This is a genomic window from Pseudomonas sp. M5A4_2d, from assembly GCF_053345295.1.
Map to the genome: position 1 here is coordinate 459,931 of NZ_JBKEZW010000003.1, position 57,671 is coordinate 517,601.

The following is a 57,671-nucleotide window of genomic DNA, read 5'->3' on the forward strand; positions in this document are numbered from 1 at the left end:
CAGTAACTTCACCCCGCGGGTTACGCCCAAACAGCACGAACGGGTTTTGCAGTGGGTTGAGATCAAGCGCAGCGCCATAGGCATGCAGCGACCACCCCGAGGCACCGCTGACCTGTCGACCGTTAAAACCGCTGGTGTTGTTGCGAGCCATCGAAATCTTGTCGTTACCGCGGTAGGTTTCCAGCACAAGCGCCTGATGCACCGGGAACCGGCGTTGCAGCAATTGCCTGAAGATCGCCTCCACGTGCGGGGCAATGGCATCCATCACCACGATCTGCCCGTTGTGATGCAGCACACCGTCAAAGTCCAGGTAGCTGAACGTGACCCGCGCCAGACGTTCGCAAGGCAACGGATTGGACGCGGTGATGGTGTGGCGTTGCTCCATCCGCCGACAGTCATTGACGCTCAACGACGTGACGGACGCCGCCGCACTGTGGGCAATCAACATGCCAGCGAGCGATAAGACCCCGTGAGCAATGGCACGGTAGAAATTAAAAGCCATGGGCAATCCCTTTGCAGAAGAAATGGTGCATCAAACCTTCTCATCTGCTGGCAGGGCATCGCTGTCGGCAGAGTCTGCCACTGAACTGGGAAAACGCGACCTCCCGACCCAGAACTCAGAGTAGCTGCAACTGCGCCTCTGCCCACTCACGCACCTCGGCGTAGGGGTAGTCTTCCAGCGCAGCAAAACCGGGAATCCCCCGCGCCTTCAGCTTGGTAAACAACGGCACGCTGATACCCCCCAGGAACCGTGTCAGCCGCTCCGCACCCGGCAGTTGCCCGGTGTATTCATGATGCCTGTGGATAAAATCGCCGCACAGGCCCATGAAGTTTTTATCCACAAGCAGCGGCAAACTCGGCGGTGCAGGCAAGTGGGCTACGTGGCCGTGGCACACTGAACAATGCCCACACCGCAGGGGGGCATTTTCATCGCCAAAGTACTTGGCCAAACGCTGTCCGAGGCAATGCTCGGTTGCAAAAAGCTCGAGCATGGCGTGTATCCGCGCCACCTCCGTCACCTCGTGATGCTTGAAGCCTGTGTATAACTCTTCGCTCAATGCCTGCGGATCGAAGTCGGTATTCAGCAAGCTGTAGACCTCAGTCATCTGCTTGCTTTCCAGCTCGATCAAGCCCTGTTCCTGGAAGTAATCCAGCGCCTTCACTACACGGCTGCGCTCAGCATTGTGCTGCTGATACAGCGCGTCGAAATCCACAGTCGCCCAGGTCCTGGCGCGATTACACACCTGGATAATCGCCGCGACAAACTGCTGCCGTTCACCCGAAAAACGCGCCAACAAGGCCTCGGGCTCGATCAGGTATTTGAAACGGTATTCGGCGTAAAACGCGTAGCGCGGCGCGATCACGCCCTTGAGCTCCAACTGCACCAGCAGCGTCTTGAGCGGCAGCTCGCGGATGTTGCTGTGGTCCGACAGCGACCTCAGCAAGAACTCCCATTGCCCATCGCCCCGCGCCGCCTGCAACTCCTCCAGCACACGGCAAATGCCCGCCTGCTCAGGTGTGTCGCCGTAGACAAAGTTTTCCAGCACATTGAGGCTGTCGCGGTTGGCCAACACCAGGCAGTCGGACGGCTGCCCATCACGCCCTGCGCGGCCGATCTCCTGGCTGTAGTTCTCGATGGACTTGGGCAGGTCGAAATGCACCACGTTGCGGATGTCACTCTTGTCGATGCCCATGCCAAACGCGATGGTGGCAACGATGCAATTGGAGCGCCCGCCCATAAAGCGTTGCTGGATACCCTCACGTTTATCGTGGGCCAAGCCGGCGTGATAGGCCTCGGCCTGGATGCCATTGCGGTTCAGGTGTTCGGCAATCTGCTCGGCGGTTTTTTGCAGGGTGACGTAAACGATGCTCGGTTGATTGGCTCGCTCGCTCATCCAGGCGACCAGGCGCCGACGCTTATCCACACCGGCAACCGGCTCCACCAGCAAGTTGAGGTTGGGCCGGTAGAAGCCCGTGGTGATGACATCGTCCGGCGCAATGGCGAACTTCGCCTGCATGTCGGCAATCACCTGGGGCGTGGCCGTGGCTGTCAGCAGCAGGGCCTGCGGAATATTGAACTGGCGCTGGTAGTCCGGCAGCTTCAAATAGTCCGGGCGAAAGTTATGACCCCATTCGGAAATACAGTGCGCCTCGTCCACCACCAGCAAGGAGATCTGCACGCTTTGCAGGAAATGACGGAAACGCTCGTTCTTCAAACGCTCCACGGAAATCATCAGGATTTTCAGCTCGCCCGAACGTGCGCGGGCCATCACGTCATTGGCGTCATCGCGGCTCTGGGCCGAATCGATACTGCCGGCTGAAATGCCGTGGCGTTTCAAGAAGCCCAATTGGTCCTGCATCAACGCCAACAGCGGCGACACCACCAACGTCAGGTGCGGCAACAAAACCGCCGACAGCTGATAACACAGGGACTTGCCCGAGCCAGTGGGGAAGATTGCCGCCGCCGAACGACCGGCCAGCACCGCACTGACCGCTGCTTCCTGGCCCAAACGAAACTGTGGATAACCAAAGACCTGTTGGAGGGTGTCGTGCATAAGCTGTCACTCCATTGACCGCTGAACGAGCCCAAACCATAGACCAGCGTGTTCAGCGAATCGAGAAAGGTCGCAAGGAAAAAAGAGACAGGATGATACACAGGCTGAGGCATGGCCTAGGGCCGAAGTGGGAGTGTTAACTCGATTTTGTGAGAAGAATACAAACCAAATGTGGGAGCTGGCTTGCCTGCGATGGCGGTGTGTCAGTCGACATAAGTATCAACTGAACCACTGCCATCGCGGGCAAGCCCGCTCCCACACTTTTAGACCTGCGCTACGGCTGAATCAGCGGTTCTGCACGCGCTCAATCGCTGTGTCATACACCGGGTTGGCCTTTTGTTCTTTCGCCAACTGGTAGTGACGCAAGGCATCCGAGAACTGCCCCGCTGCTTCGTAGATCCGCGCAATGTTGTAGTAGGCGCCTGCCCGTACGGTCGCTGCGTTCGCGCCGGTCGCCAGGGCGATCGCCTTACGGTTGGCCCAGATCGACTCGGCGGTGTTGCCGGCTTTCTGATACGCCAGGCCGAGGTTGCCGTAGGCCTTCCCGAAACCATTGTCCAGATCGATGGCCTGACGGAACAGGTCAATCGCCTGGTCGAGGTTACCGGCCTGGTAAGCCGCTTCACCTTGCACGTTCAGACGCTTCGCATCGGTCTGTGCGGAAGAGCTGACAGCTACCGCCGTGACCGCCACGCTGTCATCCAGCAACCCCTTCACTTCATTGAGCACGTTCGGGGCATCAACCGTCACACCGCTGAAATTGTTGATGTCCTGGAAGTCACCACTGCCGGTCATGCGGAACACGGTCCACAGGTTACCGCTGCGGTTCTTCGGCACGTAATAAGTGCGCACCAAGGATTGACCCATGTAGACAAACACCTTGGCCTCGCTGTTGGACAGCTGGCGCGAGCCTGGATTGCCGCTGTTGGTGAAGTCATGCACGGCGTAGACGTAGCTTTCGCCGTAGTGCTTTTTCTGCAGGGTGATGGTTTCCGGGCCATAGCTGTCGGTGTCATCCACATCCAGCTCGGCGTCGGTGCCTTTCTGGTTGCCGAAGAAGATGTTGTTGCCCGGGAAAATCATGTGGGAGTCGAGGTCTTCCGGGGTTTTACCCCAGGTCAGCACGACGCGCAGGCCGTCGAGGTTTTCCATCACCGGGCTGATGGCGTACGTCATGCCTTTGCAAGGGCACTTCACCACCAGGTTGGAATAGCCGGGCTTTTTGATGATCAGCAGATTGCTGGCATCATCGGCGGCTTCGCTGGTGAGGGTCACCTGGCCTTGAGCGTTGGTGCGGCCCACCACGTTTTGTGCGCCATTGCGTTGCAGCAGCACTTCGGCGTCGGCGATTTTCTGGTCCTTGACCACCGCACTCAGCACCTCGATCGGCAACTGTTCGGCCTGGATCGAAAAAGCCACCGCACACAATGACATCGCCGAGGCGACACGAAGCAAACCCATGCTTAACTCCCTTTAAGTGGTGGGCGGAATCGCCCGACAAGATTTTGCGGTGCAACATACGCTGAATTCGGTGGGTTGGCGTTTTTTTTGTGCGGAATGTGACGTGGTTTTTATCTCGCCTGCCCCCGCAAGCATTGCGCTACAATTGAACATTGCGACCCAGGAGTACGCTGCAATGAGCGAACCGACGTTTGAGCAAAAACAGGATCACTACCACAAGATCCGCCGTTCCAATTATCTGGCCAGCCTGCGCCTGGAAGGGTTCGACACCCAACCGGCCGACGTCGACAAACCCTTGCCGACCCGCGAAGCCGTTCTTGCCAAGTACCGCAAAACCCCACACTGATGCTCGACAAATATGGGGTGGGCCAGGACCCATACTGCTATCCCGATAGCAGCATCCTGCGCAACCGCCTCGATTTGCGCGACGAATCACTCCTGCATCAAGCCGAGCGCGAATTATCTGAAATCGCTGTAGGCAGCCTCCCGCTCTTTCCACCGCCCTACGATCTCAGCCGGCTGCAACACATACACCGCACCCTGTTCGGCGATATCTACGACTGGGCCGGTGAGCTGCGCAGCGTCAACATCCAGAAAGGCGACACCCTGTTCTGCACCCCGGAACGCATCCCGCCGGAAGCGACGAAAATCATCCAGTCCATGGAACAGGCCAACTGGTATGTCGGTGCGAGCCAGGCCGAACTGGTGCAGTTGATTGCCGAGGCTTATGGCGACCTCAATGTCATCCACCCTTTTCGTGAAGGCAACGGCCGGGCGCAGCGGATTTTATTCGAGCAGATCATTGTGAATGCCGGTTTTTCAGTGAACTGGTGGCTGGTGAAACACGCGGCGTGGATACCGGCGAACATTGATGCGGTGGCGTGTGATTATCGGGGGCTGGAGGCGATTTTTGAGCGGTGTATCAGTAAACCAGTCAGTGCTTGATCGAATCACCACCTGTTAAACCATCTGTTTATTGCTCGAAATAACGCTCACTTCTAAGGTTTGGCCCATCGCTGCCAATTCAGCGATCGGGTTTGGTCACTCGAAAACAGCACACATAAGTGCCACTACCTGCCTTGCGAACGTCTATCGTCTCGTAATGCACTGCTATGGCGGCTGTGTGTGGGACGTCTTCGGACGTGTCGGAGTGCTGTTTCCGGCTGGCCAACCCGCGCACAGTCCGCCACCCACCGTTTGGCCACGGTGATGTCGGTTACCTAACAGCAAACCGAGTACCTTCAAATGCAAATACCTGAAACGATGGACCGCTATCGTCAGCTACGCACCAATTTCACCGACACCCACCCTCTCGTCATCGACACAGAAGCCACCGCTGAGGACATCCAGTCCGCCGCACACCAGCGCATCCGCGCTGCCACCGACTTACTGGAAACCTTCACCTGCCTGACCTACGAACACGCTGACCTCAACGATATTTCCCACATCATTAACGCCTTGTACCTGCTCGTGCAGGATGGCTGTGATCTGCTGGAAGCGGCGCAACACGTTCAACTGCAACCGGCAGCCGATAACCCACCACAAACAAGTCAGCCACTGAGCTAAACCTGTGGGAGCTGGCTTGCCTGCGATAGCGGTATATCAGGCTATATTTCTGCACCTGACACACCGCAATCGCGGGCGAGCCCGACTCCCACATTGGATGGGTGTTGACCAAGAAATCACTGTCAAACCGAAAATGTCGGACAGCCCTGTGGGAAGCCGCTAAATACAGCGTAGTCCTCTTCCTAAACTGCTTAAAACAACTGCTCCGCCCTCTACATAACCCCCCTTCGCATGACCGAAACTAGCGCCCTCTCAACTGCCCCGGCAAAAATCCGTGAACCTCGAAAGGACTCAATACATCGGCCACTACGGCGTCACCCTCACAGTGATTCGCCTTACCGTTTTACCCACCCACAAGCACGCTTTGGCAAACCTGTGTTTGTTAGAAGCGGGTACTTCGGCAAACGAAGTGCGCTATCGACTGGTGGATCTCTACGAAAAGATGTTCGCCCGTGATTTGCCTTGCAAGATGACAGTCGCGATCTCCAAGCCACTGAGCCGACAACAAGCTGATCTGCTCAACGAGCGCGGGTCCATCGTCACCTTACTGTTGGCTGGGGCCTTCAGCGTTCCCATTCACCCGCTTTCGAAACCTGTAGCACGCGTTGTCGGCGTCACAGTGGGTCTAATCACCAAAAACATCATTATTGACATGCTCTACCAAGCCGTCAAAGCCAAACGCTGGAACACACAGGCACTCGAAGCAAGGAGATTTCAAGCGTCATGAATATCGTCCTGCAAATAGCCTGTTTCTTCGGTTTTTACCTTGTACTGCATTACCAAATCACTGACGCTATTCTGAGAAAACGCCTTGCAGTCACATGCCTCGTAACCGGCCCAGCATTGACGTTCTTATTACCCTACGTGGCAGTAATCCTCAGAATGCCCTTCCTCCCTATCTTCGTATTCTTGATAGGCTTGGCACTCTTCATCACCCGCAACAAATACCGACTAAAACGCAACCCTCTCCCTCACCCACTCCCGCGTGCGCCCACCATGAACCTGGCCCCCAACTTCCCCGAAGACCCCGCGATGCAGCAGCTTCTGCAATTGCTGCACGAAGAAATCGGCCTGCCGAAACACAAGACCCTTCGCCTCGACACCTCAATCAACTTCGACCTTGGCTGCGACCGCGCCGAGGCCAAGCAATTCATGGAGGCGTTGGAGCAGGATTTTGCGGTCGACCTGGGCGACTACGACGCTTATCGTTACTTCCAGCCGCCGGTGTTTGATGTGTTCTTGAAGCACCGCGCCAAAGGGCGTGGCGATAAGGTGCCACTGACTATTGGCATGCTCTACCTGGCCATCAAAACTCACAGCTGGGACACGCAAACCCTGGAAAACCTCAGCTGAACCCAAGAACGCTGAGCGTCAAATGTGGGAGCGGGCTTGCTCGCGAAAGCGGTGGATCAGTGAGAAATACTCTGCCTGACACACCGCTTTCGCGAGCAAGCCCGCTCCCACATGGGTTATGCGCTAACCTGGCGAATCGTTTACATAACGAGGACCTTACATGGACGTAATAATGGGCCTGCTGGCCGCCCTGCTCTGGGGCGGCACGGATTTTCTCGTGGGTCTCAATGCCCGCGCCGTGGGCGTTAAACGCGCGGTGTACTTCGGCCAGGCCCTCGGCTTTTTGATCATGACCGTGCTGCTGGTCATCTTCCCGGCGTTCCTTTTCAAATCCCTGAATGCCCCGTTGAGCGTCTGGCTCATGGGCATTACCGCCGCACTGCTCACCGTCTCCGGGGCCCTTGCGCTGTCCAAGGCCTTCGCCCTGGGCAAAGCCGCCATCGTCGCGCCCCTGGTGACCTCTTACGGCGTGGTCACTACGCTACTGTCCTGGGCCAGCGGCGAACACATCAGCCTGATCCAGCTCGGTTGCATCGGCCTGTGCGTCATCGGCGTGATCCTCTCCAGCCTTCACAAGGACAACGGCGTGCCCCACAACAACCCACGCCAGTCCATCGCCTACGCCATGCTTGCAGCAACGCTGTACGGCACCAGTTTCTGGCTGCAGGGCCGCTACACGCTGCCCGCGCTGGGGCCGGTTACCATGTTGTGGCTGGGTTACCTGGTGGGCCTGTGCGTACTGGTGGTGATGGTGCTGAAGATCAAGGACGGCCTGAAGATTCCGCCACTGAAAAACTGCGCCACCTTGACCGGTGCGAGTTTGATGAACCTGGGCGGGTTCTCGGCATTTTCGTGGGGGGCGATGGCCGGGTCGGTGTCGGTGGTGACGGTGATCAGCACGCTGTCGGGCGGGATCGCGGCGATGCTGGGGTTTGTGTTTTTCAAGGAGCGGTTGTCGGCGGTGCAGGTCTTGGGGGTAGTGTTAGTGCTGGTCGGTGCGGTGGTTTTGCACATCGCCGACTAACGCTTGCGCACAAAAAAGCCGCCCACGAGGGGCGGCTTTTTTACAACAACCGAACCTTACAACTTAGGCCCAGCCGCCTTGATCGCATCGCTCACGTCAAACTTCTTGAAGTTCTCGGTGAACAGACCCGCCAGGGCTTTCGCCGCTTCGTCGTAGGCCGCTTTGTCGACCCAGGTGTTGCGTGGGTTCAACAGGCCAGTCTCAACGCCCGGCACCGTCAATGGCACGTCGAGGTTGATGGTGTCGAGGTGTTCGGTTTCAGCACCGATCAACGCGCCGCTCTGGATCGCTGCGATAACGCCGCGAGTGGTCGGGATGTTGAAGCGCTTGCCGACGCCGTAGCCACCGCCGGTCCAGCCGGTGTTGACCAGGTAGACCTTGGAGCCGAAGCCGCGGATGCGCTTGATCAGCAGCTCAGCGTATTCGCCAGCTGGGCGTGGGAAGAACGGCGCGCCGAAGCAGGTGGAGAAGGTCGACTTGATGCCGCTGCCGGAACCCATTTCAGTCGAGCCCACCAGTGCGGTGTAGCCGGACAGGAAGTGGTAGGCCGCTTGTTCTTCGCTGAGGATCGACACTGGGGGCAGTACGCCAGTCAGGTCGCAGGTCAGGAAGATGACTGCGTTTGGCTCGCCGCCCAGGTTCTTCTCGGAACGCTTGGCAACGTGTTCCAGCGGGTAGGCGGCGCGGCTGTTCTGGGTCAGGCTGACATCGGTGTAGTCGGCGTGCTTGGCATCGTCGATCACCACGTTTTCCAGCACGGCGCCGTGCTTGATGGCTTTCCAGATGACGGGCTCGTTCTTCTCGGAGAGGTCGATGCACTTGGCATAGCAACCGCCTTCGATGTTGAACACTACGCCTTCGCCCCAGCCGTGTTCGTCGTCACCGATCAGGTAACGGCTTTCGTCGGCCGACAGGGTAGTTTTACCGGTGCCCGACAGACCGAAGAACAGGGTCACGTCGCCTGCTTCGCCGATGTTGGCGGCGCAGTGCATTGGCAGCACGTCGGCGGCCGGCAGCAGGAAGTTCTGCACCGAGAACATGGCTTTTTTCATTTCACCGGCGTAACGCATGCCGGCGATCAGCACTTTCTTCTGGGCGAAGTTGAGGATGACGCAACCGTCGGAGTTGGTGCCGTCACGCTCTGGCACGCACTCGAAGTTGGCCACGTTAAGCACTTGCCACTCGTCACGACCCGCCGGGTTGTACTGGGCTGGGTTGATGAACAGGCAACGACCGAACAGGTTCTGCCAGGCAGTCTGGGTGGTCATTTTCACGGCCAGGTAGTGGTCTTCTGCAGCCCCTACGTGAACGTGGGAAACGAAATGCTCTTGCGCGTTGTTGAAAGCCTCGACGCGAGCCCACAGGGCATCGAACTTGTCGGCCGGGAACTTGCGGTTGATCGGGCCCCAGGCGATTGCGTCCTGGGTGGAAGGCTCTTCCACGATGAAACGGTCGACCGGAGAACGGCCGGTACGGTGACCGGTTTCTACGACCAGCGCGCCAGTATCGGCAAGCACGCCTTCACCGCGCTGCAGGGCTTCTTTAACCAGATCGTCAACACTCAGATCGGTGTATACGGCGTTATTGGCTTGCGTCATGAGGTTCCCCGTCGGCCTATGGCCGAGTGCTCCAAACGTTTTGTAGTAGAAAGTTGCGCACTACTACCGCGAAAAAAGTGGCCCGGATTATGCCAGAAAAGCCCAAAAAAAGTAGGGCCCTCCCGTCAGAACTGCGCTAATCCGGCGTTTGTCAGGTGATTTACCTGTGCTTAAACGTTTTAGTGGCGGGTGTCAGAAGGGGTATCGATGCCTGCGCCAGCGAATAATTGGGCTACATCGGCGGCATCGAACAGGTAGCGCTGGTTGCAGAACTGGCAGTCGATCTCGATATTGCCGCCGTGCTCCACTACCAGATTCTGCGCATCTTCCAGGCCCAGGCTGACCAAGGCATTGGCCGAGCGCTCACGGGAGCAACTGCAACGGAAGCGCAGGCCCTGTGCGTCGAACAGGCGCACGGCCTCTTCGTGGTAAAGGCGGTGCAGGATGGTTTCGTTGTCCAGGCCCAGCAGCTCTTCAGCGGTCAGGGTACCGGCCAGGGCGGTCAGCTTGCGCCAGCTGTCGGTGCGCTCGTCGTCGTCCTTGATGCGGTCGGCGGGCAGTTGCTGCAGCAACAGGCCACGGGCGCGCTTGCCGTCGGCATTGAGCCAGAACTTGGTGCCGACTTGCTGGGACATCACAAAATAGTTGGTGAAGCAGTCCGACAGGGTCTCGCCGTCGAGGTCGACAATGCCCTGGTAACGCTGGCCTTCCGTCGGGTCAACGGTGATCGCCAGCACGCCGTTGGCCATCAGGTCGGACAGGGTGGCGTCCGGCGCGATCAGGTCGGCGTCGTAACGGGCCAGGCCACGGATTTCACGCTCGCTGGAACATTCGATCATCAGCATCGGCACCGGGCCTTCGGAGCGGGCCTGCAGAATCAGCAAACCGTCGAACTTCATGGTGCCCACCAGCAGCGACGCCGCCGCCATCAACTCTCCGAGCAGTTGCGCGACCGGCTCCGGATAGGGGTGCTTGGCAAGGACTTCGGCATAGCTGCGCTCCAGCGAGACCAGTTCGCCGCGGGCGTCGTTCTCGTCGAAGATGAAGCGTTGGGTGAAGTCGGTATCCGGTAGATCAGTCATAGGTCTGGTATCTGAATTGATGACAAATTGATTACAAGGTTTATAGAATTAAACGCTTTAGCACCATTTTGGTGCGGATTTCTAGAGCAGTGAGGGACAGTTTATGAACAATCCGGGTTTGTTCCAAGCCAAGTGGAACCTCGGGGGATGGGCCTTTTGCAATCTACTCGCTATCGGGCTGCTGTGTTTTTGGCTGTGGCCCACGGGGCAGATGCTGTGTGTGGTATTCGACGAATGGCTGTTTCATCTGTTCAACGACCCGCTGGCAAGCAATTCAGTGTGGTTGCATGTGTGGGCTGTTGCCAGTTTGCGGCCATTCGACGCGGTAGTCGGGGTGATTTTGCTGATGCTGCTGATACGCGGTGACTGGGTGTTCAAGGCCGTTCAAGTACGCCAGGCATTTTTTGGCTTTTTCGGTATTTTGCTGCTGTTGCTGTTTATCCGCATGCTCTTTTCCAAACTGGTGGCGCAGATGGGCTGGCAGCACAGCAGCCCGTCGATGGTGATCGCTGGCGCGGTTCATATGAGTGACTATTTCCCCGGCCTGGAGAAAACCTGGGAGTTGAAGGACCGTTCCAGCCAGAGCTTCCCGGGCGATCATGCTTCGGTGTTGTTGATCTGGGGCCTGTTCATGACGGTGTTTGCCAAGCGCATCGGCCAGGTGCTGGTGATCTGGGGCCTGGCGCTGTTGTTCATGATGCCGCGATTGGTGGCGGGCGCGCATTGGGGACAGGACGATTACATCGGCGGAGTGCTACTGGCGTTGTTGGCGCTGGGCTGGGGGTATTACACGCCGTTTGCAGCGAAGGTATCGGACGCTTTGTTGCGGCTGACGGCACCGATCTTCGGGTTGCTGGGTAAGCTGCCAGTAGTCGGGCGATTGAGCGTCATACGCACAGCCGCCTGAAGCAGTCGATTCAGGTAGGAGCTGGCTTGCCGGCGATAGCGGCGAGTCAGTGACTGGGAGACTGGCTGACCTGATGCTATCGCAGGCAAGCCAGCGCCCCCGTTTGATCGCCATGTTGCTGGAGATTTGCACTATCAATCATCATTGCCGCTGCCGCGAAACTTGAACAAATCGCGACGCTGCTTCTTGCTCGGTTTGCCATCCGTGGTCATGCCGGTAGCCCCCGCCTTGCGCATGGCCGCTGCATTCTCGCGCTTGGCGATGCTGGCTTCGGTTTCGGTGTACAGCGCCTGCGCTTCGGGTGCTCCACGGCGCACGACGGAAAGCGCCTGCACCACGACGGTCTTTTCATCAAAGCCCACACGAATCTGCAGTTCATCACCGACGCGCGGTTCCTTGCCCGGCTTGCAGCGTTCACCGCGATGGTGCACCTTGCCACTCTCAATGGCGGCCTTGGCCAAGGCACGGGTTTTAAAGAAACGCGCGGCCCACAGCCACTTGTCCAAACGGACCTTTTCTTCCTCTTCCTGCTTTTGAGCCACTTGAATTCCTCGCTCTGAAAAATGTCGCAACTTTACCGTTGAAGTCCTTCGACGCATAAACCCCAACGCTCGCCTAAGATACGCCAGGCACCAACCCTGTTTTTGCGAGGATACGCCGTGACCGACTTTCCCACTTCACTCACCTCGCCCAACCAAGGTTGCGTAGGCTGCCAGCAAAGCGAACCCTTGGGGTTTGATTTTTCGTTCGCCTATCAGCCTATCGTAGACCTTCGGGATCATTCGATCTTCGCCCACGAAGCCTTAGTGCGAGGTACCAGCGGCGAAGGGGCGTTGTCAGTGCTGAGTCAGGTCAACGCAAGCAACCGTTATCGCTTCGACCAACGCTGCCGCACCCAGGCGATCGCCGGCGCCTCCGCCTTGGGGATGCAAACCAATCTTTCGATCAATTTCATGCCCAATGCCGTTTACCGGCCGGAGCTGTGCATTCGCAGCACCCTTGAGGCGGCCCGCGCGCATAATTTCCCAGTGAACCAGCTGATTTTCGAAACACTGGAAAGCGAGCATGTAGATAACTATCGCCATTTGACCAATATTCTGCGTGAATACCGCGAATTCGGCTTCAAGACCGCCATCGACGATTTCGGCGCGGGCTATTCGGGGCTGAACCTGCTGGCTGATTTCCAACCTGACTTGATCAAACTCGACATGGCGCTGATTCGCGATGTCGACCAGGATCGTGTCCGCCAGGTAATCGTCCAGGGGATTGTCACAATCTGTGAGCAGTTGGGCGTTACTGTCATTGCCGAAGGTATCGAAAGTGCCGGCGAGCGTGACTTCCTGTCCGACTGCGGAATATTTCTGATGCAGGGTTATTGGTTCGCCAAGCCTGCATTCAAAGCCCTGGCCGAGGTTTCACCCCAGGCCTGGGCGAACTGACCGGTTACCCATATTGAAGACATTTGACCATTTGACCGTTGTCGGTCTGCGTGAGTGGGTGGCGCTTCCCGACCTGGGAGTGGCTGGCCTGCGCGCGAAGATCGACACCGGTGCCAGCACCTCGAGCCTGCACGCGACCGAGATCGAGCCGTTTGAGCGCGACGGAGAGAAGTGGGTGCGCTTTACCGCGCACTTGGGCAGCGTGGTGCAACTGCGTCACCGCCGTTGCGAGGCGCCGCTGGTGACGATGAAAACCATCAAGAGCTCCAACGGCCACGCGCAGGTGCGCTATGTGATCAGCACCACCCTGGCGATGGGTGATCGGGTGTGGCGGGTGGAGTTCACCCTCGCCTGCCGCAAGGCCATGCGTTACCGCCTGCTGCTGGGCTCCAAGGCGTTGATTGACGGCCATCTGGTGGTCAATCCCGGCGTCAAGTACGTTCAAGACAAGCCGGTGTTCCCGGTCTCTACTATTTCTGCCCCAGGTGCTGCATGAAGATTGCTGTGCTGTCGCGAAACCCGCGTCTGTATTCCACCCGCCGCCTGGTCGAGGCCGGCACCGAACGTGGCCATGAAATGGTGGTGATCGACACGTTACGTGCCTATATGAACATTGCCAGCCACAAGCCGCAGATCCACTACCGGGGCAAGCCGCTGGAAGGCTTCGATGCGGTGATCCCACGGATCGGCGCCTCAGTGACGTTCTATGGCTGCGCGGTGTTGCGCCAGTTCGAAATGATGGGGGTCTCGCCCCTCAATGAATCGGTGGCCATCGCCCGCTCGCGGGACAAGCTGCGCTCGCTGCAGTTGCTGTCACGTCGCGGGATCGGCCTGCCGGTGACCGGTTTTGCCCACTCCCCCGATGACATCCCCGACCTGATCGAAATGGTCAACGGCGCGCCACTGGTGATCAAGGTGCTCGAAGGCACCCAGGGCATCGGCGTGGTGCTGTGCGAAACCGCAACCGCAGCCGAGTCGGTGATCGAGGCGTTCATGGGCCTCAAACAGAACATCATGGTGCAGGAATACATCAAGGAAGCCGGCGGTGCGGATATCCGTTGCTTCGTGGTGGGCGACAAGGTGATTGCGGCGATGAAACGCCAGGCCAAGCCAGGGGAATTCCGTTCCAACCTGCACCGTGGCGGCAGTGCCAGCCTGATCAAGATCACCCCGGAAGAACGTATGACTGCGCTGCGGGCAGCCAAGGTGATGGGGTTGAGCGTAGCGGGTGTGGATATTTTGCGTTCCAACCACGGGCCATTGGTGATGGAAGTGAATTCATCGCCGGGCCTGGAAGGGATCGAGACCACCACCGGGAAGGATGTGGCGGGGATCATCATTCAGCATCTGGAGAAGAGTGGTGGGCCGAATATGACCAGGACCAAGGGCAAGGGCTGATAGGCAGCACGCTTTGGCACCCGTCTAAAAACAATGTGGGAGCTGGCTAGCCAGCTCCCACATTTGATTTGAGTTGTTTGTCAGACCGCGTCTCTTGGCAGCATCAGGCCAAGCGGCAACCGCACCCGCGCCTCCAGGCCACCCTCTTCCCGGTTGCGCAACTCAACATTGCCGCCATGCATCGAAGCAATCCGACGCACAATCGCCAACCCCAACCCCGTACCTTTACCACCCCGGGCACGGTCGCCACGGGTGAACGGGTTGAAAATACCTTCCAGTTCCGCGGGGTCGATACCCGTACCTCGGTCCATCACACTCAACACCACATAAGGCGCGGTGCTGTCGCCGGACACATACGCGGCCACTTCGACATCCGAACCTGCGTGATGCAAAGCGTTGCCGATCAAGTTGTTCAGCAGACGCTTCATGGATATGCGACGCAACGCAAACGGCTGGATCGGCTCCAGGCGCATGCGCACCTGCTCGCCGTTCTGGTTGTAGGGCGCCACCACTTCACGCACCAGTTCCGTCAGGTCGACCTCTTCGACCACCTCATCACGGCCATCACGGATAAACGCGAGGAACTGGTCAAGAATCGCGTCCATGTCCTCGATATCGCGCACCATGTCATCGGTCAGGTCGGAATGATTGCCCATCAACTCCAGGGACAGGCGCAAGCGCGTCAGCGGTGTGCGCAGGTCATGGGACACTCCCGCCAGCATCAGCTCGCGTTCGCGACCGGCCTGTTCGACATCTTCCGCCATCTGGTTGAAGGCGCCGTACACCTCGGTCATCTCACTGGGCGTGTCGCTGATCGGCAGGCGCACGCTACGCCCTTGTCCCAGTTGGCGGGCGGCAAATACCAGGCGTTTGAGGGGTTGGTTGAGCTGGCGCACAAAAATCCACGCGGACGCCGTTGAAAGCAAGCCGATCGCCAGGAACCAGCCGAGCACGTTCCAGATCTTCTGCCCTCGCAGCGGATGCGGGTACAGCGGCACTTTCAGCCAATCCTGCCCCAGGCTTGGCGCACGCACCCATAACGCGGGTGACACATGCATACGCAGCCGCACTTCGGTGTCTTCACCCAGTTCGGCCTGCATCTGGCGTTGGTAAATCTCACTGTAGGGCCAATGCTGCTCGCCTTCCGGCACACCTGCTCCGGCGACGCGAACCAAGGTGGCAGCCTTGGCGATCTTCTCGCGGTTCTCGGGGTCGGCAGCCCAATAGGCGCGCAGTGTCAGGGCAACACCGTGGCTGTATTGTCGATCGACCAGCACGTCTTCGTTCATCAACAGATAAACCAGCGTCAGCGCCTTGGAAAACAGAACGACGATCAGCACCAGCCAAAGGGTGCGGGAAAAGAAACTTTGCGGGAACCACAGCGGGGTTTTCATAGGAGACAGCTAGACACCTTGCAAGAACGAGCGGCGCTCGCAGAATTGCAGACGCCGGGCATCCCGTCGACCCTCATGGAGTCAAACGCCAGGATGCCCGCCCCTGCAAATCATCGGTCACTTGGTTGCAGTGCCATCCGGCACAAACACATAACCCACGCCCCACACCGTCTGGATGTACCGCGGCTTGGACGGGTCCGGCTCGATCATTCGGCGCAGACGGGATATCTGCACGTCGATGGAGCGCTCCAGGGCGTCCCATTCCCGGCCACGGGCCAGGTTCATCAGCTTGTCGCGGGTCAGCGGCTGGCGAGCATTCATCACCAGGGCCTTGAGCACAGCGAATTCGCCGGTGGTGAGCATGTGCACTTCTTCGCCACGCTTGAGCTCACGAGTCGCCAGCGACAGTTCGTAGTCGCCAAAAGTGACGCTTTCGTCTTCGCTGCCCGGCGCACCCGGAACCGGAGCTGCCTGGCGACGGAGTACGGCTTTGACCCGGGCCATCAACTCATCAGGGTTGAACGGCTTGGCCAGGTAGTCATCAGCACCCAGTTCAAGGCCCTTGATGCGGCTCAGCTCATCGCCCTTGGCGGTAAGCATGATGATTGGAATCTGGTTGTTCGCGCCGCGCAGGCGTTTGCAGGCGGTGAGGCCGTCTTCGCCGGGCAACATCAGGTCGAGCACGACCAGATTGAATACTTCGCGCCCCAACAGGCGGTCCATCTGCTCGGTATTCGGCACCGCGCGTGCACGGTAGCCCTTGGAGTTGAAAAAACGCTCCAGCAGGCTGCTCAGCCCCGGATCGTCGTCAACGATGAGAATTTTTTCGCCTTCAGCAGTTTGTGCAGTGCTGCTCATTAGATGCTCCTCTTATCTCGGCGCGCATTATGGCGTAGCTGCCGTTATACGCACCGTGTGCATTGTTAGCAGATTTTTCCTCCACCGCCAGCGAACCCGCGTCCTACAACCACTGGCGCAGTACCCCCCAAGGGCAGAACGCTGGTTATAATGCGGCGCCTTCGTGCAGGGCACTGTCAGACTTTACTGTTTACTGCCTCAGCAGTTTTTTCAGCGGCGGGCAGCAATTTCCCGATTTCGCGGGTCAATAGGCAGCCTATCGACCCAGGCAGCGGCGCCGGTAGGGCCGCTCAACCAGCCTCGCAACGCCTTGTTTTCCGGGCCTGCGAGCTGCTTTCAGAATTTCAGGTGGTTTTATGGACAGCATCAACAGCCGCATTGCCGAGGAACTCGGTGTACGCCCACAACAGGTCGAAGCGGCCGTCGCTCTACTGGATGAAGGCTCCACAGTGCCTTTCATCGCCCGCTACCGTAAAGAAGTGACCGGCAGCCTCGACGACATCCAATTGCGTCACCTGGAAGAGCGCCTGCGTTACCTGCGAGAACTCGACGAACGGCGCATCAGCATCCTCGCCAGCATCGAGGAGCAGGGCAAGTTGACGCCGCAATTGGAACGCGACATCAAGCTCGCCGACACCAAGACTCGCCTCGAAGACCTTTACCTGCCGTACAAACAGAAACGCCGCACCAAGGGCCAGATCGCCCTGGAAGCCGGCCTGGGCGACCTGGCTGACGGCCTGTTCAACGACCCGTCGCTGACCCCGGAAACCGAAGCCGCACGCTTTATCGACGCCGAAAAAGGTGTCGCTGATGTCAAGGCTGCCCTCGAAGGCGCCAAATATATCCTCATGGAGCGTTTCGCCGAAAACGCCAGCCTGCTGGAAAAACTGCGCTCCTACCTCAAGCAGGAAGCCATCCTCAGCGCCCGCGTCATCGCCGGCAAAGAGGAAGAAGGCGCCAAGTTCCGCGATTACTTCGAACACGATGAACCGCTGAAAAGTATGCCGTCCCACCGTGCACTCGCCATTTTCCGTGGTCGCAACGAAGGCATTCTCAGTTCCGCGCTGAAAGTCGGCGACGAGCTGCCGGGCACCATGCACCCGTGCGAAGGCATGATCGGTCAACAATTCGGCATCCAGAATCAGAACCGTCCTGCGGACAAGTGGCTCGGTGAAGTCGTGCGCTGGACCTGGAAGGTCAAGCTCTACACCCACCTGGAAACCGACCTGCTCGGCGAGCTGCGCGACGGCGCCGAAACCGAGGCGATCAACGTCTTCGCCCACAACCTGCATGACCTGTTGCTGGCCGCGCCAGCCGGCCCGCGCGCCACACTGGGCCTCGACCCGGGCCTGCGCACCGGTTGCAAGGTTGCCGTGGTCGACGCCACGGGCAAGCTGCTGGACCACGCCACCGTGTACCCGCATGTGCCGCACAACAAGTGGGACCAGACCCTGGCGATCCTGGCCGCGCTGTGCGCCAAGCACGCCGTGGACCTGATCGCCATCGGCAACGGCACCGCCAGCCGTGAAACCGACAAGCTGGCCGCCGAGCTGATCAAAAAATACCCAGCCATGAAGATGACCAAAGTCATGGTCTCCGAGGCCGGCGCTTCGGTGTACTCGGCCTCGGAGCTGGCCTCCAAGGAATTCCCGGACCTCGACGTATCGATCCGTGGCGCGGTTTCCATTGCTCGCCGCCTGCAAGACCCGCTGGCCGAGTTGGTGAAAATCGACCCTAAATCCATTGGTGTCGGCCAATACCAGCACGACGTGTCGCAGCTGAAACTGGCACGCGGCCTGGATGCGGTGGTGGAAGACTGCGTAAACGCCGTGGGCGTGGACGTGAACACTGCCTCCGTGGCGCTGCTGGCGCGCATCTCCGGCCTCAACACCACCCTGGCGCAGAACATCGTCACCCACCGCGACGAGAATGGCGCGTTCAAAACCCGTGCGGCACTGAAAAAAGTCGCACGCCTGGGTGAAAAAACCTTTGAACAGGCCGCTGGCTTCCTACGCGTGATGAACGGCGATAACCCGCTGGATGCCTCCGCAGTTCACCCGGAAGCCTACCCGCTGGTGCAGCGCATTGCCGCCGAGACCGACCGCGACATCCGCTCGCTGATCGGCGACGCCGCGTTCCTCAAGCGCCTGGACCCGAAGAAGTACACCGACGAAACGTTCGGCGTGCCGACCATCACCGACATTCTGCAAGAGCTGGAAAAACCAGGCCGCGACCCGCGTCCCGGGTTCAAGACGGCCGAGTTCCAGGACGGCGTCGAAGACCTCAAGGACTTGCAACTGGGCATGATCCTCGAAGGTGTGGTGACCAACGTGACCAACTTCGGTGCCTTTGTGGACATCGGCGTGCATCAGGACGGTTTGGTGCATATCTCTGCGCTTTCGGAGAAGTTCATCAAGGACCCTCGCGAAGCGGTGAAAGCCGGTGACGTGGTGAAGGTCAAGGTCATGGAAGTCGATATCCCACGCAAACGCGTCGGCCTGTCGATGCGCATGAGCGACACCCCCGGCGAGAAAATCGACGGCGCCCGTGGTGCACGCCCAGGCTCGGCGCCGCGCCCGTCGCAGAACAACGCGCCGCGCAAGGAAACCGCCACGGCCGCGCCGAGCAACAACGCCATGGCGTCGCTGTTCGCCAATGCCAAGCAGTTGAAGAAACGTTGATGGAAATTCCAGCCGGTTTGACCCAGAGCGCCTTCAGCGAGCTGATCGGCTGCCGCCTGCAACGCCTTGAAGAAGGCGTTGCCGAGGTGGCCCTGACCCTGGAGCCGCACCTGCGCAACCGCGCGGGCAAGCTCCATGGCGGGGCGATTTTCAGTTTGGTCGATATCACCATGGGGCTGGCCTGCTCCAGTTCCCATGGTTTCGACCAGCAGAGTGCAACCATCGAGTGCAAAATCAACTACATCCGCGCCGTGTCTGACGGCGACGTGCTGTGCACCAGCCGGGTGATTCACGCCGGTCGACGCACGTTGGTGGTCGAGGCGGACGTGTACCAGGACGACAAACTGGTCGCAAAAGCACAAGGCACCTTCGCTGTCCTCTAGCTCCCCGCCCTCGATTTGAGTTAATTTCGGCGCTGCGACAACAGCGTCGGAATTTTCTTGCTGCGCTATAGCCCAATTCATGGAGTGAAGTAGGCTTTTTCAAAGCGGGTCAAATCGACTCAAAACCAGGCGATAACGCCAGTTTTAACTTCACCCTTGTAGACCGTCCTGCCCACCCCCATATTGGGGCGACTGACGCGTGAAGGAATCCAACTTGAGCGAACTTCTCAACCGCCGCCTGGCCTTGCTCGGCAAGCGCGAACACCTCTCCCTGCTAGAGCAGTGCTTGCACGGCATCGAGCGCGAATGCCTGCGCGTCACGGATGAGGGTCGCCTGGCGCAAACGCCGCACCCTGAAGCCCTGGGCGCTGCGTTGACCAACGAATTGATCACCACCGACTACTCGGAATCGCTGCTGGAGTTCATCACTCCCGCCCTGCCCAACCCGGCCGATACCCTGAGCAGCCTGGACAAGATCCATCGTTTTGCCTACAGCAAACTCGGCAACGAGTACCTGTGGAGCCCTTCGATGCCGTGCCCGTTGCCGGCCGAGGAAGATATTCCGATTGCCTACTACGGCACCTCGAATATCGGACAACTCAAGTACGTGTACCGCAAGGGCCTGGCCCTGCGTTACGGCAAGACCATGCAGTGCATCGCCGGCATCCACTACAACTTTTCCCTGCCGGAACAGTTGTGGCCGTTGCTCAAGGAGACAGAAGGTTTCGTCGGCACCGACCGCGACTACCAGTCCACCGCGTATATCGCGCTGATCCGTAACTTCCGTCGCTACAGCTGGCTGTTGATGTACCTGTTTGGTGCCTCACCGGCACTGGACGCCGGCTTCCTGCGCGGTCGCTCGCACCAGTTGGAGGCGTTGGACGCCGACACGCTGTACCTGCCCTACGCCACCAGCCTGCGCATGAGCGACCTGGGTTATCAGAGCAACGCCCAGGCGGGCCTGACGCCGTGCTACAACGATCTGAGCAGCTACACCGACAGCCTGCGTGAAGCGGTGGCAACGCCCTACGCACCTTACGTCGAAGTCGGCACCCATAAGGACGGTGAGTGGGTTCAGCTCAACACCAACATCCTGCAGATCGAAAACGAGTACTACTCCAACATTCGCCCCAAGCGCGTGACCTACACCGGCGAACGGCCGATCCAGGCGCTGATGGCCCGTGGCATTCAGTACATCGAAGTGCGTTGTCTGGACATCAACCCGTTCCTGCCGATGGGTATCGACCTGCCGGAATCGCGCTTCCTCGACGCGTTCCTGCTGTACTGCGCGTTGAACGACAGCCCGCTGTTCGCCAACAACGAGTGCGGCAATGCCACCTCCAACTTCCTCAATGTGGTCAAGGAAGGTCGCCGCCCAGGCCTGCAGTTGCAGCGTCAGGGCCAGCCCGTGGACATGAAGGAATGGGCCACGGAGCTGCTGGAGCAGATTGCGCCGTTGGCCGCGTTGCTTGACGAGAGCCACGGTATCCAGGAACACAGCCAGGCACTGGACGCTCAGTTGGCGAAGGTCAAAGACCCTTCTCTGACGCCATCGGCCCAGGTACTGGCGGCGATGGCCGAGCGCAAAGAGAGTTTTGCGCAGTTCTCCCTGCACCAAAGCGAAGTGCATGCCGAGTACTTCCGTAAAGAGCCGTTGCCGGCTGCAGAGCAGGCACGTTTTGAGGAACTGGCGCGCACGTCGCTGGCGCAACAAGCGGAACTGGAGCAGAACGAAGTGGGCGACTTTGATGTGTTTGTCGGGTCGTACCAGGCGAGCATCCTGGCGATCAGCAACTAAAAAGCCGAGCTCAATTCCTCATGGGAATGGGCTTTATGTGGGAGGGGCTTGCTCCCGATAGCGGATTATCAGTCACCTATCATTGACTGGCCCACCGCCATCGGGAGCAAGCCCCCTCCCACATTTGCCCGCTTTTGACTGAAGACCGTCTTTCACCTTTCTCCTCATAAGCTAATTCGAAAATGTTATTTATTTTCGGATTCTTAGATCATTTAGTCTCCTCACTCGCCGACCCTCGGCCGCCTGATTGAGGAGCTTCCCCTTGAAACTGCATTTCCCTCTCCGCCTCCTGGCGGCGTTGTCCCTGGCCGGTGCCAGCCTGTTTGCACAGGCGGCGGATGTGACCATCGCCTACCAGACCACCGTGGACCCGGCCAAAGTCGCCCAGGCCGACGGCGCGTATGAAAAAGCCACCCACGCCAAGATCGACTGGCGCAAATTCGACAATGGCGCCGACATCATCGCCGCCATCGCCTCCGGCGACGTGCAGATCGGCTACCTCGGTTCCAGCCCGCTGACCGCTGCCGTCACCCGCAAAGTACCGGTGGAAACCTTCCTCGTGGCCACCCAGATCGGCGGCGCCGAAGCCCTGGTGGCGCGCAATGGTTCGGGGATCAACAGCCCGCAGGACCTGGTCGGCAAAAAAATCGCCGTGCCGTTCGTATCCACCGGCCACTACAGCCTGTTGGCCGCGCTGAAGCACTGGAACATCGACCCGTCGAAAGTCACGATCCTCAACCTCGCGCCACCGGCGATCATCGCCGCCTGGAAGCGTGGTGATATCGACGCGACCTACGTTTGGGACCCCGCCCTGGGCGTGGCAAAGGAAAACGGCAAGGTGCTGATCACCTCCGGCGAACTGGCCAAGTTCGGCGCACCGACCTTCGATGCGTGGATCGTGCGTAAAGACTTCGCCGAGAAACACCCGGAAATCGTCAGCGCCTTCGCCAAAGTCACGTTGGATGCCTACGCCGCGTATCGCAAAGACCCACAAGCCTGGCTCGCCGACACAGGCAACGTCGACAAACTGGTGAAGCTCTCCGGCGCCAAGGCCAGCGATATCCCGCTGCTGCTGCAAGGCAACGTTTACCCGCTGGCCGCTGACCAGGTGACGCTGCTGGGCGCACCGACCACCAAAGCGGTGACCGATACCGCCGCGTTCCTCAAGGAACAAGGCAAGGTCGATGCCGTGCTGCCGGACTACGCGCCTTACATCAGCGCCAAGTTCATCACTAACTGATTCGGGAGTTCATTGCGATGGCCTTGCTACAACTGGAGCGCATCAGCGCACAGTACCCAGGCGCCACAGAACCGGTACTGTCTGACATCTCACTCGACCTTGGGCCCCAGCAATTGCTGGTGGCTCTCGGGCCGTCCGGCAGTGGCAAGACCTCGCTGTTGAACCTGATTGCCGGTTTCGTCGAACCTTCTGCCGGGCGCATCACCCTCGATGGCGTGCCAGTCAAAGGCCCCAGCGCCGAACGTGGCGTAGTGTTCCAGGACGACGCCCTGCTGCCGTGGCAGGACGTGCTGGCCAACGTTGGCTTCGGCCTCGAACTGGCCGGCGTACCCAAGGCGCAACGTGAAGTGCGCGCGCGGGAAATGCTCGCCCTGGTCGACCTGGCCGGTTTCGACAGCCGCCGCATCTGGCAACTCTCCGGCGGCCAGAAGCAGCGTGTGGGCCTGGCCCGCGCCCTGGCGGCCGACCCTCGCGTGTTGCTGATGGATGAACCCTTCGGCGCGCTGGATGCCTTCACGCGCGAACAGATGCAGGAATTGCTGCTGCAAGTCTGGCGGCGCACGGCCAAACCGGTATTCCTGATTACTCACGACATCGAAGAAGCGGTCTTTCTCGCCACCGATTTGATCCTGTTGGCGCCCAACCCGGGCCAGATCGTCGAACGCCTGCACCTGGACTTCGGCCAACGCTACGCCGCCGGTGAATCGGCCCGGGCGATCAAGTCCGACCCGCGCTTTATCGAAACCCGTGAGCACGTGCTGGGCAAAGTGTTCTCCCAACGGCAGGTGTCCGCATGAGCAGCTACGAACTCCCCGCCACGGCCGCGAAGCCCGTGGCTCACGCGGTTATCCCGGTACGCCGCAGCCTGAGCACGCGTTGGATCAGTGTGCTGACGCTGGTCGCCTTGCTGGCGATCTGGTGGGCCGTGACCGCTACCGGTTTGATCGAACCCTTGTTCCTGCCACCACCGTCTGCCGTGCTGCAAAAAGGCTGGCTGCTGGCGACCACGGGCTACATGGACTCCACATTGTGGCAGCACCTGGGCGCGAGCTTGAGCCGTATCGGCCTGGGCCTGGGCTTTGCGGTGCTGACCGCCGTACCGGTCGGCATTGCCATCGGCTCCAACCGTATTGCCCGCGGCATTCTCGACCCATTGATCGAGTTCTACCGGCCGATTCCGCCGTTGGCCTACTTGCCGTTGATTGTGATCTGGTGCGGCATCGGCGAACTGTCCAAGGTGCTGCTGATTTACCTGGCGATCTTCGCGCCCATCGCCATCGCCACCGCGACCGGCGTGCGCACGGTCGACCCGGCCAAGCTGCGTGCCGCGCAGTCGTTGGGTGCGACCCGTGCCCAGTTGATTCGCCATGTGATCCTGCCGAGCGCCCTGCCCGACATCCTCACCGGTGTGCGCATCGGCCTGGGTGTGGGCTGGTCGACGCTGGTCGCCGCCGAGCTGATCGCCGCCACCAGCGGTTTGGGCTTTATGGTGCAGTCGGCGGCACAGTTTCTGGTCACTGACGTGGTGGTGCTGGGGATTCTGGTGATCGCCCTGATCGCCTTCGCCATGGAAATGGGCCTGCGTGCCCTGCAACGCAAATGGGTGCCTTGGCATGGCCAGGCACACTGAGTGAGAACAGCATGAGCAGCCTGACCGTTACCCCATTAAGCACCGCCCTGGGCGCCCAGATCAGTGGCGTCGATATCACCCAGCCGCTGAATATTGAACAGCGCAACGCCATCGAACAGGCGTTGCTTACCCACTCGGTGCTGTTCTTCCGCGACCAAGCCATCACGCCGCAGCAACAGGCACGCTTCGCGGCCAATTTTGGTGACCTGCATATTCACCCGATCTACCCCAACGTGCCGGAACAGCCCGAAGTGCTGATCCTCGACACCGCGGTGACCGATGTGCGTGACAACGCCGTGTGGCATACCGACGTGACCTTCCTGCCCACCCCTGCCCTCGGTGCGGTGCTCAGCGCCAAGCTGCTGCCGGCGTTTGGCGGCGACACGTTGTGGGCCAGTGGCATTGCGGCGTACGAGGCGTTGTCGGCACCGCTCAAGCGCCTGCTCGATGGCCTGACGGCCACTCACGATTTCACTAAATCCTTCCCGCTGGAACGCTTTGGCAATACGGCCGAAGACTTGGCGCGCTGGGAAGCAACCCGCAAGAAGAACCCGCCGCTGTCGCACCCGGTGGTGCGTACACACCCGGTGAGCGGGCGTAAGTCGCTGTTTGTCAGTGATGGGTTTACCACCCGGATCAACGAGCTGGAACCGGCGGAAAGCGAGGCGATTTTGAAACTGCTGTTCGCCCACGCAACACGGCCGGAATTCACCATTCGGTGGCGCTGGCAGGAGAATGACGTGGCCTTCTGGGATAACCGCGTGACCCAGCATTACGCGGTGGATGACTACCGGCCGCAGCGGCGGGTGATGCATCGGGCGACGATTCTGGGCGATGTGCCGTTCTAAGCCAAGCACGCCATCAGCATCACTGAAGATCAAAATGTGTGGGCTGGCTTGCCTGCGATAGCGCCGGGTCAGCCAACACATTCATCGACTGACACACCGCCATCGCGGGCAAGCCCGGCTCCCACAGGAACCGCGCACACCGGCTGATTTCGCCATACAGAAGATCAAAAATGTGGGAGCGGGCTTGCTCGCGAATGCGGTGGGCCAGTCGCCTATGTACTGACTGATACACCGCATTCGCGAGCAAGCCCGCTCCCACATTTGATTTACAGCGTGGCGAATAAATTTGGCAATTCAGGCCACTGTGGAAGCCAGGCTTTACCGCTCCCACAGTGACCGGGTTATGCCAGTTTATTCAGCGGTGGATGGCTTTTCCCAAAGGTTAATCCCGCCTTCCAGCGCAAACCGATCAATCTCCGCCAGTTCTTCGGCACTGAAGCTCAAGTTCTTCAGCGCCCCGACGTTTTCAATGATTTGCTCTGGCCGGCTCGCACCGATCAGCGCACTGGTCACCCGTGGGTCACGCAGGGTCCAGGCCAGCGCCAATTGCGCCAGGCTCTGGCCACGGCGCTTGGCGATTTCATTCAGCGCGCGCACGTGGGCGATGTTGGCTTCGGACAAGTGCTTGGCCTGCAACGAGCCGCCACCCGGGCGATTGACCCGCGCATCCGCCGGTACGCCGTTGAGGTACTTGTCGGTCAGCAAACCCTGGGCCAGCGGCGTGAATGCAATCACCCCGGCGCCAAGTTCTTCGGTGGTGTCCAGCAGGTCTTTTTCCACCCAGCGGTTGAGCAGGTTGTACGCCGGCTGGTGGATCAGCAACGGTACTTTCCACTCTTTGAGCAGCGCCGCGATTTCGCGGGTTTTAACGCCGGAATAAGACGAGATACCGATGTACAACGCCTTGCCTTGTTGCACGGCCGTGGCCAGGGCGCTGGCAGTTTCTTCCAGCGGGGTGTCGGCGTCGAAACGGTGCGAGTAAAAAATATCCACGTAGTCAACGCCCAGACGCTGCAGGCTCTGATCCAGGCTCGCCAGCACGTATTTGCGCGAACCGCCGCCCTGGCCGTAGGGGCCGGGCCACATGTCCCAACCAGCTTTGCTGGAGATGATCAGTTCGTCGCGGTAATGCTTGAAGTCTTCGCGCAGCAAACGGCCGAAGTTGATCTCGGCGCTGCCATAGGGCGGGCCGTAGTTGTTGGCCAGGTCGAAGTGGTTGATACCCAGGTCGAACGCGGTGCGCAGCAAGGCGCGCTGGGTGTCGATCGGGGTGCTGTCGCCAAAGTTGTGCCACAGCCCCAGGGACAGTGCAGGCAGCACCAATCCACTGCGGCCTACGCGGCGATACGGAATAGATTCATAGCGGTTTTCGGCAGCAATATAAGTCATCGAATCCTCTCTTGAACTTGGGACAAATAAGGCCCAGGAATAACGATATTCCCAGGCCTTTTAAGCAGCTGAATCGCTTAAGTCTGCCCTTCCGTTTTACAGCAATTTCCTACCAGAGTGGAACGACATAGCTGACATAGAAGCGGTTTTCATCTTGCACGGTAGCACCGGTAATGTCCGGACTCGCATGCGCGTTTTTCCAGGTCACGCCCAGGCCTTTGAGGGTGCCGGTCGGTACTTGGTAAGCCACGGCAATGTTGCGTTCCCATTCGCTGGTATCGCCCTGGGCCGTGCGGATGTCATCGCCATGGGCGTAGGCGGCGGAGAAGGTCAGGCCGGTGAGGCCGAGCTTGCCGAAGTCATATTTGTACTGAGCCAGCCAGGTGCGTTCGCCGGCGTGCTGGAATTTGTTCAACTGCATGTTGGTCAGCGCCGGGGTGTCGGCACCTGAACCCGGGCCTTGGCGTGCGTCACCGCTGTTCAGGCCGGCGTCGAGGTAAGGGAAGTCGCTGTCGCCGCTGTTTTTCTGGATACCGAGGCCGATGGTGTGGCCGTCCAGGCTGTAACTCTCAAGCAAGCTGGCGGTGGTTTGGTTGATGCGGCCTTTGCTGGTGCCATCACCGTAGAGGCCAGCACCGGCAAAGTCTTTATCGCCATCGGCGTTAGCCCCCACACCCAGGCTGCGGAACACGCGCACGTCGGTGTCGATCGCGCCCACGGACAAGGCGTCATGACGCTTGGCGCCGAGGAAGAACTGCTGGTAGTAATCCTCAAGGTTGGAGTACCACAGGCTGACAGTGGTGTTCTGTATACCGGTGTAATCGGCACCACCGAACAAGAAGCGATCGCTCTCTTTGGTGCCACCTGCGGTAATCATCCCCTGGTCGCCGGTTTCGTTGCGGATCTTGGTCTTGAAGATATCGCCGCCGGTGAAGGTGAAGTCGCTGAGGTCCTTGGAGACCAGTTGCACACCGGTGTTGGTCTGCTGGTAAAGGCGGCCGTCGGTGTTGGCCAATACCGGGTTGTTGCCGTAGAGCGTGCCGAGGCGCAGTTCATCTTTGGCGAAGCGCATTTTGAATGTTGGGCTCAGCACGCCGAACTGGTCGGCCGACTTGCCGTCATCCAGCGGGAACATGCTGCCGGGGTAGCGGCCCTGGTGGTCCTTGTCATTCAGGTCGCCACCGGAATCCAGTTTCAAACCGTAGAACGCTTGCAGGTCCAGGCCAAAACCTACCGGGCCTTCGGTGTAGCCGGACTTGAAGTTGAACTCGAAACCCTGGCCCCAATCGCGCACGCTGTGGGCCTTGGCGCTGCTGTTCACCACATCACGCCCCTGCTGGTTGAGGTAGCGGTTGAGCAAGGTCACATCGGCGTGGCTGTCGTCGATAAAATCGGCATGGGCGGACAGCATAAAGCTCGCCATGGCGGCACCCACCATAGGGCTTATTAACGTCTTCATTGTTACCGGTCTCCGTCACTGTTCTGAAATGAAAGCGTCAAACGCTTCACACAATTACGCAGTGGCCAGATGACAGTTCCGCGTCAAAACGCGGTGTTCACCAATGAAATTAAATTTAAGAAAGCCCCGTGGGACGGGGCTTTGCGGGCTTTTTTGCGGGAGCGGGCTTGCCCGCGAGGCAGGCAACTCGGTGTATCTCAAACACCGAGCTGATGCGATCGCGGACAAGCCCGCCCCCACAGGGGATTAGCGCACTCCCACAGGGGACTAGCGCACCAAGTGCAAAAACTGCAGGTGTCGCTCGTACTGGTCGAGGATGTCGTTAATGATCTGCTCCTTGGTGTAGCCCACCAGGTCGTAGTCCTGGCTGCCCTCACTCAGATGCACTTCCGCCCGGTAATAGCGACGGTTGTTGATCTCTTTCGACCCCATGCCACCCCGGGCAAACGACGGCGTGAAGTAGCCGCGCATCTGCACCTGGTAGACGAACGGGTGCTCCTCGCCATGGCCGATTTCCAGGCTGACACTGTCATTGGACGGGTCAGGCTGAGTGACCACGTTCAAGCCTTTCTCGACAAATACCGCCGTCACTTCCTCGATCGCCGGGCGCACCGTTGATTCAAGAAAGCGGTACACCTCATCCCGCGAAGGGAAGTGCACGGCCTGGCTCAAACGCTGGCGCCAGCCGCCTCGGCCCTTGCGTGAGGCCGATACGGGTGCCAACGAATGCAACTGAGCAATCTGCTTCTGCGATTCGAGATGAAAAGCCTTGTGCAGCCCCCACATCATCAACAGCAGGATCAGCGAGAACGGCAACGAGGTCAGTACCACTGCGGATTTCAGCGAGTCGATACTGCCGGCAAACAGCAAGGCACTGGTGACCAGCGCGGTCATTGCGCCCCAGAACACACGCAGCCACTTCGGCCCGTCTTCATCGGCGTTGCCGCCTTTGGACGACAGGGTCGACAGCACCACGGTGCCGGAGTCGGCCGAGGTGACGAAGAACACGAAGCTGATAAACACCGTGACGGCGATCACGGTCTTGCTCCACGGATAGGTTTCCAGCAACAAGTAGAGGCTCATCGACGGGTCGTCGATGGCCGACTGGCCGAGGGCGGTCAACCCGTGGTTGAGTACCTGGTCGATGGCGCTGTTGCCGAAGATCGACATCCACGCCAGGGTAAAGCCCAGCGGAATCAGCAGTACGCCAAACACGAATTCGCGGATGGTACGGCCGCGGGAAATGCGCGCGATAAACAGGCCCACGAATGGCGACCATGCAATCCACCAGGCCCAGTAGAACACCGTCCAACCGCCCAGCCAGTCACTGGGTTTGTCGTAGGCGTACACATCGAAGCTCTTGGTCGGCAACGCGCCGAGGTAGTCACCGATGTTCTGGATCAGGGTGTTGAGCAAGTGCTGGGTGGGCCCGGCGAACAACACAAACAGCAGCAGCGCACAGGCCAGCAGCATGTTGATGTCGGACATCACCCGCACACCCTTGTCGACACCGGCCACGGCCACGAGGATCGCCGCGCCCATCATCAAGGTAATCAGGCCGACCTGAATCCACTGGGTGTGGGCAACGCCGAACAGGTAGTCGAGGCCTGAGTTGAGGTGCAGCACACCAAAGCCCATGTCGGCACCCAGGCCGAACACCGTGGCGATGATGCCGAAGCCATCCACCGCGTAACCGATGGGGCCATTGATGCGCTTGCCGATCAGCGGGTACAGCGCCGAGCGTAGCGCCAGCGGCAGGTTATGCCGGTAGGCGAAATACGCCAGGGCCATGCCGACAAAGGCGAACACGCCCCAACCATGCAGGCCCCAGTGCAGAAACAGGATCTGCATGGCCTGGCGGGCGGCGTCGGCGTTCATCGGTGCGCCCTGGGGCGGTTGCACCAGGTGCGTCAGCGGCTCCGAGACGCAAAAGAAAAACAGCGTGATGCTGATCCCGGCGGCAAACAGCATGCCGGCCCAGGACAGGTAACTGAATTCGGGCTCGTCGTGGTCGGCACCGAGTTTTATCTTGCCGTAGCCTGATAGCGCGGTGACCACCACGAAGACCAGATACAGGGTCATCGCCAGCATGTAGTACCAGCCGACCGTATTGGCCGCCCAGTTTTGCGCCGCCAGCAGCCAGGCACCGGCCTGTTGCGGGATAGCGATGACAGTGATGCCGAACAGCAGGATGAAGCTTGCGGCAAAGTAGAAAACGGGCGCATTCATGCGCACCAGGCCGCTGGGTGGGGTGGACGATGCACTCATGAACGATGCACCCCGAAGGTGTGGGATGTGGCTGTAAATAACGGACTCAGCAAAGGTAAGCCTCCTGTTGTGAGCGGGCAGCGAACCACCGGGTTTAACTTGAACGAACATTCAAGTTAAACATGGATAGGCGGTTTTGGACTAATCGCAAGGCTGAGCGGTAGATAGTTCCTACACTAGCTCAAGGATTGGTATGACGGCTGGTGATGGCAAAACGTTCAGCGATCATTGAGTGAAAATCTACCCAAAGCTGGAATGCAGTCCACTGTGGGAGCTGGCTTGCCTGCAATAGCGGTGGTCAGACATACCGCCATCGCAGGCAAGCCAGCTCCCACAGGGGTTCAGTGACAAACTCTGGCTCAGTCGCTACTTCTGCGCCCCATCCTCATGCTGCAGATTCGCCTGCGTAATGTTCGCCCCCGCCGGCACGCTGCGGGTCAGCCACACATTGCCGCCAATCGTCGAGCCCTTGCCGATGGTGATGCGCCCCAGGATCGTCGCCCCGGCATAGATCACCACATCGTCCTCAACAATCGGATGGCGTGGAAGGCCCTTCTGCAATTGCCCATCCTCATCCGCCGGGAAGCGCTTGGCGCCCAACGTCACGGCCTGGTAGATACGCACGCGCTCGCCGATGATCGCGGTTTCGCCAATCACCACGCCTGTGCCGTGGTCGATAAAGAAACTCGGGCCAATCTGCGCGCCCGGGTGAATGTCGATGCCGGTCGCCGAGTGAGCAATCTCCGCGCTGATCCGCGCCAACAACGGCAACCCGGCGCGATACAAATGGTGCGCCAGGCGATGGTGAATCACCGCCAGAATCCCCGGATAGCACAGCAGCACTTCATCCACACTGCGCGCGGCCGGGTCGCCGTGATAGGCGGCCAGCACGTCGGTGTCCAACAGGCTGCGCAGGGATGGCAAGGCCAGGGCGAAATCCTGGATCAGGCGGATGGCCAGTGCGTCGACTTCGCCATCGTCTTGGCCGCCTTGGCGGGCGGCATAACGCAGCTCCAGGCGCGCCTGGCCGAGCAAGGCATTCAAGGCGACGTCGAGGGTATGGCCGACGTAAAAATCTTCACTTTCTTCACGCAGGTCCACCGGCCCCAGGCGCATTGGAAACAACGCACCGCACAGCGCTTCGAGAATCTGCGCCACCGCCTCGCGGGACGGCAACTCGCGGCCGCCATGCTCGCCACTCAAGCGGCCATTGCGCGTGCGCCACTGGTCCCGGGCGCTGCGCAGCTGGCCGACGATGGTCTGCAATTGCCAATGACTGGAACGCTCACTCACGGTATTCACTCCTGACGATATGGCCATCACTTTACGGTATGGACCCTGGCCGCCCTTAAGAACCAATGGTGTGATACTAAGAACTAACCGACATAAGCGATTGACGGGTTGCCCGTTGAAAAGTGCCTGCCTATAGTCGCCCCATCACTTAGCCACTGTGCGTAGCCATGATCAAACAACAGCTCGACCGTTTTAACCGCCTGGAACTGCTGGGCGGCGCCACTGCCCTGGAAAAACTCGAGCGGCTGTCGGCCTGGCTGGGCAGGGATATCTACGTCAAACGCGATGACACCACGCCGCTGGCCATGGGCGGCAACAAGCTGCGCAAACTTGAATACCTGGCGGCCGATGCCCTCGCGCAGGGTGCCGACACACTGGTGACCGCCGGTGCCATTCAGTCCAACCATGTACGCCAAACCGCCGCGCTGGCCGCCAAGCTCGGCCTGGGTTGCGTTGCACTGCTGGAAAACCCCACCGGCACCGAAGACCCCAATTACCTGGGCAACGGCAACCGCCTGCTGCTGGAACTGTTCGACGCCAACGTCGAATTGGTCGAGAACCTCGACAACGTCGACGACCAGCTCAACGCCCTCGCCGACCGCCTGCGCAGCAACGGCAAGAAGCCGTACCTGGTGCCGATCGGCGGCTCCAATGCCCTGGGTGCCTTGGGTTATGTGCGCGCCGGGCTGGAGCTGGCCGGACAGATCGAAGACAGCGGGATTAAATTCTCCGCCGTGGTGCTGGCCTCGGGCAGCGCGGGTACCCACAGCGGCCTGGCGCTGGCATTGAGTGAAGTGCTGCCGAATTTGCCGGTCATCGGCGTCACCGTGTCACGCACCGATGAAGCCCAGCGCCCGAAAGTACAAGGCCTGGCCGAACGCACCGCCGAGTTGCTCGGCATGGAAATCCCCGAAGCATTCAAAGTCATTCTGTGGGACGAATATTTCGGCCCGCGCTACGGCGAACCGAACGCCGGCACCCTGGCCGCGGTCAAGCTATTGGCCAGCCAGGAAGGCCTGCTGCTGGACCCGGTCTACACGGGCAAGGCCATGGCCGGCTTGCTCGATGGTATCGGGCGCCAGCGGTTTGAGGACGGTCCGATTATTTTCCTGCATACCGGTGGGGCGCCGGCGTTGTTTGCCTATGGCGCGGCCTTTTAATGGAACAAACACAGGTAAAAATGTGGGAGCGGGCTTGCTCGCGAAAGCGCACGATCAGCCAACTCTTCCGGTGACTGACACACTGTATTCGCGAGCAAGCCCGCTCCCACATTAGATCAGTGTGATATTCCAAAAAAGAATAACAAATTATATTTATATTATTTTCAAGTCTTAAAAACTCGCTTTATAGTCGCGCCGAAGGCGAAGACGCGCTTCGCGCTTTAAGGCAGGATACGACTACCGCGTCACCTGCTTCGCTCAACATAAAAACACAGAGGCTCTTCATGACTATTTCTGTATTGCGTCGCACATTGCTGGTTGGCACATTGGGCCTGACGCTTGGGGCCGGTTGGTTGGGCCAGGCAGTTGCCGGCGAGCAACTGGACACCATCAAGAAGGCGGGCGAGATCAAGATCGGCCTGGAAGGCACCTACCCGCCTTTCAGCTTTGTCGATGAAAGCGGCAAGCTCAGCGGTTTCGAAGTCGAGCTGTCCGAAGCGCTGGCCAAGGAGCTGGGCGTCAAGGTCAAGCTGCAAGCCACGCCGTGGGACGGCATCCTCGCCGCCCTGGAATCCAAGCGCCTGGACGCCGTGGTCAACCAGGTGACCATCTCCGAAGAGCGCAAGAAAAAGTATGACTTCTCCAAGCCCTACACCGTTTCCGGTATCCAGGCGCTGGTGCTGAAGAAAAACGTCGACACCATCAAAACCGCCGACGACCTGGCCGGCAAGAAAGTCGGTGTAGGCCTGGGCACCAACTACGAGCAATGGCTCAAGGACAACCAACCCAAAGCCATCATCAAGACTTACAACGATGACCCAACCAAGTTCCAGGACCTGCGCATCGGCCGCATCGACGCCATCCTGATTGACCGCCTGGCAGCCCTGGAATACGCCAAAAAAGCCCCGGACACTGCCGCTGCTGGCGATGCCTTCTCCCGTCAGGAAGCCGGTATTGCCCTGCGCAAAGGCGAGCCTGAACTGCTCGACGCCGTGAACAAGGCTCTCGACAAGCTGCGCGCCGACGGCACCTTGAAGAAGCTGTCCGAGAAATACTTCAACGCTGACGTCACTCAATAATGGAAGCAGGTTTCCAACTCGCGCTGGACTCCGCGCCCTTTCTGCTCAAGGGCGCGTATTACACGGTGATTCTTAGCCTCGGCGGAATGTTTTTCGGCTTGCTGCTGGGCTTCGGCCTGGCCTTGATGCGCTTGTCGCGCTTCAAGCTATTGAGCTGGACTGCCCGTGTCTACGTGTCGTTCTTTCGCGGCACGCCCTTGCTGGTGCAGCTGTTCCTGATCTACTACGGCTTACCGCAAGTGGGCATCGAGCTGGATCCGATCCCGGCCGCCATGATCGGCTTTTCGCTGAACATGGCCGCCTACGCCTGTGAAATCCTGCGCGCCGCGATCAGCTCCATCGAGCGCGGCCAGTGGGAAGCGGCTGCCAGTATCGGCATGACCCGCGCGCAGACACTGCGCCGGGCCATCCTGCCGCAGGCCATGCGCACGGCGTTGCCGCCGCTGGGCAACAGCTTTATTTCGCTGGTCAAGGACACGGCGCTGGCCGCCACCATCCAGGTGCCCGAGCTGTTCCGCCAGGCTCAGTTGGTGTCTGCGCGCACCTTCGAAATCTTCACCATGTACCTCTCCGCCGCCCTGATCTACTGGATCCTGGCAAGCATCCTGGCGCATTTTCAAAATCGCCTGGAAGACCGGGTCAACCGGCATGACCTGGAGTCTTGAAGCATGATCGTGGTTGAAAAACTGACCAAACAATTCAAGGGTCAGGTGGTGCTCAACGGGATCGACCTTGAGGTCAAGGAAGGCGAAGTCGTCGCCATCATTGGCCCCAGCGGTTCCGGTAAAACCACCTTCCTGCGCTGCCTGAATTTCCTCGAAGAACCCACCAGTGGTCGCATCAAGGTGGGTGACATCGAGATCGACAGCAGCAAACCGCTTAACCAGCAACAAGGCCTGGTGCGGCGTTTGCGCCAGCACGTGGGTTTTGTGTTCCAGAACTTCAACCTGTTCCCCCACCGCACCGCGCTGGAAAACGTCATCGAAGGCCCGATCGTGGTCAAGAAGATGCCGCGCGAAGCGGCGATCGCATTGGGCCGCAAGCTGCTGGCCAGGGTCGGCCTGGCGGGCAAGGAAGATGCGTACCCGCGCCGCTTGTCCGGTGGCCAGCAACAGCGCGTAGCGATTGCCCGTGCATTGGCCATGGAGCCGGAGGTGATTCTGTTTGACGAACCCACCTCGGCCCTCGACCCGGAGCTGGTCGGCGAAGTGCTGGCGACCATCCGCAGCCTCGCCGAAGAAAACCGCACCATGGTCATTGTCACCCACGAAATGAGCTTCGCCCGGGATGTGGCCAACCGGGTGATCTTCTTCGACAAAGGCGTGATCGTGGAACAGGGCGAAGCCAAGGCATTGTTTGCCAACCCCAAGGAAGAACGGACCAAGCAGTTCCTGAGCAAATTTTTAGCCCACTGACAGTCCGTGTGGGGGCTGGCTTGCCTGCGACAGCATCACCGCGGTATGACGGATAAATCAGGGTGCCTGCATCGCAGGCAAGCCCGTTCCCACATGACAGTGTTCCTACATAAAATCCTCATTCCAATCAGTAAAAGTCCCCGCGACACCCTGCTTAAAATCCCCCTCCCCGTCAGCTTGTTCTGAATCTGCGCCAACCCGCCGTTTAGCCCTTTGCCGCCATTGACGGCCGCTGGCCAACCCTCTTATCTAGCGCCCAGAGGATTGGATCCTATCCCGGCTATTCACTGAATCGTTCCTTTCGGCACCCTGCGCACAACCGCGCCACGGGTGCCGGAACGATTGCTGCTGGCTGCATCAAGGAGATTACGTATGACGCGCACCGCAACCCAAACCCTGCTCGCCGCCCCGACCCTGCCCCAGGCTAATCGGCACGGCATCAACGCCCTCGCCGCCGCCCACTTGCAGGTAGATATCGCGCCCTTCCCCGGCATGGAGGAAGGCGACCTGATCGAACTGTTCTGGAACAACTGCTTCGCCGACTCGCGTCGGATTACCGCGTGCAAGGTCGGCACATCGACCCGCCTGCGCGTCCCGGAAAGTTTTATCCAGGATGGCGCGGCACGGGTTCACTATCAGGTCCTGCACGTCGGCCACGGCCCGGCACGCTCGGCCATCACCCAGGTGGGGGTGAAGACCTGCTATCCGGGTGGCCTGCCGTCCGCGCTCTCGGGCGACGAAAACCAGAACCTCGCCCCCGTGTGCCTGCCCGAAACCATCCGACGTCACGGCGTCAACAGCAGCCAGGTACGACGAGGTATCCCGCTGACCATCGAGCCTTACCTGAACATGGCCACGGGCGACGCCATTACCTTGCGCTGGGGTGACGCGCGCCTCGACCTGCCGCAAATCCAGGCCGAAGGCGTCGGCCTGCCGGTACAGGTGTGGGTGCCTTCGGTGGTGATTGTCGACGCGGGCGACGACAGCCGCCTGGACGTGACGTACTGCATTCTCGATCGCGTCGGCAATAATTCGCGCTGGGCACCGGTGCGCACCTTGAACATCGCCGCCGGCGTGCCACAGGCGCCGACCCGCCCGGCCAGGGCCGCGTCGACTTATCAACCGCGCCAGCCCGGTTCTCCCTGCGAGCCTGGGTGACAGCCCTTCTATGCATATTCCTAAAAGTTAGTTTATTAAAAAATTTAACACGCTTAGGGTATATGCACCGGACCACCGGACATCTCTGATTTTTCTGTTTTTATTTCATTGAATGCGAGGTCGGTATGGTCAGAATTACCCCGGTGCATAACGCCAGGGCATTACGTGCAGCCAAGGAGCGGCGCTGATGTCTAACTTGGCTCTAACACCCCCCCAGAGTGATCTGGACGTAGCCCCATTGCTGTTGCCGGCCGCTGTGCTGCGCAACGACGCCGAGGCGTTGAGCGCCGCGTTTGAGCTGGCCCAGGCTGCGCGCCTGCAAGCGGCCAAGCGCGACCAGCAGCGCAAGCTGCCATGGGCGCAGCTCGAGCAGTTCACCCGCAGCGGGCTCGGCAGTATTTCCATTCCCCGTGAATACGGCGGCCCGCAGGTATCGTTCGTTACCCTGGCTGAAGTCTTCGCGATCATCAGCGCGGCGGACCCGGCCCTCGGGCAGATTCCACAGAACCATTTCGGCATCCTGTACCTGTTGCAGGGCACTGCCACCGAACGCCAGAAAAAGCAGCTGTTCCAAAGCGTCCTCGACGGTTGGCGCATCGGCAATGGCGGCCCGGAACGCGGCACCAAAAACACACTGGAGCTAAAAGCGCGCCTCACCGCCGAAGGCGACGGCTACGTGGTCAGCGGCCAGAAGTTCTACTCCACCGGCGCTTTGTTCGCCCATTGGGTCGCAGTAAAGGCGTTGAATGATGACGGCAAACAGGTCATGGCATTTGTACGCCGTGGCACTGAAGGGCTGCGCATCGTCGATGACTGGTCGGGCTTTGGCCAACGCACCACGGCCAGCGGCACGGTGCTGCTTGATCGCGTGTCGGTGGACGCAGAGCTGGTGATTGAAAACTGGCGTCTGGGCGAAAGCCCAAACATTCAGGGCGCCATCTCGCAACTGATCCAGGCCGCCATCGACGCCGGCATCGCCCGGGGCGCCCTCGACGACACCATCGCCTTCGTGCGTGAACGCTCGCGCCCGTGGATCGACGCCAAGGTCGAGCGCGCCAGCGATGACCTGTATGTGATTGCCGATATCGGCAAGCTGAAAATCGAACTGCACGCCGCCGAAGCACTGCTGCGCAAGGCCGGCAAGGTGCTGGACGAGGTCAGCGCGGCGCCAATCACCGCGCAATCCGCCGCCAGGGCATCGATTGCCGTGGCCGAGGCGAAAGTGCTGACCACCGAAGTGTCGCTGCTGGTCAGCGAAAAGCTCTTCGAGCTGGCCGGCAGCCGCGCCACCCTCGCCGAATTCAACCTCGACCGCCACTGGCGCAACGCCCGCGTGCATACCCTGCACGACCCGGTGCGTTGGAAGTATCACGCCATCGGCGCCTATCGCTTGAACGGCACCTTACCTGCTCGTCACTCCTGGATTTAACCGACCAGAACACTTTTCCACGAGCTTCTGGAGAACACCTATGACTTTCTCTACAAACGTCGCGGTTATCACCAGCGACGAACAAGCCCTCATTGTCGCCAGCGACCTTGCGGAAGACTTCCGCCGCGACAGCGCCCAGCGCGACCGTGAGCGCCGCCTGCCCTTGCCCGAACTGGACGTGTTCTCCCGCTCCGGCCTGTGGGGCATCAGCGTGCCGAAGGAACACGGCGGTGCCGGCGTCTCCAATGTCACCCTGGCCAAGGTCATTGCGCTGATCGCCCAAGCCGACGCTTCATTGGGCCAGATCCCGCAAAACCATTTCTATGCCCTTGAAGTGCTGCGCGTCAACGGCAGCCCCGCGCAGCAGCAACGCCTGTACGCCGAAGTGCTCGCCGGCCAGCGTTTCGGCAACGCCCTGGCGGAGCTGGGCACAAAGACCGCTCACGACCGCGTGACCTCTATCACCCGCGACGGCGACGGTTTTCGCATCAGCGGCCGCAAGTTCTACGCCACCGGCGCAATCTACGCCCAACGCATCCCGACGTCGGTGGTGGATGAGCACGGCGTGCAGCAACTGGCGTTTGTGCCCCGCGACAGCGAAGGCCTGACGGTGATTGACGACTGGAGTGGCTTCGGCCAGCGCACCACCGGCAGCGGCTCCGTCGTGTTCGATAACGTGTGGGTCGCCGCCCAGGACGTGATCCCGTTCCAGAGCGCTTTCGAGCGCCCGACCACCGTCGGCCCACTGGCACAGATTCTTCACGCCGCCATCGACACCGGCATCGCGCGCGCCGCTTTCGAAGATGCGCTGCACTTTGTGCGCACCAAGACCCGCCCGTGGATCGACGCCGGCAACGACAAGGCCACCGAAGACCCGCTCACCCTGAAGAGCTTCGGCCACCTGAGCATTCGCCTGCACGCCACCGAAGCCTTGCTGGAGCGCTCAGGCGAAGTTCTCGACCGCGCCCAGGCCGACAGCACTGCCGAGAACGTCGCGGCGGCCTCCATCGCCGTCGCCGAAGTGCGCGCCCTGAGCACGGAAATTTCCCTGGCCGCCGGCAGCACCCTGTTCGAGTTGGCCGGCAGCCAGGCGACCCTGGCCGAACACGGCCTCGACCGCCACTGGCGCAACGCCCGCGTGCACACCCTGCATGACCCGGTGCGCTGGAAGTACCACGCGGTGGGCAATTACTACCTCAACGATGAAAACCCGCCACTGCGGGGGACCATCTGATGAGCCTGCCGGTAAAAACAAAGAAAAAAATCCTGCTCAATGCTTTCAACATGAACTGCATCGGGCATATCAACCACGGCCTGTGGACGCATCCACGGGACACCTCGACGCAGTATAAAACCGTCGAATACTGGACCGAACTGGCGCAGACCCTGGAGCGCGGGCTGTTCGACGGCCTGTTCATCGCCGACATCGTCGGCGTGTACGACGTTTACCAAAACTCTATCGACGTGCCGCTCAAGGAGTCGATCCAACTGCCGGTCAACGACCCGCTGCTGCTGGTCTCGGCCATGGCGGCGGTGACCCAAAACCTCGGCTTCGGCCTCACCGCCAACCTCACCTACGAGCCGCCGTACCTGTTCGCCCGGCGCATGTCCACGCTCGATCACCTGAGCCGTGGCCGGGTCGGCTGGAACATCGTCACCGGTTACCTCGACAGCGCTGCCAAGGCCATGGGCCTCACGGAACAGGTCGAGCATGACCGGCGCTACGACCAGGCCGACGAATACCTGGAGGTGCTGTACAAACTCTGGGAAGGCAGCTGGGAAGACGACGCGGTCATCAATGATCCGCAGCAACGGGTCTACGCGCAGCCGGGCAAGGTGCACAAGGTCGAGCACCATGGCGAGTTCTATCAGGTGGAGGGTTATCACCTGTGCGAGCCGTCGCCACAACGCACGCCGGTGCTGTTCCAGGCCGGCAGTTCGGACCGTGGCCTGCTGTTCGCCGGGCGACATGCCGAGTGCGTGTTCATCAGCGGGCAGAACAAGGCGGCGACCAAGGTCCAGGTGGACAAGGTACGCGCCAGCGCCGTCGAAGCCGGACGCAACCCGGATGACATCAAGGTGTTCATGGGCCTCAACGTGATTGTTGGCACCACGCAAGAGCTGGCCTGGGCCAAGCACGCCGAGTACCTGAGCTACGCCAGCCCTGAAGCCGGCGTGGCGCATTTTTCGGCGTCGACGGCGATTGATTTTTCCCAATACGAGATCGATGAACCGATCCAGTACGTGAAAAGCAACGCGATTCAGTCGGCCACCAAGAACCTGCAGAACAACGACTGGACCCGGCGCAAATTGCTCGAGCAACACGCCCTCGGCGGCCGCTACATCACCTTGGTCGGCTCGCCCGAGCACGTGGCTGATGAGCTGGAATCCTGGATCAGCGAGACCGGGCTGGATGGCTTCAACCTGACGCGCATTGTGACGCCGGAAAGCTATGTCGACTTTATCGACCTGGTGGTGCCGGAGTTGCAGCGGCGCGGCTCGTACAAGACCGCTTACGAGACCGGCACCTTGCGCGAAAAAGTCTTCCAGGGCACTGCACGGTTACCCGAACAACACACCGGTTCCACCTACCGACACTGAATTAGAAGTGTGGGAGCGGGCTTGCTCGCGAATGCGGTGAATCAGTCACCCGATTCGTTTGCTGACACACCGCTTTCGCGAGCAAGCCCGCTCCCACATTAGAACCTCATTGTTTGACCGAATATCTTATGACTGGAAACCGATCATGAAAAAGACATTGCTCACTCACCCAGTCAAAGCACTGGCCCTGGCCCTCGGTTTATTCAGCTCGGCGGTGTTTGCTGCCGATGCGCCGCTGAAAGTCGGCACCACCGCCGCGTTCGCGATCCCGCTGGAAGCCGCCGTGGCAGAAGCCGGCAAGCAAGGCCTGAAAGTCGAGCTGGTGGAATTCACCGACTGGATCGCTCCCAACGTCAGCCTGGCCGCCGGCGATATCGACGTGAACTACTTCCAACACATTCCGTTCCTGGAAAACGCCAAGGCCGCCGCCGGCTTCAAGCTGGAGCCGTATGCGCCAGGCATCATCAACAACGTCGGGCTGTACTCGAAGAAGTACAAAAGCTTTAACGACCTGCCCCAAGGGGCCAGCGTGGCGATTGCCAACGACCCGATCAACAGTGGTCGCGGCCTGCAACTGCTGGCCAAGGCCGGCTTGATCACGCTGAAGCCGGGTGTGGGCTATAAGGCCACCGAAGAAGACATCATCGCCAACCCGAAGAAGATCAAAATCCTGCAGGTAGAAGCTGTGCAACTGGTGCGCGCCTATGACGACGCCGATCTGGTGCAGGGTTATCCGGCGTATATCCGCTTGTCCAAGACCTTCGATGCCGAGTCGGCGCTGCTGTTCGACGGCCTCGACCACCCGGAATACGTGATCCAGTTTGTCGTCCAGCCCAAGAGCAAAACCGATCCGCGTGTGATCAAGTTCGTCGACATCTACCAGCACTCGCCGGTGGTGCGCGCAGCCCTGGATAAATCCCTCGGCAAGCTCTACCAAGTCGGCTGGGAAGGCTGAATATGAGCGCCGCCAACACGCAACTGCGCGACCTGGGTTTACCGCCCAGGGACGCCGAGCAGACAGAACTGCACCCCGACTTGAACCGCGCCCATGTGCGTTTTATCAACCTGGGCAAAACCTATGACGGCACCGTGCATGCCTTGCAAGGCATCGATCTGGCGATCCAGCGCGGTGAAGTGTTCGGCATCATCGGCCGCAGCGGCGCCGGCAAGTCCTCGCTGATCCGCACCATCAATCGCCTGGAGCAACCCAGCAGCGGCCGGGTGCTGATTGATCAGGTGGACATCGGCGAGTACGACGAAGACCGTCTGGTGGCGTTGCGTCGGCGTATCGGCATGATCTTCCAGCACTTCAACCTGATGTCGGCCAAGACCGTGTGGCAGAACGTCGAGTTGCCGCTGAAAGTGGCCGGTGTGCCCAAGCTGCAACGCGAGCAAAAGGTCCGTGAGCTGCTGGAACTGGTGGGCCTCAAGGACAAGCACAAGGCCTACCCGGCGCAGCTCTCCGGCGGGCAGAAACAGCGCGTGGGCATCGCCCGCTCGCTGGTGCACGACCCGCAGATTCTGCTGTGCGACGAAGCCACCTCGGCGCTCGACCCGGAAACCACGCAATCGATCCTCGGCCTGCTGCGTGAAATCAACCGGCGCCTGGGGCTGACCATTGTGTTGATCACCCATGAAATGGCGGTGATTCGCGAAATCTGCGACCGCGTGGTGGTGCTGGAACACGGCCGCATCGTGGAGCAAGGCCCGGTGTGGCAAGTGTTCGGCAACCCGCAGCACGAGGTCAGCAAAACCCTGCTGGCACCGTTGCAACACGGGCTGCCGGATGAGCTGCAAAGCCGCTTGCAGCTCACCCGGACATCCGCCGACGCGGCACTGGTGCTGCGCTTGCAGTTCACCGGCAGCGCCAGCGACGAACCCGACCTGGCCGCGTTGTTCAACGCCCTCGGCGGGCGCGTGCGCTTGCTGCAAGGCGGTGTCGAACGAATTCAGGGCCATGCCCTGGGGCAGTTGCTGCTGGCGGTGAATGGCTCGCCCCACAACGCCGAAGAACTGCGCAATCGCGCCGGGCGTTGGGCGCAACAGGTGGAGGTGCTGGGCTATGTGGTTTGATCGTTTATTGCAGGGCGCCATCGATACCTTGTTGATGGTCGGCGTGTCGTCACTGATTGCGTTGCTGGTGGGCATTCCGCTGGCGGTGTTTCTGGTCACCAGCGATAAGGGCGGGCTCTACCAGGCACCCGCGCTGAACCGCGTGCTGGGGGCGTTCGTCAATCTGTTCCGCTCCATTCCGTTTTTGATCCTGATGGTGGCGCTGATCCCGTTTACCCGGCTGATCGTCGGCACCACCTATGGTGTATGGGCGGCCGTGGTGCCGCTGACCATCGCCGCCACGCCATTCTTTGCACGAATCGCCGAGGTCAGTTTGCGTGAAGTCGACCACGGTTTGATCGAAGCCGCACAAGCCATGGGCTGCCGACGCTGGCACATCATCTGGCACGTGCTGTTGCCGGAAGCGCTGCCGGGAATCGTCGGCGGATTTACGATTACGCTGGTGACGATGATCAACTCCTCGGCCATGGCTGGCGCAATCGGCGCAGGCGGCCTGGGTGATATTGCCTACCGCTATGGCTACCAGCGGTTTGATACGCAGATCATGCTGACGGTGATCGTGCTGCTGGTGATTCTGGTGGCCGTGATTCAGCTGGGTGGCGATCGCCTGGCGCGGGTGCTCAACAAGCGGTGAGGTATAGTCGGGCTATCTCAGTACCCGGTATACCCCGTCATGACCCTTAAGCCCGACGACCTCGACCAGATCACATCCACCACGCTCGGCCACTACAACCAGGTGGCCGAAGACTTCCGTGAAGGCACCCGCGATCACGATGTGAGCCAGAACATCGACGCCTTGCTGCGGCATATCCTGGGCACGCCACCGTTTACCCTGCTGGATTTCGGCTGCGGGCCGGGGCGGGATCTGCAGACGTTTACACGCATGGGGCACATTGCAGTGGGGCTTGATGGCTCCGAACGTTTTGCGCAGATGGCCCGCGAAGACAGTGGTTGTGAGGTGTTGCAACAGGATTTCCTGAAGCTGGATTTGCCTGCCGGGCGATTTGATGGGGTGTTTGCCAATGCGGTGTTGTTTCATATTCCCAAGCAGGAATTACCGCGCATTCTCAAACAGCTGCATGGCGCCTTGAAACAGGGCGGCGTGCTGTTCAGCTCCAACCCTCGCGGTGAAAACCAGGAAGGCTGGAATGGGCCTCGGTACGGGTCTTACCATGACCTGGAGGCATGGCAAGGTTTGCTGACGGCGGCCAGGTTTGTGGAGCTGGAGCATTACTACCGGCCAGGCGGGTTGCCCCGGGAGCAGCAGCCTTGGCTGGCGAGCGTGTGGCGCAAATTATAGATTTTTGTTGCCTGGGCTGACGCCTTCGCGAGCAAGCCCGCTCCCACATTTTGAAATGCATTCCCCTGTGGGAGCTGGCTTGCCTGCAATAGCGGTTTGACCTGCAGCGCTACTGCACCTGATACACCACCGGTTTTTCCCCCACCACCATTGCCGTCACACTGCGTGCGGGGTAGCCCTGGTTCTCCTCGGCAGCAAAATTCACCACTAACCGCGTGCCATCGGCAAACGTGGTCTGCTGCACCTGCTTGTCCGCCGTCAGCCAGCGGAAATCGGTCATCGCCTGAGTCGCCAGGCGCTGATGCAATGGCCGGAAAAACCGGTCCTGACGCTGGATCACCGGCAGCCGCTCCTTAAGCGTCGCCGCGCTCAGGTGATACAGCGGCGGCACGTTGTACAGCAGTTGAGTCAGCTCGTTTGCAGCCCGCACATTGCTCAGCTTCAGGCTATCGAACAGCCAGTGGTGGGTGGTGATGACCGAACCGTGGAACACCGCCTGATACAACGGCAAACGCATCGTCGGCTCGAAGTACACCGTACGAAACGGCTCCTTCAACGGCACGGACTTGAAGAACACCGCGGGTTGCTCCGGCGGGTACCAGTTGCCCACGTAATAGGGCGACTGCTTGTCCTGAGTCATCGCGTGGTCACCCCAGCCGATCACGGGTGTCTGCATCCCATGGGCGAACAGGATGCCCTGGGCCGTGATTGCGTTGCCGTCTTCGGAGCCGGCGGGCAGCTTGAGCGCGGTGTTGATCCAGCGAGACGCGTCGATATTGCCCTCGGCGTTTTGCGCCTGGGTCATTGGGGCGCCGTTACGATAGCTATCGAAGACCATGCTGGTGGCATAGGCATCAAGGAACCAGGCGTTGAAACCTGCCTTGGCGTGCACGGCCTTCACTCGGGCTTCCAGCAACGGCCGTACGCAGCGCGGATCGGTGTAGTGGCCCGATTGCTGGAAGCCGGTCTTGAGCTTGCCGTCCTTCAACACGATGGCACAGTCGCGGTAAGCCTTGCTGCCCAGGTGGGCGGTGGTCCAGTCCGGGTTTTCCGTGGTGGATAACGCCGTTTCATAGGAATCGTACGGTGCCATGAGGTAACCGGCGTTGACGCCCGCCTGAATCGCTTCGGGATGCCACAGGCCACCTTCCCAACCGTCGCCCAAGGCCAGCAGCAGGCGTGGGAGCCCAGCGTCTTGCAGCGACTTCAAGGTCTTGGCCGAGAGCGTGCTGCCCCAGGTTTCAGGGCCGTCACGCAGCGCGCCGCTGAACGCCGTCGCCAGCTCACGGCGCAGTGCGCCATAGCCATCAGCGAGCTTGAGCATGTCCGGCTCCTCGGTAGCCTGCCAGGTTTGCCGGGCCTTTTTATTGATTGCCGCGTTGAGGCCACGCAACAGCACCGTCTTTTGATAGCGATCCAACGCAGCGGACTGCGCCAGCACTTGCGTGGTCTCTTTATCCAGCAAGCCCTTAAGTTCGTGGCCGCGCAGCACTTTCACCAGCAGCGGCCAATCACGCACATCATCCGCCCCCAACAGCTCATTACCCCACAGATAGACATGGCTGGCCCCCAGCAGCTTTTGCGCTTCAGGCGTTTGCCGCAGCTTGTCCGTCAACGGTTCATAACGCCCCTGCTCCACCAGCCACTGGCGATAGCGCTTGGCACCGGCCAATGGGTCGGCGTCGCCCAGGTGCAGGCGCAGGGTCATCGGCGCGGTGGGGTCCAGTGCCGTGAATGCATGGGATGCCAGCAGCGCCAGGCCCTTTCCGTCGGCTTGCCACAACAGGCGATTGTTATAGGGGTTGGTCAGCAACCAGCTCAGCGTGAAGCGCCCGTGATCCACGCCCCATAACGGCAGGCTCAGATCCTGCGTGGTGTTGAGTTCACCCTGTTCGAGCAAAAACGCGTTCCAGACGGGGTTACCCGCCGGCACGTAGTGCCCTTCGGCCAAGGGCCACATCAACCCTTGGCCCATGGCCTCGGCGGGTTGGCGCAGCAGGGGCAATTCACCCGGCTCGCGGGCGCTGATGGTCAAGGCAAGGTCACGCTGCTCAAGGCGAGCCGTCAGACGATAGGCGCCGCTGTCCCATTGCCAGGTGGCCTGTTCAGCCTCTGCCTGCATATCGCTGACAACATGCGCCGCCACGCCGCTGGAGGCTTGCACAAGCGCCTCACCCGCCGGCGTAACGCGCAGCGCCAACGTGGCGGGGTCGAGTTCCACGCGCCACAGGGCGTTTTCCAGCACCGTACCCGCGAACGTCAGCGGAGACAGCAACAGGCAACAAACCAACACAAGAGGGCGCATGGCACAGGTCTTCCAAACGGGATCAGGCCCGAAGGGTAAAACACTTGGCGCCGGGCAAATGTAGGGAAAGTGTTTCCAGGAGCCTTCCTACACCCTCGCAGGAAGGCCCCGATGGTCAGGCCTGATGGTCTTTCGGCTCGCGAATTTTGTACCAGGCCACGTAAAGCGCCGGCAGGAACAGCAACGTCAGCAACGTGGCGATAATGATGCCGCCAATCATCGCGTACGCCATCGGCCCCCAGAACACTTCCCGCGCAATCGGGATCATGCCCAGACTCGCCGCCGCCGCAGTCAGCAGGATCGGTCGGCGACGGTGCTCGGTGGCTTCCACCACCGCATCCCACGGCGTGTAGCCGTCGCGCTCGTAGGCGTCGATCTGCGTCACCAGAATCACCGAGTTGCGGATGATGATGCCGATCAGCGCGAGGATGCCGAGGATCGCCACAAACCCCATGGGCGTGCCCGTGGGGATCAGTGCCAGCACCACACCAATCAGGCCGAGCGGCGCGACACTCGCCACCAGGAACATCTTCTGCACGCTGTGCAACTGGATCATCAGGAAGGTGGCCATCAAAAACAGCATCAACGGCACCACTTTGGCAATCGGGCCCTGGGCCTTGCCGCTTTCTTCCACAGTGCCGCCGGTGGCGACCTTGTAACCCACCGGTAAACCGGCGCTGAATTTCTCGATCGTCGGCGCCAGCTGTTTGACCAGGTCGGTCGGCTGCATCTCATCGCGCACCGATGCCTTGATCGTGATCGTCGGCTTGCGGTCGCGGCGCCATACCAACGGTTGTTCAAGCTCATAGCGCACGGTGGCAAAGGCCAGCAGTGGAATCGAGGTGCCGTTGGGCGTGACGATCTGCAGGTTCTGCAAGGTTTCCGGCGTGCCGCGTTCCGCATCTTCGGCGCGGCCGACCACGTTGATCAGGTAGATATCGTCGTGCACCTGGGTGACCGAGGCGCCGCTGACCACGCTGTTCATCAACTGCGCCACGTCTTCCGACGACAGCCCCAGTTGCCGCGCCTTGTCCTGGGCGATGTCCACGCGCAGCACTTTGCCCGGCTCGTTCCAGTCGTAGATGATCTCGCCCAAGTGGGTGTTCTGATCCAGCAACGTTGCCAGCTCGATGGCGTGTTTGCGCACCTGGTCAATGTCTTTACCGGAGACCCGATACTGAATCGGCCGCCCCACGGGTGGGCCCATTTCCAGCGGCTGCACATAACTGGAGATGCCGACAAAGTCATCACGCAGGCGCTTTTGCAGGCGCGCGATCAAGGCGCCGCGCTCCTCCAGGCCTTTGCTGACGATGACCAACTGGGCGTAGTACGGGTTTTCCAATTGCTGGTCGAGGGGCAGGTAGAAACGAATCGCGCCCTGGCCGATATAGGTGCTCCAGCGGGCAATGTCCGGGTCATCCTTGATGATGGCTTCCAGGCGGTCGACCGCTTTGCGCGTTTCGTTGATCGAGGCGTTTTGCGGTAGGTTGAGGTCGACGAGGATTTCCGGGCGGTCCGACGACGGGAAAAACTGGTTCTGCACAAACTGCATGGAGAACACCGACGCCACAAACAGCCCTACGGTGATGCCGATGGCCCACCAGCGGTTGCGCATCGCCCACAGCATGCCGCCATTGAAAGCGCGGCCGATGCGCCCAGGCTCGGCGTTATGCGGTTTCACATTGGCACTGAGGATATGCACCCCAATCACCGGTGCAAACAGCACCGCCACCACCCACGACACCAGCATCGCCACGGCAATCACCGCAAACAGGGTGAAGGTGTACTCGCCCGCCGAACTGGCATTGAGGCCGATCGGCACGAAACCGGCCACGGTGACCAAGGTGCCGGTGAGCATCGGGAAGGCCGTCGAGGTGTAGGCGTACGTCGCCGCCTGCTCCTTGGTTTCGCCTTTCTCCAGGCGCGTGATCATCATCTCCACGGTGATCATCGCATCGTCCACCAGCAGGCCAAGGGCGATGATCAACGCGCCCAGCGACACCCGCTGCATGGTGATGCCGCTGTACTCCATAAACACGAACACCAGCGCCAGCACCAACGGGATCGAGCACGCCACCACCAACCCGGCACGCATACCGAGGCTGATAAAGCTCACCACCAAGACGATGATGACCGCTTCAAACAATGCGCTGGTAAAGCCGCCGACAGCCTCCTCGACCACTTCCGCCTGGTCGGACACTTTGTGCACGCCGACGCCCACCGGCAGGTCGGCGGTCAGCTCATCCATGCGCGTGTGCAGGGCCTTGCCGAACGACTGGATATTGCCGCCCTTCTGCATGGCGATGGCCAAGCCGATCGCCGGCTTGCCGTTAAAGCGGAACATCGGCCGCGCCGGGTCGACATAGCCACGGCTGATGTCGGCAATGTCCGCCAAACGGTAGAAGCGGTCATTGAGCCGCAGGTTGACGTTGGCCAAATCTTTCTCCGAGGCGAATTGCCCGGAAGTGCGCACAGAAATCCGCTCCGGCCCGGCCTCGATGACCCCGGCGGGGGTCACGGCGTTCTGTGATTGCAGGCTTTGCACGACCTGGCGCTGATCAATCCCCAGTGCCGCGAGTTTGCGCGTGGAGAAATTCAGGTAAATCACTTCGTCCTGCTGGCCGATCATCTCGACCTTGCCCAACCCCGGCACCGAACGGATCTCGGCACGCACCTGTTCCACGTAATCGCGCAACTGGCGCATCGACAGGCCGTCGCCGGTAAAGGCATACACCGAACCAAACACGTCACCGAACTCATCGTTGAACGACGGCCCCTGCAAACCCTGCGGGAACGTGCCGCGAATATCGTCGATCTTCTTGCGCACCTGGTACCAGATATCCGGGATGGCCTTGGCGCTGGTGGTGTCCTTGAGGAACACGAATACCGTGGATTCGCCCGGACGTGTGTAGCTTTTCACGTAGTCGAGGGAGTCGAGCTCTTCGAGTTTTTTCTCGATGCGGTCGGTGACCTGCTTGAGGGTTTCTTCCTGGGTCGCGCCGGGCCAGCGGGTCTGGATCACCATGGTCTTGATGGTGAACGACGGGTCTTCCTCACGGCCAAGGTTCATGTACGAGAACACGCCCATCAGCAGCGCGACGAACATCAGGTACCAGACGAAGGACTGATGCTTGAGGGCCCAGTCGGATAAGTTGAAGCTCCCTTTCATCGCGGGCTGTCCTCGTCGATTTTGACTTTTTGCCCGGGTTTCAGGCTGTTCACACCGGCGGTGACGATGCGTTCGCCGGGTTTGACGCCGCCATTGAGCAAGGCGCTGGCGGCGTCGCGGCTGATCACGGTGACGTCACGCGGTTGCACGGTCTGGCGTTGGGTGTCGAGCAGCCAGATGCGGGTTTTGCCGTCGACTTCCTGCAAAGCGCTGACGGGCACTTCGATACGTGGCGCAATGGCAGTGCTCAAGGTCACGCTGATCGCGGTGCCCAGGCGAAACGCAGGCGGCGTCTCGGCCAGGGTCAGGCGTGCGCGCCGGGTGCGCGTGGCGCTTTGGGCCTGGGGCTCGATCTCGCGCACGATGGCGGTGGTGTTGACGCTTGGGTCGAGTTGCCCGGCGACCAGAAACACCACATCGGCGGGCAAGCGCTCGGCAAGGCCGGCGGGCAGGTCGATCACCGCTTCCTTGATATCCGGGCGGGCCAGGGTCACCACTTGCTGACCGGCGCTGACCACTTGGCCGGCCTCGGCATTCCACGCGGTGACAATACCGGCGTGGTCAGTGCGCAGTTCGGCGTAATTGAGCTGGTCTTTGGCCTGGTTGACCGAGGCCTTGGCTTGATCGAGGGTGGCCTGGGTGGTTTTAAGGTCGGTCTGGGCCACGTCCAACTGGGCCTGGGCGCCGACGCCACGGTTGAACAACGCCTGTTGGCGGCGGGCGTTGGCCTGGGCATTGATAAATTGCGCCTGCACACGGGCGAGGTCGCCTTGGGCGGCGCGCAACTGGTTCTGCTGGTCGGTGGGGTCGAGAACGGCGAGCAAGGCGCCCTTCTCCACCTCGGCGCCCACATCCACGGCGCGACGGGCAATACGACCGGGCACGCGGAACCCCAGATTGCTTTCATAACGGGCCTGGATCGTACCGGCGAAGCGGCCAAGGTTTTCCTGGTCTTCGGCTTTCACTTCCATCGATAACACCGGGCGCACGGGCTCGGGCGGCGGTTCTTTCTTGGAGCAGGCGACCAGCAACAGGCTGGCGGCGAGTAGAGCCATCAATCGCTTCATGGCTGGGCTCCTGGCTGGGCGATCTCGACAAGCATGCCGGGGTGCAGCAATTGCCCACCGGCCACCACGACTTTTTCGCCGCCTTTAAGGCCCTCGCCAATGATCACTTTGCCGGTCAGGTAACGCGCCACGCTGACCTTGTGCAACTGCGCCTTGCCGTCGCCATCGATAAGCCACACGGCGGGCTGGTTGAGGTCTTTGGTCAACGCAGACCAGGGCAGCTCGATACTGGCCTTGGCCGGGCCATTCGCGGTGGCGCTCACCACCGAACCCAGCTGCATGCCTTTGGGCAGGTCCTGCAGGGCAATCTTGACTTGCACGGTGCCGGTATTGGCTGCCACCGCGGGCGTGACTTCACGGACTTTACCCACTGCCTTGACGCTTGGGTTATCCAGGAGGCTGACGGTAATCGGCGCGTCGGGCGGCGGCTCCACCAGCAAGGACTCATACACGTTGAACACCGCATCGCGCTCACCGTCACGGGCCAGGCTGAAAATCGGCACGGTGGCCTGCACCACCTGGCCGACCTCGGCCTGGCGCGCGGTAATCACGCCGGGGGCATCGGCGATCAACGCGCTATAGCCGAGTTGCTCGCGAGCGTTGGCCAGTTGGGCTTGCGCCGCCGCCAGCGCGCTTTGGCTGCTGCGCAGCGCGGCCTGGGCGGCGTCGTATTCGCTGCGGCTGGTGTAGCCCTTGGGCAACAGCTTTTCCTGGCGCACGAAGGCGGCGGCGGTTTGCTTGACCCGCGCCTGTTCGGCCACGACCTGGGCCTGGGCGGAATCGACGTGGGTCTGCAAATCCTTGGGATCAAGCTTGGCCAGCACTTGCTTGGCAGTCACGCGGTCGCCCACGTCGACCATGCGCTGGATGATCTTGCCACCCACGCGAAAGGACAAATCGGTTTGTACGCGGGCCTGGATGTCACCGGTCAGCGTGACCGCCGCGGCAAAATCCGCCGACTGGACGGTCTGCACAAATACCCGTGAATGCGCCTTGGGTTCGGTCTTTTCCTGACCACAGCCGCTCAGCAGCGCCAACAGGCCAAGGCTGAGTACAACTCTTGAAGTGCGACCGCCCATGCAGGCTCCTTTTGCGTGACGCGATGTGCCAATTTGTATGCGACTGTGAGCTTAGATCAGGGTTCCTTATCTGCAGGGAGGAACCCATACTCCAAGGGTTCCCATGCAGACTGAATGCACATGCTGAAAACCCTCGCAGTAGCCAATTATCGCTCAATCAATAAGTTGGTGGTGCCCCTGGACCGACTGAATCTGGTCACCGGCCCCAATGGCAGCGGTAAGTCCAACCTGTATCGCGCGCTACGGCTACTGGCGGAAACCGCCCAAGGCGGGGTGATCAATGCGCTGGCCCGTGAAGGCGGGTTGGATTCGACCTTCTGGGCCGGGCCGGAAACCATCAGCCGGCGCATGCGCAATGGCGAGGTGCCAGTAGAGCCCATGGTGCGCCAAGGCGTCAAACGCCTGCGCCTGGGGTTTGCCGGGGAGGACTTCAGCTATGCGATCTCCCTGGGTCTGCCGGAAAAAACCCAGTCGTATTTTTCGCTGGACCCGGAAGTGAAGAAGGAATGCATCTGGGCTGGCCACATCTACCGCCCGGCCAGCCTGCTGGTGCAGCGTTCCGGGCCGATGGTGCGCGCACGCGAGGGGCGTGCCTGGGATGTGTTGGCTCAGCACACGCCGAATTACCACAGCCTGTTCGACCAGGTCGGCAGCCTGCGCGGCTCGCCGGAGGTGTTGCTGCTGCGCGAAAGCATCCGGGGCTGGCGTTTTTATGATCACTTTCGCAGCGATGTGGATGCGCCCGTGCGCCAGCCACAACTGGGCACGCGCACGCCGGTGTTGCATCACGACGGGCGCGACCTGGCCGCCGCGTTGCAGACCATCCGCGAGATTGGCGACCCCGAGGCGTTGCAGCGCGCGGTGAGCGATGCGTTCCCCGGTGCGCGCTTGAATATCCAACCGCTGCAAGGCGGGCGTTTCGCGCTTGAGTTTTATCAGGAAGGTTTGCTGCGGCCGCTGTCGGCCGCGGAGTTGTCGGACGGCACCTTGCGTTATCTGCTGCTGGTCGCGGCGCTGCTGACACCTCGGCCGCCCACGATGATGGTGCTGAACGAGCCGGAAACCAGCCTGCACCCGGATTTGCTGCCGGCGCTGGCGCGCTTGATTATCCAGGCGTCACAGCAGTGCCAGGTGTGGGTGGTGTCCCATGCCAGCCGGCTGATTGCGGCGTTGCAGCAGGATGACGGGTGTAATTCGATTGTGCTGGAGAAGGTGCTGGGCGAGACGCGGATTGTGGGGCAAGGGATTTTGGATGCGCCGGCGTGGCATTGGCCGGAATAAATGGTGACTGTGGCGACCTCATCGCGGGCAAGCCCGCTCCCACATTTGGATCTGCGTCTGTCAGATTGGCCGCGCTCTGCCCGCTACATAAGCCAATACCACAAGACCACCTAGCGCCGCCAAACCCCTGTGGGAGCGGGCTTGCTCGCGATAGCGGTAGACCAGTCGATTTTTCCAGCGACTGGCACACCGCCTTCGCGAGCAAGCCCGCTCCCACCTTTGGATCTGCGTCTATCAGATTGGCCGGGCTCTGCCCGCTACATAAGCCAATACCACAAGACCACCTAGCGCCGCCAAACCCCTGTGGGAGCGGGCTTGCTCGCGATAGCGGTAGACCAGTCGATTTTTCCAGTGACTGACACACCGCCTTCGCGAGCAAGCCCGCTCCCACCTTTGGATCTGCGTCTATCAGATTGGCCGGGCTCTGCCCGCTACATAAGCCAGTACCAAAAGAACAGTTAGCGCCGCCAAACCCCTGTGGGAGCGGGCTTGCTCGCGATAGCGGTAGACCAGTCGATTTTTCCAGCGACTGACACACCGCCTTCGCGAGCAAGCCCGCTCCCACCTTTGGATCTGCGTCTGTCAGATTGGCCGCGCTCTGCCCGCTACATAAGCCAGTACCACAAGACCACCTAGCGCCGCCAAACCCCTGGGGGAGCGGGCTTGCCTGCGATAGCGGTGTAACCGTCCGCGAAGGATCAACCCTGCCACTTCCCGCCTTCAACAATCACACTCTCAGGCTTGGTGTCATCGCTCAGCTCTTTACGCACGTATTGGTCATACAGCTTGAGCAAAAACTTCTCTTCACCCAACTTCGCCAACTCGGTATTCACCCAGTCACGCAGTTCGACATTGCCCTTCTTCACCGCTGGCGCAATCGGCGCTTCATCACCGAGTTTCTGTTCCAGTACGCGGTAGCCCGGGTTCTGCTTGGCCCAGCTGAACAGCACCAGGTTGTCCTGTGCATACGCGTCACCACGACCGGCCGACAACGCTTGCAGTGACTCGGAGTTTTTCTCGAACTTGAGCAGTTTCCAGTCCGGGTGGTTCTTGGTCAGCCAGATATCGGCAGTGGTGCCGGTGGTGACGATGGTGGTGCGGGTGGCCAGGTCATCCAGGCTTTTCACCGAGCTGTCCTGCGGCACCAGCGCCTGTACCGCGACTTTCAGGTTGGGGTTGGTGAAGTCCACCGCTTCCTTGCGCTCCGGGGTCACGGTCATGTTGGCGAGGATCAGGTCGACTTTGTCACTTTGCAGAAACGGTATACGGCTGGCCGGCTCGACGGCGACGAATTCGACTTTGTTTTCATCGCCCAGCAGGTCTTTGGCGAATTGGCGGCCGATGTCGGTATCGAAGCCGACGTAGCGACCGGCTTCGTTCACAAAGCCGAACGGCGGCTTGTCGGTAAACACGCCGACGATCAGCTTGTCGCGCGCCTTGATCTTGTCGATGTAGCTCACAGCGGCGGCGGGTTTCGCGGGCGCTTCGGCCTTCTTATCGCAGCCGGCCAGCAATGCGACGGCGAGCAGTGGCAGTAATAACTTGGCAGTTTTCATATCAGCTCCAGTTCCTTGGTCTTTTTGGGCAGTGTTGAAACAAAGGAGAACTTCTCCAGGAACTGCTGCGCGCGTGCGGTTTGCGGGTTCGTAAAGAATTCCTCGGGGGTGTTTTGTTCGAGGATGCGACCGGCCTCCATAAACACCACGCGGTCGGCGACGGCGCGGGCGAAGGCCATTTCGTGGGTGACGATCAGCAGGGTCATGCCATCGCGGGCCAGGCCCTGGATCACCTCCAGCACCTCCTTGACCATCTCTGGGTCGAGGGCGGCGGTGACTTCGTCAAACAGCATGACCTGGGGGTTCATGCACAACGAGCGGACGATGGCGATGCGTTGTTGCTGGCCACCGGAAAGCTGACGCGGATAGGCATCGCGCTTGTCGGCCAGGCCCACGCGCTCCAGCAGTTTTTCTGCCTGCTCGCGGGCTTCGCGCGGGTCGCGTTTTTGCACTTTCAGCGGGCCGAGCAGGATGTTGTCGAGCACGCTCATGTGCGGGAACAAATGGTAGCTCTGGAACACCATGCCTACGTCCTGGCGCACTTGGCGCCAGTCCGTGTGTTTGTCCAACAGCTCCTTGCCGGCAAAGCGCAGGCTGCCGCTGTGCGCCACTTCAAGGCCGTTAAGGCAGCGCAACAAAGTGCTTTTACCGCAGCCGCTGGGACCGAGGATCACCACCACTTCGCCGCTTTGTACCCTCAAGTCGATGCCTTTGAGCACTTGCTGCTCGCCGAAGAATTTGTTGAAACCCTGGAACTCGATCAATGCGCTCATGCTTGGGCCCAGCGCCGTTCCAGCACCTTGGAGGCGGCCGACAACGGGTAGCAGATAAAGAAGAAAAACAGGAACAGCACGCCGTAGATCAGTACCGACTCATAGGTGCGCTCGATGATTTGCTGACCGACCTTGATCACATCCACCACACCGATCAGCACGGCCAGGGAACTGGTCTTGATGATCCGCGTGTAGACGTTGATGGTCGGCGGCGTCATGCGCTTGAGAGCCTGGGGCAACAGGACATAGCCATACAGCTGCGGGTCGGATAACCCAATCGACAAGCCGGCTTCACGCTGGCCACGCGGCAGCGAATGCAACGCGCCGCGCACCACTTCGCCGACCTCGCTGGCGCCCCATAGCGACAGCACCAGCACCGCGCACCAGAAGCTCGGGATGCTCAGGCCGAAGAAAATCGGCAGGCCGAAAAACAACAGGTACAACCACACCAGCACCGGAATCGCCCGGAACAGTTCCAGGTAAACCCGCAGCACGAGGTTGATCAGCTGGTTATTCAGCGTGCGTAACACGCCGTACAGCACGCCACCGACGGTGCTGAAAACGATGCTCAAAAAAGAAATCGACAGGGTTTGCGCAGCGCCCTTGCCCAGTTGCGGCAACGACACCCACAACAGCTCAAGACCCGAACTGGCCATGCTGGAGCCTCCTTTCCAGGCGGCTGAGCAGCAGCGACAGCGGCAAGAACAACAGCACGCAAATCAGCGTCAGCACGGCGAGCATTTCGTAGGTCTTGTAGTAGAGCGCGATGTAACTCTTGGTGGTGTAGAGAATCTCCGGCACCGCCACGGCAGACACCACGGTGGTCTCCTTGAGCAGGAAGATGAAATTGGCGAACAGCGCCGGCAGGCTGAGAATGCCAGCCTGGGGCAGGATCACATGGCGCAGCAGTTGCCAGTCGGACAGGCCGATGGATTTGCCCGACTCGATCTGCGCCAGCGGCACGGCTTCCACACCGGCGCGCAGCACTTCGGTGAGGTAGGCGCCGCCGAGGAAGGTCATGGTGATAATGGCCGCCCAGAACCCGGAAATATTGAAACCCAGGGCGGGCAAGGCGAAGTACACAAAAAACAGTTGGATGAGCAGCGGCGTGTTACGCGCCAACTCCACATACAGCGCCACCAGGCGTGACAGGTAAGGCGTGCGAAACACCAGCAGCGCGGCGTTGATCAGCGCCACCAGCAAGGAGGTGGCAATGGCGATCAAGCCCACTTGCAGCGTCACCCCCACGGCGTTGAGAAACGCCGGCAAGGTGCTGAGGATAAAAGCGAAATCGAAAGTCATTGTGAGTCCATGACGCTGCAAGGGTAATGCAGCGAGCGCAGTCCGTTCCGGCGTGGGTAACGTCGGGTAGCGCGAACTTTAAAGGTATAAAAAGCAAAATTTAAATACCTAAATAGCATATTGATATCACCCAAAAAGATAACCACCGGATTCGCGGGTTTGGCCGGTGGCGGCTATGGTCTTCGGGTCGAGGGAAGGCTGTTTTTTCGAGGGAATGAGCAATGAACGAAGTGAAACCGATGGATCCGCAGGAGCTGGTGAAGTGGTTGGTGGCGTTGCGCAGGGCGATCAATAGCCGCGTGCTCTGAAACGCTGAAGGTCCAATGTGGGAGCGGGCTTGCTCGCGAATGCGGTGTATCAGACAGAGCATCTGTAACTGACAGACCGCTATCGCAGGCAAGCCAGCTCCCACAGTTCTTGCCCGTATTTCCAGGCCAATAAAAAAACGCCGACGCTGTAGAAGCCGTCGGCGTTCAAACCTTGAAGGGGGTTTTGTTTACATCAGAACGCAGGCACTACCGCGCCGTTGTACTTCTTCTCGATGAAGGCTTTGACTTCCGGGCTGGTCAGCGCCTTGGCCAGTTTCTGGATAGCGTCGCTGTCCTTGTTGTCCGGACGTGCGACCAGGAAGTTCACGTAAGGCGACTTGGCATCTTCGATGATCAGCGCGTCTTTCGCCGGGTTCAGGCCAGCTTCCAGGGCGTAGTTGGTGTTGATCACGTCCAGGTCAACCTGGTCCAGCACGCGTGGCAGCAGGGCCGATTCCAGCTCTTTGAATTTCAGGTGTTTTGGGTTCGAAGCGATGTCTTTAGGCGTGGACAGTGCATTGGTCGGGTCTTTCAGCGTAATCAGACCGTTCTTTTGCAGCAGCAGCAGGGCGCGACCACTGTTGGAGCCTTCGTTCGGGATGGCCACGGTAGCGCCGTCTTTAAGCTCGGAAATATTCTTGATCTTCTTCGAGTAACCGCCGATGGGTTCAACGTGCACGCCAATCACAGTGACCAGGTTGGTGCCCTTGCCCTTGTTGAAGTTTTCCAGGTACGGCAGGGTCTGGAAGTAGTTGGCGTCCAGGCGCTTCTCGGCAACCTGTGTATTGGGTTGTACATAGTCAGTGAAAACCTTGATCTCCAGGTCCACGCCTTCTTTGGCCAGGGTCGGCTTGACCAGCTCAAGGATCTCGGCGTGCGGGATCGGGGTGGCGGCAACGACCAGTTTCTCGTTGGCCTGGGCGAAGCTTGCAGTCAGGGCAGCCGCCAGTGCGGTAAACAACAGAACCTTTTTCATGCAGTGTCCTTATCGA

General features: G+C 60.3%; 51 protein-coding genes (1 of these 51 running past the window's edge). 30 read left to right on the top strand and 21 right to left on the bottom strand.

From position 1 onward, the window contains the following. From ACLBW8_RS12575 to ACLBW8_RS12585, 3 genes are all read right to left on the bottom strand, one after another. Positions 1-448, bottom strand: the 5' portion of a protein-coding gene (locus tag ACLBW8_RS12575; RefSeq protein ID WP_447805480.1) for a M15 family metallopeptidase. 356 nt of this gene lie to the left of the window's left edge; 448 of the gene's 804 nt are visible here — the first part of the coding sequence; its start codon is at positions 446-448; its stop codon lies beyond the left edge, outside the window. A 169-nt stretch (positions 449-617) separates the two neighbouring features. After that, the gene (locus ACLBW8_RS12580) at positions 618-2,555 is read right to left on the bottom strand and encodes a RecQ family ATP-dependent DNA helicase (RefSeq protein WP_447805481.1); all 1,938 of its coding nucleotides are present in this window, start codon (positions 2,553-2,555) and stop codon (positions 618-620) included. Between the two features lie 285 nt (positions 2,556-2,840). Further along, positions 2,841-4,016 (bottom strand): tetratricopeptide repeat protein, encoded by a 1,176-nt coding sequence (locus tag ACLBW8_RS12585; protein WP_069553447.1) that lies wholly within the window; start codon positions 4,014-4,016, stop codon positions 2,841-2,843. Positions 4,017-4,191: 175 nt separating this feature from the next. Between ACLBW8_RS12585 and ACLBW8_RS12590 the strand changes: the two genes are divergently transcribed. From ACLBW8_RS12590 to ACLBW8_RS12615, 6 genes are all read left to right on the top strand, one after another. Continuing rightward, positions 4,192-4,362, top strand: coding sequence for a YhfG family protein (locus ACLBW8_RS12590; RefSeq protein ID WP_096236773.1), 171 nt, complete (start codon positions 4,192-4,194; stop codon positions 4,360-4,362). Further along, entirely contained in the window at positions 4,362-4,961 is a 600-nt protein-coding gene (locus ACLBW8_RS12595; RefSeq protein ID WP_407015949.1) for a putative adenosine monophosphate-protein transferase Fic, read from the top strand. The genes ACLBW8_RS12590 and ACLBW8_RS12595 overlap by 1 nt, the downstream gene beginning before the upstream one ends. 300 nt (positions 4,962-5,261) lie before the next feature. Beyond that, positions 5,262-5,582, top strand: coding sequence for a hypothetical protein (locus ACLBW8_RS12600; protein ID WP_447805482.1), 321 nt, complete (start codon positions 5,262-5,264; stop codon positions 5,580-5,582). A gap of 274 nt (positions 5,583-5,856) precedes the next feature. Beyond that, positions 5,857-6,309, top strand: a complete 453-nt coding sequence (locus tag ACLBW8_RS12605) for a hypothetical protein (protein ID WP_447805483.1) — start codon at positions 5,857-5,859, stop codon at positions 6,307-6,309. A gap of 269 nt (positions 6,310-6,578) precedes the next feature. After that, positions 6,579-6,935, top strand: coding sequence for a DUF1493 family protein (locus ACLBW8_RS12610; RefSeq protein ID WP_064450201.1), 357 nt, complete (start codon positions 6,579-6,581; stop codon positions 6,933-6,935). A 160-nt stretch (positions 6,936-7,095) separates the two neighbouring features. Further along, positions 7,096-7,959, top strand: coding sequence for an EamA family transporter (locus ACLBW8_RS12615; RefSeq protein ID WP_447805484.1), 864 nt, complete (start codon positions 7,096-7,098; stop codon positions 7,957-7,959). A 56-nt stretch (positions 7,960-8,015) separates the two neighbouring features. Here ACLBW8_RS12615 and ACLBW8_RS12620 read toward each other — a convergent pair whose 3' ends face one another. Together ACLBW8_RS12620 and hslO are read right to left on the bottom strand one after the other, a co-directional pair. Beyond that, positions 8,016-9,557, bottom strand: coding sequence for a phosphoenolpyruvate carboxykinase (locus tag ACLBW8_RS12620; RefSeq protein ID WP_447805485.1), 1,542 nt, complete (start codon positions 9,555-9,557; stop codon positions 8,016-8,018). Positions 9,558-9,736: 179 nt separating this feature from the next. Next, entirely contained in the window at positions 9,737-10,639 is a 903-nt protein-coding gene (hslO, locus tag ACLBW8_RS12625) for an Hsp33 family molecular chaperone HslO (RefSeq protein ID WP_064450197.1), read from the bottom strand. 103 nt (positions 10,640-10,742) lie between these two features. On the opposite strand from hslO, the gene ACLBW8_RS12630 reads away from it, so the two are divergent. Further along, entirely contained in the window at positions 10,743-11,546 is an 804-nt protein-coding gene (locus ACLBW8_RS12630) for a phosphatase PAP2 family protein (protein WP_064450196.1), read from the top strand. A gap of 134 nt (positions 11,547-11,680) precedes the next feature. On the opposite strand, the gene ACLBW8_RS12635 is transcribed toward ACLBW8_RS12630, so the two are convergent. Next, positions 11,681-12,088: an RNA-binding S4 domain-containing protein gene (locus ACLBW8_RS12635; RefSeq protein WP_159953663.1), complete on the bottom strand. Its 408-nt coding sequence runs from the start codon at positions 12,086-12,088 to the stop codon at positions 11,681-11,683. A gap of 117 nt (positions 12,089-12,205) precedes the next feature. On the opposite strand from ACLBW8_RS12635, the gene rimA reads away from it, so the two are divergent. Genes rimA through rimK form a run of 3 tightly spaced genes read left to right on the top strand, consistent with a single transcriptional unit; the run spans position 12,206 to position 14,383 of the window. After that, entirely contained in the window at positions 12,206-12,985 is a 780-nt protein-coding gene (rimA, locus tag ACLBW8_RS12640) for a S6 modification regulatory phosphodiesterase RimA (RefSeq protein WP_447805486.1), read from the top strand. A gap of 13 nt (positions 12,986-12,998) precedes the next feature. After that, positions 12,999-13,481: a retropepsin-like aspartic endopeptidase RimB gene (gene rimB / locus ACLBW8_RS12645; RefSeq protein WP_064450193.1), complete on the top strand. Its 483-nt coding sequence runs from the start codon at positions 12,999-13,001 to the stop codon at positions 13,479-13,481. Continuing rightward, positions 13,478-14,383, top strand: a complete 906-nt coding sequence (gene rimK / locus ACLBW8_RS12650) for a 30S ribosomal protein S6--L-glutamate ligase (protein ID WP_003213178.1) — start codon at positions 13,478-13,480, stop codon at positions 14,381-14,383. Before rimB ends, rimK begins: the two co-directional genes overlap by 4 nt. A gap of 80 nt (positions 14,384-14,463) precedes the next feature. Here rimK and ACLBW8_RS12655 read toward each other — a convergent pair whose 3' ends face one another. Together ACLBW8_RS12655 and ompR are read right to left on the bottom strand one after the other, a co-directional pair. Then, positions 14,464-15,777 carry an ATP-binding protein gene (locus ACLBW8_RS12655; RefSeq protein WP_064450192.1) on the bottom strand — a complete coding sequence of 438 codons (1,314 nt, stop codon included), beginning with the start codon at positions 15,775-15,777 and terminating at the stop codon, positions 14,464-14,466. Between the two features lie 117 nt (positions 15,778-15,894). Next, positions 15,895-16,635 carry an osmolarity response regulator transcription factor OmpR gene (gene ompR, locus ACLBW8_RS12660; RefSeq protein WP_053255745.1) on the bottom strand — a complete coding sequence of 247 codons (741 nt, stop codon included), beginning with the start codon at positions 16,633-16,635 and terminating at the stop codon, positions 15,895-15,897. A 356-nt stretch (positions 16,636-16,991) separates the two neighbouring features. On the opposite strand from ompR, the gene ACLBW8_RS12665 reads away from it, so the two are divergent. The 7 genes from ACLBW8_RS12665 (at position 16,992) to tauD (ending at position 25,215) form a co-directional block, all read left to right on the top strand. Then, the gene (locus tag ACLBW8_RS12665) at positions 16,992-19,316 is read left to right on the top strand and encodes a Tex family protein (protein ID WP_221293652.1); all 2,325 of its coding nucleotides are present in this window, start codon (positions 16,992-16,994) and stop codon (positions 19,314-19,316) included. After that, the gene (locus ACLBW8_RS12670) at positions 19,316-19,699 is read left to right on the top strand and encodes a PaaI family thioesterase (RefSeq protein WP_221293651.1); all 384 of its coding nucleotides are present in this window, start codon (positions 19,316-19,318) and stop codon (positions 19,697-19,699) included. The genes ACLBW8_RS12665 and ACLBW8_RS12670 overlap by 1 nt, the downstream gene beginning before the upstream one ends. 214 nt (positions 19,700-19,913) lie before the next feature. Next, the gene (gene gshA / locus ACLBW8_RS12675; protein WP_447805487.1) at positions 19,914-21,497 is read left to right on the top strand and encodes a glutamate--cysteine ligase; all 1,584 of its coding nucleotides are present in this window, start codon (positions 19,914-19,916) and stop codon (positions 21,495-21,497) included. Positions 21,498-21,759: 262 nt separating this feature from the next. Then, positions 21,760-22,737, top strand: a complete 978-nt coding sequence (gene tauA, locus ACLBW8_RS12680; RefSeq protein WP_447805488.1) for a taurine ABC transporter substrate-binding protein — start codon at positions 21,760-21,762, stop codon at positions 22,735-22,737. Between the two features lie 17 nt (positions 22,738-22,754). Next, positions 22,755-23,534: a taurine ABC transporter ATP-binding subunit gene (gene tauB / locus ACLBW8_RS12685; RefSeq protein ID WP_064450187.1), complete on the top strand. Its 780-nt coding sequence runs from the start codon at positions 22,755-22,757 to the stop codon at positions 23,532-23,534. Then, complete coding sequence (tauC, locus tag ACLBW8_RS12690; protein ID WP_447805489.1) at positions 23,531-24,367, top strand: taurine ABC transporter permease TauC; 837 nt, start codon at positions 23,531-23,533, stop codon at positions 24,365-24,367. The genes tauB and tauC overlap by 4 nt, the downstream gene beginning before the upstream one ends. An 11-nt stretch (positions 24,368-24,378) precedes the next feature. After that, the gene (gene tauD, locus ACLBW8_RS12695; protein ID WP_447805490.1) at positions 24,379-25,215 is read left to right on the top strand and encodes a taurine dioxygenase; all 837 of its coding nucleotides are present in this window, start codon (positions 24,379-24,381) and stop codon (positions 25,213-25,215) included. Positions 25,216-25,566: 351 nt separating this feature from the next. Here tauD and mgrA read toward each other — a convergent pair whose 3' ends face one another. The 4 genes from mgrA to epsC all read right to left on the bottom strand — a co-directional run bounded on the left by mgrA (position 25,567) and on the right by epsC (position 31,624). Continuing rightward, the gene (gene mgrA, locus ACLBW8_RS12700) at positions 25,567-26,604 is read right to left on the bottom strand and encodes an L-glyceraldehyde 3-phosphate reductase (protein ID WP_064450185.1); all 1,038 of its coding nucleotides are present in this window, start codon (positions 26,602-26,604) and stop codon (positions 25,567-25,569) included. Between the two features lie 109 nt (positions 26,605-26,713). After that, positions 26,714-28,042: an OprD family outer membrane porin gene (locus ACLBW8_RS12705; protein WP_447805527.1), complete on the bottom strand. Its 1,329-nt coding sequence runs from the start codon at positions 28,040-28,042 to the stop codon at positions 26,714-26,716. Between the two features lie 288 nt (positions 28,043-28,330). Continuing rightward, on the bottom strand, positions 28,331-30,292 hold the full coding sequence (gene betT / locus ACLBW8_RS12710; protein WP_167353715.1) for a choline transporter BetT: 1,962 nt from the start codon (positions 30,290-30,292) through the stop codon (positions 28,331-28,333). Positions 30,293-30,697: 405 nt separating this feature from the next. Further along, entirely contained in the window at positions 30,698-31,624 is a 927-nt protein-coding gene (epsC, locus tag ACLBW8_RS12715; RefSeq protein ID WP_447805491.1) for a serine O-acetyltransferase EpsC, read from the bottom strand. Positions 31,625-31,791: 167 nt separating this feature from the next. Here epsC and ACLBW8_RS12720 point away from each other — a divergent pair, with 167 nt between their 5' ends. The 12 genes from ACLBW8_RS12720 (at position 31,792) to ACLBW8_RS12775 (ending at position 43,839) form a co-directional block, all read left to right on the top strand. Next, positions 31,792-32,784: a D-cysteine desulfhydrase gene (locus ACLBW8_RS12720; RefSeq protein WP_447805492.1), complete on the top strand. Its 993-nt coding sequence runs from the start codon at positions 31,792-31,794 to the stop codon at positions 32,782-32,784. Positions 32,785-33,068: 284 nt separating this feature from the next. Continuing rightward, positions 33,069-33,863, top strand: a complete 795-nt coding sequence (gene tcyJ / locus ACLBW8_RS12725; protein WP_064450180.1) for a cystine ABC transporter substrate-binding protein — start codon at positions 33,069-33,071, stop codon at positions 33,861-33,863. Then, the gene (tcyL, locus tag ACLBW8_RS12730; protein ID WP_017135731.1) at positions 33,863-34,528 is read left to right on the top strand and encodes a cystine ABC transporter permease; all 666 of its coding nucleotides are present in this window, start codon (positions 33,863-33,865) and stop codon (positions 34,526-34,528) included. The genes tcyJ and tcyL overlap by 1 nt, the downstream gene beginning before the upstream one ends. A 3-nt stretch (positions 34,529-34,531) precedes the next feature. Then, the gene (tcyN, locus tag ACLBW8_RS12735) at positions 34,532-35,278 is read left to right on the top strand and encodes an L-cystine ABC transporter ATP-binding protein TcyN (protein WP_128589413.1); all 747 of its coding nucleotides are present in this window, start codon (positions 34,532-34,534) and stop codon (positions 35,276-35,278) included. A 372-nt stretch (positions 35,279-35,650) separates the two neighbouring features. Next, positions 35,651-36,436 (top strand): hypothetical protein, encoded by a 786-nt coding sequence (locus ACLBW8_RS12740; protein ID WP_447805493.1) that lies wholly within the window; start codon positions 35,651-35,653, stop codon positions 36,434-36,436. Between the two features lie 187 nt (positions 36,437-36,623). Beyond that, positions 36,624-37,865 (top strand): SfnB family sulfur acquisition oxidoreductase, encoded by a 1,242-nt coding sequence (locus ACLBW8_RS12745; protein ID WP_407015958.1) that lies wholly within the window; start codon positions 36,624-36,626, stop codon positions 37,863-37,865. Positions 37,866-37,905: 40 nt separating this feature from the next. Beyond that, positions 37,906-39,099: an SfnB family sulfur acquisition oxidoreductase gene (locus tag ACLBW8_RS12750; protein WP_447805494.1), complete on the top strand. Its 1,194-nt coding sequence runs from the start codon at positions 37,906-37,908 to the stop codon at positions 39,097-39,099. Then, positions 39,099-40,466 carry an LLM class flavin-dependent oxidoreductase gene (locus ACLBW8_RS12755; RefSeq protein WP_447805495.1) on the top strand — a complete coding sequence of 456 codons (1,368 nt, stop codon included), beginning with the start codon at positions 39,099-39,101 and terminating at the stop codon, positions 40,464-40,466. The genes ACLBW8_RS12750 and ACLBW8_RS12755 overlap by 1 nt, the downstream gene beginning before the upstream one ends. Before the next feature lie 145 nt (positions 40,467-40,611). After that, complete coding sequence (locus tag ACLBW8_RS12760) at positions 40,612-41,421, top strand: MetQ/NlpA family ABC transporter substrate-binding protein (RefSeq protein ID WP_064450174.1); 810 nt, start codon at positions 40,612-40,614, stop codon at positions 41,419-41,421. Between the two features lie 2 nt (positions 41,422-41,423). Beyond that, the gene (locus ACLBW8_RS12765; RefSeq protein WP_221293644.1) at positions 41,424-42,539 is read left to right on the top strand and encodes a methionine ABC transporter ATP-binding protein; all 1,116 of its coding nucleotides are present in this window, start codon (positions 41,424-41,426) and stop codon (positions 42,537-42,539) included. After that, positions 42,529-43,173 (top strand): methionine ABC transporter permease, encoded by a 645-nt coding sequence (locus ACLBW8_RS12770; RefSeq protein ID WP_447805496.1) that lies wholly within the window; start codon positions 42,529-42,531, stop codon positions 43,171-43,173. The genes ACLBW8_RS12765 and ACLBW8_RS12770 overlap by 11 nt, the downstream gene beginning before the upstream one ends. A gap of 39 nt (positions 43,174-43,212) precedes the next feature. Beyond that, positions 43,213-43,839 (top strand): class I SAM-dependent methyltransferase, encoded by a 627-nt coding sequence (locus ACLBW8_RS12775; RefSeq protein WP_447805497.1) that lies wholly within the window; start codon positions 43,213-43,215, stop codon positions 43,837-43,839. A gap of 109 nt (positions 43,840-43,948) precedes the next feature. On the opposite strand, the gene ACLBW8_RS12780 is transcribed toward ACLBW8_RS12775, so the two are convergent. The 4 genes from ACLBW8_RS12780 to ACLBW8_RS12795 form a co-directional block, all read right to left on the bottom strand. Further along, positions 43,949-46,144: a glycoside hydrolase gene (locus ACLBW8_RS12780; RefSeq protein ID WP_447805498.1), complete on the bottom strand. Its 2,196-nt coding sequence runs from the start codon at positions 46,142-46,144 to the stop codon at positions 43,949-43,951. Positions 46,145-46,259: 115 nt separating this feature from the next. Then, positions 46,260-49,313, bottom strand: coding sequence for an efflux RND transporter permease subunit (locus ACLBW8_RS12785; RefSeq protein ID WP_407015961.1), 3,054 nt, complete (start codon positions 49,311-49,313; stop codon positions 46,260-46,262). Next, complete coding sequence (locus ACLBW8_RS12790; protein WP_064450168.1) at positions 49,310-50,380, bottom strand: efflux RND transporter periplasmic adaptor subunit; 1,071 nt, start codon at positions 50,378-50,380, stop codon at positions 49,310-49,312. Before ACLBW8_RS12790 ends, ACLBW8_RS12785 begins: the two co-directional genes overlap by 4 nt. Beyond that, a complete protein-coding gene (locus ACLBW8_RS12795) occupies positions 50,377-51,459 on the bottom strand; it encodes an efflux RND transporter periplasmic adaptor subunit (RefSeq protein WP_447805499.1) in 1,083 nt (360 codons plus the stop codon). The genes ACLBW8_RS12790 and ACLBW8_RS12795 overlap by 4 nt, the downstream gene beginning before the upstream one ends. 120 nt (positions 51,460-51,579) lie before the next feature. On the opposite strand from ACLBW8_RS12795, the gene ACLBW8_RS12800 reads away from it, so the two are divergent. Then, positions 51,580-52,740 (top strand): AAA family ATPase, encoded by a 1,161-nt coding sequence (locus ACLBW8_RS12800; RefSeq protein WP_064454835.1) that lies wholly within the window; start codon positions 51,580-51,582, stop codon positions 52,738-52,740. Positions 52,741-53,438: 698 nt separating this feature from the next. Here the strand turns inward: ACLBW8_RS12800 and ACLBW8_RS12805 are convergent. The 5 genes from ACLBW8_RS12805 to ACLBW8_RS12825 form a co-directional block, all read right to left on the bottom strand. Beyond that, the gene (locus tag ACLBW8_RS12805) at positions 53,439-54,296 is read right to left on the bottom strand and encodes a transporter substrate-binding domain-containing protein (RefSeq protein ID WP_064450166.1); all 858 of its coding nucleotides are present in this window, start codon (positions 54,294-54,296) and stop codon (positions 53,439-53,441) included. Then, positions 54,293-55,069 carry an amino acid ABC transporter ATP-binding protein gene (locus ACLBW8_RS12810; RefSeq protein ID WP_064450165.1) on the bottom strand — a complete coding sequence of 259 codons (777 nt, stop codon included), beginning with the start codon at positions 55,067-55,069 and terminating at the stop codon, positions 54,293-54,295. Before ACLBW8_RS12810 ends, ACLBW8_RS12805 begins: the two co-directional genes overlap by 4 nt. Continuing rightward, positions 55,066-55,725: an amino acid ABC transporter permease gene (locus ACLBW8_RS12815; protein ID WP_064450164.1), complete on the bottom strand. Its 660-nt coding sequence runs from the start codon at positions 55,723-55,725 to the stop codon at positions 55,066-55,068. Before ACLBW8_RS12815 ends, ACLBW8_RS12810 begins: the two co-directional genes overlap by 4 nt. Continuing rightward, on the bottom strand, positions 55,706-56,371 hold the full coding sequence (locus ACLBW8_RS12820; protein ID WP_064450163.1) for an amino acid ABC transporter permease: 666 nt from the start codon (positions 56,369-56,371) through the stop codon (positions 55,706-55,708). The genes ACLBW8_RS12815 and ACLBW8_RS12820 overlap by 20 nt, the downstream gene beginning before the upstream one ends. A 501-nt stretch (positions 56,372-56,872) precedes the next feature. Continuing rightward, positions 56,873-57,655: a MetQ/NlpA family ABC transporter substrate-binding protein gene (locus tag ACLBW8_RS12825; protein ID WP_064450162.1), complete on the bottom strand. Its 783-nt coding sequence runs from the start codon at positions 57,653-57,655 to the stop codon at positions 56,873-56,875. Positions 57,656-57,671: the final 16 nt, after the last annotated feature.

Bases quoted from the DNA above. Each gene is read 5' to 3' on its own strand.
- ACLBW8_RS12580 (WP_447805481.1), bottom strand. From the start codon at position 2,555: ATGCACGACACCCTCCAACAGGTCTTTGGTTATCCACAGTTTCGTTTG.
- ACLBW8_RS12585 (WP_069553447.1), bottom strand. From the start codon at position 4,016: ATGGGTTTGCTTCGTGTCGCCTCGGCGATGTCATTGTGTGCGGTGGCT.
- ACLBW8_RS12590 (WP_096236773.1), top strand. From the start codon at position 4,192: ATGAGCGAACCGACGTTTGAGCAAAAACAGGATCACTACCACAAGATC.
- ACLBW8_RS12595 (WP_407015949.1), top strand. From the start codon at position 4,362: ATGCTCGACAAATATGGGGTGGGCCAGGACCCATACTGCTATCCCGAT.
- ACLBW8_RS12600 (WP_447805482.1), top strand. From the start codon at position 5,262: ATGCAAATACCTGAAACGATGGACCGCTATCGTCAGCTACGCACCAAT.
- ACLBW8_RS12610 (WP_064450201.1), top strand. From the start codon at position 6,579: ATGAACCTGGCCCCCAACTTCCCCGAAGACCCCGCGATGCAGCAGCTT.
- ACLBW8_RS12615 (WP_447805484.1), top strand. From the start codon at position 7,096: ATGGACGTAATAATGGGCCTGCTGGCCGCCCTGCTCTGGGGCGGCACG.
- ACLBW8_RS12620 (WP_447805485.1), bottom strand. From the start codon at position 9,557: ATGACGCAAGCCAATAACGCCGTATACACCGATCTGAGTGTTGACGAT.
- hslO (WP_064450197.1), bottom strand. From the start codon at position 10,639: ATGACTGATCTACCGGATACCGACTTCACCCAACGCTTCATCTTCGAC.
- ACLBW8_RS12630 (WP_064450196.1), top strand. From the start codon at position 10,743: ATGAACAATCCGGGTTTGTTCCAAGCCAAGTGGAACCTCGGGGGATGG.
- rimK (WP_003213178.1), top strand. From the start codon at position 13,478: ATGAAGATTGCTGTGCTGTCGCGAAACCCGCGTCTGTATTCCACCCGC.
- ACLBW8_RS12655 (WP_064450192.1), bottom strand. From the start codon at position 15,777: ATGAAAACCCCGCTGTGGTTCCCGCAAAGTTTCTTTTCCCGCACCCTT.
- ompR (WP_053255745.1), bottom strand. From the start codon at position 16,635: ATGAGCAGCACTGCACAAACTGCTGAAGGCGAAAAAATTCTCATCGTT.
- ACLBW8_RS12665 (WP_221293652.1), top strand. From the start codon at position 16,992: ATGGACAGCATCAACAGCCGCATTGCCGAGGAACTCGGTGTACGCCCA.
- ACLBW8_RS12670 (WP_221293651.1), top strand. From the start codon at position 19,316: ATGGAAATTCCAGCCGGTTTGACCCAGAGCGCCTTCAGCGAGCTGATC.
- tauB (WP_064450187.1), top strand. From the start codon at position 22,755: ATGGCCTTGCTACAACTGGAGCGCATCAGCGCACAGTACCCAGGCGCC.
- tauC (WP_447805489.1), top strand. From the start codon at position 23,531: ATGAGCAGCTACGAACTCCCCGCCACGGCCGCGAAGCCCGTGGCTCAC.
- tauD (WP_447805490.1), top strand. From the start codon at position 24,379: ATGAGCAGCCTGACCGTTACCCCATTAAGCACCGCCCTGGGCGCCCAG.
- mgrA (WP_064450185.1), bottom strand. From the start codon at position 26,604: ATGACTTATATTGCTGCCGAAAACCGCTATGAATCTATTCCGTATCGC.
- ACLBW8_RS12705 (WP_447805527.1), bottom strand. From the start codon at position 28,042: ATGGTGGGTGCCGCCATGGCGAGCTTTATGCTGTCCGCCCATGCCGAT.
- betT (WP_167353715.1), bottom strand. From the start codon at position 30,292: ATGAATGCGCCCGTTTTCTACTTTGCCGCAAGCTTCATCCTGCTGTTC.
- ACLBW8_RS12720 (WP_447805492.1), top strand. From the start codon at position 31,792: ATGATCAAACAACAGCTCGACCGTTTTAACCGCCTGGAACTGCTGGGC.
- tcyJ (WP_064450180.1), top strand. From the start codon at position 33,069: ATGACTATTTCTGTATTGCGTCGCACATTGCTGGTTGGCACATTGGGC.
- tcyL (WP_017135731.1), top strand. From the start codon at position 33,863: ATGGAAGCAGGTTTCCAACTCGCGCTGGACTCCGCGCCCTTTCTGCTC.
- tcyN (WP_128589413.1), top strand. From the start codon at position 34,532: ATGATCGTGGTTGAAAAACTGACCAAACAATTCAAGGGTCAGGTGGTG.
- ACLBW8_RS12740 (WP_447805493.1), top strand. From the start codon at position 35,651: ATGACGCGCACCGCAACCCAAACCCTGCTCGCCGCCCCGACCCTGCCC.
- ACLBW8_RS12745 (WP_407015958.1), top strand. From the start codon at position 36,624: ATGTCTAACTTGGCTCTAACACCCCCCCAGAGTGATCTGGACGTAGCC.
- ACLBW8_RS12750 (WP_447805494.1), top strand. From the start codon at position 37,906: ATGACTTTCTCTACAAACGTCGCGGTTATCACCAGCGACGAACAAGCC.
- ACLBW8_RS12755 (WP_447805495.1), top strand. From the start codon at position 39,099: ATGAGCCTGCCGGTAAAAACAAAGAAAAAAATCCTGCTCAATGCTTTC.
- ACLBW8_RS12760 (WP_064450174.1), top strand. From the start codon at position 40,612: ATGAAAAAGACATTGCTCACTCACCCAGTCAAAGCACTGGCCCTGGCC.
- ACLBW8_RS12765 (WP_221293644.1), top strand. From the start codon at position 41,424: ATGAGCGCCGCCAACACGCAACTGCGCGACCTGGGTTTACCGCCCAGG.
- ACLBW8_RS12770 (WP_447805496.1), top strand. From the start codon at position 42,529: ATGTGGTTTGATCGTTTATTGCAGGGCGCCATCGATACCTTGTTGATG.
- ACLBW8_RS12775 (WP_447805497.1), top strand. From the start codon at position 43,213: ATGACCCTTAAGCCCGACGACCTCGACCAGATCACATCCACCACGCTC.
- ACLBW8_RS12780 (WP_447805498.1), bottom strand. From the start codon at position 46,144: ATGCGCCCTCTTGTGTTGGTTTGTTGCCTGTTGCTGTCTCCGCTGACG.
- ACLBW8_RS12785 (WP_407015961.1), bottom strand. From the start codon at position 49,313: ATGAAAGGGAGCTTCAACTTATCCGACTGGGCCCTCAAGCATCAGTCC.
- ACLBW8_RS12790 (WP_064450168.1), bottom strand. From the start codon at position 50,380: ATGAAGCGATTGATGGCTCTACTCGCCGCCAGCCTGTTGCTGGTCGCC.
- ACLBW8_RS12795 (WP_447805499.1), bottom strand. From the start codon at position 51,459: ATGGGCGGTCGCACTTCAAGAGTTGTACTCAGCCTTGGCCTGTTGGCG.
- ACLBW8_RS12800 (WP_064454835.1), top strand. From the start codon at position 51,580: ATGCTGAAAACCCTCGCAGTAGCCAATTATCGCTCAATCAATAAGTTG.
- ACLBW8_RS12805 (WP_064450166.1), bottom strand. From the start codon at position 54,296: ATGAAAACTGCCAAGTTATTACTGCCACTGCTCGCCGTCGCATTGCTG.
- ACLBW8_RS12810 (WP_064450165.1), bottom strand. From the start codon at position 55,069: ATGAGCGCATTGATCGAGTTCCAGGGTTTCAACAAATTCTTCGGCGAG.
- ACLBW8_RS12815 (WP_064450164.1), bottom strand. From the start codon at position 55,725: ATGGCCAGTTCGGGTCTTGAGCTGTTGTGGGTGTCGTTGCCGCAACTG.
- ACLBW8_RS12820 (WP_064450163.1), bottom strand. From the start codon at position 56,371: ATGACTTTCGATTTCGCTTTTATCCTCAGCACCTTGCCGGCGTTTCTC.
- ACLBW8_RS12825 (WP_064450162.1), bottom strand. From the start codon at position 57,655: ATGAAAAAGGTTCTGTTGTTTACCGCACTGGCGGCTGCCCTGACTGCA.